The sequence below is a fragment of the Elusimicrobium sp. An273 genome (assembly GCF_002159705.1).
Classification (GTDB): domain Bacteria; phylum Elusimicrobiota; class Elusimicrobia; order Elusimicrobiales; family Elusimicrobiaceae; genus Avelusimicrobium; species Avelusimicrobium gallicola.
Map to the genome: position 1 here is coordinate 1 of NZ_NFJD01000004.1, position 57,514 is coordinate 57,514.

50 protein-coding genes and 1 tRNA gene (1 of these 51 cut by a window edge) are annotated in these 57,514 nt (G+C 52.6%); 19 read left to right on the plus strand and 32 right to left on the minus strand.

What is annotated here, in order from left to right:
• Positions 1 to 162 precede the first annotated feature (162 nt).
• The 3 genes from B5F75_RS05655 to B5F75_RS05665 all read right to left on the minus strand — a co-directional run bounded on the left by B5F75_RS05655 (position 163) and on the right by B5F75_RS05665 (position 2,155).
• Positions 163 to 771 (minus strand): nitroreductase family protein, encoded by a 609-nt coding sequence (locus B5F75_RS05655; RefSeq protein ID WP_087288854.1) that lies wholly within the window; start codon positions 769 to 771, stop codon positions 163 to 165.
• A gap of 99 nt (positions 772 to 870) precedes the next feature.
• A tRNA-Arg gene (locus B5F75_RS05660) sits at positions 871 to 944 on the minus strand.
• A gap of 8 nt (positions 945 to 952) precedes the next feature.
• Positions 953 to 2,155 (minus strand): sigma-70 family RNA polymerase sigma factor, encoded by a 1,203-nt coding sequence (locus tag B5F75_RS05665; protein ID WP_158093790.1) that lies wholly within the window; start codon positions 2,153 to 2,155, stop codon positions 953 to 955.
• 114 nt (positions 2,156 to 2,269) lie between these two features.
• Here B5F75_RS05665 and B5F75_RS05670 point away from each other — a divergent pair, with 114 nt between their 5' ends.
• Entirely contained in the window at positions 2,270 to 3,598 is a 1,329-nt protein-coding gene (locus tag B5F75_RS05670) for an MFS transporter (protein WP_204201212.1), read from the plus strand.
• 3 nt (positions 3,599 to 3,601) lie between these two features.
• Positions 3,602 to 6,277, plus strand: a complete 2,676-nt coding sequence (locus tag B5F75_RS05675) for a 4-alpha-glucanotransferase (protein ID WP_087288857.1) — start codon at positions 3,602 to 3,604, stop codon at positions 6,275 to 6,277.
• 68 nt (positions 6,278 to 6,345) lie between these two features.
• On the opposite strand, the gene B5F75_RS05680 is transcribed toward B5F75_RS05675, so the two are convergent.
• The 10 genes from B5F75_RS05680 to B5F75_RS05725 all read right to left on the minus strand — a co-directional run bounded on the left by B5F75_RS05680 (position 6,346) and on the right by B5F75_RS05725 (position 24,086).
• Positions 6,346 to 7,950, minus strand: a complete 1,605-nt coding sequence (locus B5F75_RS05680; RefSeq protein WP_087288859.1) for an acyl-CoA carboxylase subunit beta — start codon at positions 7,948 to 7,950, stop codon at positions 6,346 to 6,348.
• A 46-nt stretch (positions 7,951 to 7,996) separates the two neighbouring features.
• A complete protein-coding gene (locus B5F75_RS05685) occupies positions 7,997 to 8,617 on the minus strand; it encodes a 4'-phosphopantetheinyl transferase family protein (protein ID WP_087288861.1) in 621 nt (206 codons plus the stop codon).
• A 14-nt stretch (positions 8,618 to 8,631) separates the two neighbouring features.
• Positions 8,632 to 17,679 carry a type I polyketide synthase gene (locus B5F75_RS05690; protein ID WP_158093791.1) on the minus strand — a complete coding sequence of 3,016 codons (9,048 nt, stop codon included), beginning with the start codon at positions 17,677 to 17,679 and terminating at the stop codon, positions 8,632 to 8,634.
• Between the two features lie 342 nt (positions 17,680 to 18,021).
• Positions 18,022 to 18,459: a Clp protease/crotonase-like domain-containing protein gene (locus B5F75_RS05700; RefSeq protein WP_087288866.1), complete on the minus strand. Its 438-nt coding sequence runs from the start codon at positions 18,457 to 18,459 to the stop codon at positions 18,022 to 18,024.
• A 118-nt stretch (positions 18,460 to 18,577) separates the two neighbouring features.
• Complete coding sequence (locus B5F75_RS07390; protein WP_158093792.1) at positions 18,578 to 18,751, minus strand: hypothetical protein; 174 nt, start codon at positions 18,749 to 18,751, stop codon at positions 18,578 to 18,580.
• 7 nt (positions 18,752 to 18,758) lie between these two features.
• Positions 18,759 to 19,487, minus strand: a complete 729-nt coding sequence (locus tag B5F75_RS05705; protein WP_087288868.1) for an amino acid kinase family protein — start codon at positions 19,485 to 19,487, stop codon at positions 18,759 to 18,761.
• Positions 19,484 to 20,749 (minus strand): diaminopimelate decarboxylase, encoded by a 1,266-nt coding sequence (gene lysA, locus B5F75_RS05710; protein ID WP_087288870.1) that lies wholly within the window; start codon positions 20,747 to 20,749, stop codon positions 19,484 to 19,486. Before lysA ends, B5F75_RS05705 begins: the two co-directional genes overlap by 4 nt.
• 272 nt (positions 20,750 to 21,021) lie before the next feature.
• The gene (gene def, locus B5F75_RS05715) at positions 21,022 to 21,546 is read right to left on the minus strand and encodes a peptide deformylase (protein WP_087288872.1); all 525 of its coding nucleotides are present in this window, start codon (positions 21,544 to 21,546) and stop codon (positions 21,022 to 21,024) included.
• 32 nt (positions 21,547 to 21,578) lie between these two features.
• Entirely contained in the window at positions 21,579 to 23,606 is a 2,028-nt protein-coding gene (locus B5F75_RS05720) for an APC family permease (RefSeq protein WP_087288874.1), read from the minus strand.
• Positions 23,607 to 23,612: 6 nt separating this feature from the next.
• Complete coding sequence (locus tag B5F75_RS05725; RefSeq protein WP_087288876.1) at positions 23,613 to 24,086, minus strand: PTS sugar transporter subunit IIA; 474 nt, start codon at positions 24,084 to 24,086, stop codon at positions 23,613 to 23,615.
• Between the two features lie 94 nt (positions 24,087 to 24,180).
• On the opposite strand from B5F75_RS05725, the gene B5F75_RS05730 reads away from it, so the two are divergent.
• The 3 genes from B5F75_RS05730 to B5F75_RS05740 all read left to right on the plus strand — a co-directional run bounded on the left by B5F75_RS05730 (position 24,181) and on the right by B5F75_RS05740 (position 26,964).
• Positions 24,181 to 25,671 carry a TM0106 family RecB-like putative nuclease gene (locus B5F75_RS05730; protein WP_087288878.1) on the plus strand — a complete coding sequence of 497 codons (1,491 nt, stop codon included), beginning with the start codon at positions 24,181 to 24,183 and terminating at the stop codon, positions 25,669 to 25,671.
• Entirely contained in the window at positions 25,668 to 26,465 is a 798-nt protein-coding gene (locus B5F75_RS05735) for an inositol monophosphatase family protein (protein WP_087288880.1), read from the plus strand. Before B5F75_RS05730 ends, B5F75_RS05735 begins: the two co-directional genes overlap by 4 nt.
• A gap of 88 nt (positions 26,466 to 26,553) precedes the next feature.
• A complete protein-coding gene (locus B5F75_RS05740; RefSeq protein WP_087288882.1) occupies positions 26,554 to 26,964 on the plus strand; it encodes a hypothetical protein in 411 nt (136 codons plus the stop codon).
• Positions 26,965 to 27,027: 63 nt separating this feature from the next.
• Here B5F75_RS05740 and B5F75_RS05745 read toward each other — a convergent pair whose 3' ends face one another.
• From B5F75_RS05745 to rlmN, 5 genes are read right to left on the minus strand one after another with little or no spacing between them, the layout of a single operon-like run.
• Positions 27,028 to 27,534, minus strand: coding sequence for a hypothetical protein (locus B5F75_RS05745; RefSeq protein WP_087288884.1), 507 nt, complete (start codon positions 27,532 to 27,534; stop codon positions 27,028 to 27,030).
• A 10-nt stretch (positions 27,535 to 27,544) separates the two neighbouring features.
• Positions 27,545 to 27,880 (minus strand): DMT family transporter, encoded by a 336-nt coding sequence (locus B5F75_RS05750; protein WP_087288886.1) that lies wholly within the window; start codon positions 27,878 to 27,880, stop codon positions 27,545 to 27,547.
• Between the two features lies 1 nt (position 27,881).
• Positions 27,882 to 29,792 carry a 7-cyano-7-deazaguanine synthase QueC gene (gene queC / locus B5F75_RS05755; protein ID WP_087288888.1) on the minus strand — a complete coding sequence of 637 codons (1,911 nt, stop codon included), beginning with the start codon at positions 29,790 to 29,792 and terminating at the stop codon, positions 27,882 to 27,884.
• Complete coding sequence (locus tag B5F75_RS05760; protein ID WP_087288890.1) at positions 29,773 to 30,210, minus strand: hypothetical protein; 438 nt, start codon at positions 30,208 to 30,210, stop codon at positions 29,773 to 29,775. The genes queC and B5F75_RS05760 overlap by 20 nt, the downstream gene beginning before the upstream one ends.
• An 8-nt stretch (positions 30,211 to 30,218) precedes the next feature.
• Positions 30,219 to 31,241 (minus strand): dual-specificity RNA methyltransferase RlmN, encoded by a 1,023-nt coding sequence (gene rlmN, locus B5F75_RS05765; protein ID WP_158093793.1) that lies wholly within the window; start codon positions 31,239 to 31,241, stop codon positions 30,219 to 30,221.
• A gap of 124 nt (positions 31,242 to 31,365) precedes the next feature.
• On the opposite strand from rlmN, the gene B5F75_RS05770 reads away from it, so the two are divergent.
• The 6 genes from B5F75_RS05770 to B5F75_RS05795 are packed head-to-tail and all read left to right on the plus strand — an operon-like array spanning position 31,366 to position 36,763.
• On the plus strand, positions 31,366 to 32,853 hold the full coding sequence (locus B5F75_RS05770; protein ID WP_087288894.1) for a phosphohexomutase domain-containing protein: 1,488 nt from the start codon (positions 31,366 to 31,368) through the stop codon (positions 32,851 to 32,853).
• 35 nt (positions 32,854 to 32,888) lie between these two features.
• Complete coding sequence (eno, locus tag B5F75_RS05775; RefSeq protein WP_087288896.1) at positions 32,889 to 34,160, plus strand: phosphopyruvate hydratase; 1,272 nt, start codon at positions 32,889 to 32,891, stop codon at positions 34,158 to 34,160.
• Entirely contained in the window at positions 34,160 to 34,456 is a 297-nt protein-coding gene (locus B5F75_RS05780; RefSeq protein WP_087288898.1) for an FtsB family cell division protein, read from the plus strand. Before eno ends, B5F75_RS05780 begins: the two co-directional genes overlap by 1 nt.
• A 9-nt stretch (positions 34,457 to 34,465) precedes the next feature.
• Positions 34,466 to 35,074 carry an MBL fold metallo-hydrolase gene (locus B5F75_RS05785; RefSeq protein WP_087288900.1) on the plus strand — a complete coding sequence of 203 codons (609 nt, stop codon included), beginning with the start codon at positions 34,466 to 34,468 and terminating at the stop codon, positions 35,072 to 35,074.
• Positions 35,074 to 35,859, plus strand: a complete 786-nt coding sequence (gene lgt, locus B5F75_RS05790; RefSeq protein WP_087288902.1) for a prolipoprotein diacylglyceryl transferase — start codon at positions 35,074 to 35,076, stop codon at positions 35,857 to 35,859. The genes B5F75_RS05785 and lgt overlap by 1 nt, the downstream gene beginning before the upstream one ends.
• A complete protein-coding gene (locus B5F75_RS05795; RefSeq protein WP_087288904.1) occupies positions 35,852 to 36,763 on the plus strand; it encodes an RluA family pseudouridine synthase in 912 nt (303 codons plus the stop codon). The genes lgt and B5F75_RS05795 overlap by 8 nt, the downstream gene beginning before the upstream one ends.
• Before the next feature lie 279 nt (positions 36,764 to 37,042).
• On the opposite strand, the gene B5F75_RS05800 is transcribed toward B5F75_RS05795, so the two are convergent.
• From B5F75_RS05800 to B5F75_RS05820, 5 genes are all read right to left on the minus strand, one after another.
• Entirely contained in the window at positions 37,043 to 38,152 is a 1,110-nt protein-coding gene (locus tag B5F75_RS05800) for a GNAT family N-acetyltransferase (protein WP_087288906.1), read from the minus strand.
• 59 nt (positions 38,153 to 38,211) lie between these two features.
• The gene (locus B5F75_RS05805; protein ID WP_087289353.1) at positions 38,212 to 39,402 is read right to left on the minus strand and encodes an aminotransferase class I/II-fold pyridoxal phosphate-dependent enzyme; all 1,191 of its coding nucleotides are present in this window, start codon (positions 39,400 to 39,402) and stop codon (positions 38,212 to 38,214) included.
• A 62-nt stretch (positions 39,403 to 39,464) separates the two neighbouring features.
• Positions 39,465 to 39,929, minus strand: a complete 465-nt coding sequence (rfaE2, locus tag B5F75_RS05810; protein ID WP_087288908.1) for a D-glycero-beta-D-manno-heptose 1-phosphate adenylyltransferase — start codon at positions 39,927 to 39,929, stop codon at positions 39,465 to 39,467.
• Positions 39,913 to 41,304 carry an acetyl-CoA carboxylase biotin carboxylase subunit gene (gene accC, locus B5F75_RS05815; protein ID WP_087288910.1) on the minus strand — a complete coding sequence of 464 codons (1,392 nt, stop codon included), beginning with the start codon at positions 41,302 to 41,304 and terminating at the stop codon, positions 39,913 to 39,915. The genes rfaE2 and accC overlap by 17 nt, the downstream gene beginning before the upstream one ends.
• Before the next feature lie 9 nt (positions 41,305 to 41,313).
• The gene (locus tag B5F75_RS05820) at positions 41,314 to 41,688 is read right to left on the minus strand and encodes an acetyl-CoA carboxylase biotin carboxyl carrier protein (protein ID WP_087288912.1); all 375 of its coding nucleotides are present in this window, start codon (positions 41,686 to 41,688) and stop codon (positions 41,314 to 41,316) included.
• A 137-nt stretch (positions 41,689 to 41,825) separates the two neighbouring features.
• Here B5F75_RS05820 and B5F75_RS05825 point away from each other — a divergent pair, with 137 nt between their 5' ends.
• Complete coding sequence (locus tag B5F75_RS05825) at positions 41,826 to 42,299, plus strand: TspO/MBR family protein (RefSeq protein ID WP_087288914.1); 474 nt, start codon at positions 41,826 to 41,828, stop codon at positions 42,297 to 42,299.
• 69 nt (positions 42,300 to 42,368) lie between these two features.
• Here B5F75_RS05825 and B5F75_RS05830 read toward each other — a convergent pair whose 3' ends face one another.
• Complete coding sequence (locus B5F75_RS05830; RefSeq protein ID WP_087288916.1) at positions 42,369 to 42,626, minus strand: hypothetical protein; 258 nt, start codon at positions 42,624 to 42,626, stop codon at positions 42,369 to 42,371.
• Positions 42,627 to 43,042: 416 nt separating this feature from the next.
• Between B5F75_RS05830 and B5F75_RS05835 the strand changes: the two genes are divergently transcribed.
• The 3 genes from B5F75_RS05835 (at position 43,043) to B5F75_RS05845 (ending at position 46,115) form a co-directional block, all read left to right on the plus strand.
• Positions 43,043 to 45,103: a ribonucleoside triphosphate reductase gene (locus tag B5F75_RS05835; protein WP_087288918.1), complete on the plus strand. Its 2,061-nt coding sequence runs from the start codon at positions 43,043 to 43,045 to the stop codon at positions 45,101 to 45,103.
• A gap of 152 nt (positions 45,104 to 45,255) precedes the next feature.
• Positions 45,256 to 45,468, plus strand: coding sequence for an anaerobic ribonucleoside-triphosphate reductase (nrdD, locus tag B5F75_RS05840; RefSeq protein WP_087288920.1), 213 nt, complete (start codon positions 45,256 to 45,258; stop codon positions 45,466 to 45,468).
• A gap of 23 nt (positions 45,469 to 45,491) precedes the next feature.
• Positions 45,492 to 46,115, plus strand: a complete 624-nt coding sequence (locus B5F75_RS05845) for an anaerobic ribonucleoside-triphosphate reductase activating protein (protein ID WP_087288922.1) — start codon at positions 45,492 to 45,494, stop codon at positions 46,113 to 46,115.
• Between the two features lie 232 nt (positions 46,116 to 46,347).
• Here the strand turns inward: B5F75_RS05845 and B5F75_RS05850 are convergent, their stop codons facing one another.
• Both B5F75_RS05850 and B5F75_RS05855 read right to left on the minus strand, forming a co-directional pair.
• Complete coding sequence (locus B5F75_RS05850) at positions 46,348 to 47,103, minus strand: hypothetical protein (protein ID WP_087288924.1); 756 nt, start codon at positions 47,101 to 47,103, stop codon at positions 46,348 to 46,350.
• Positions 47,104 to 47,215: 112 nt separating this feature from the next.
• A complete protein-coding gene (locus B5F75_RS05855) occupies positions 47,216 to 48,421 on the minus strand; it encodes an aminopeptidase (RefSeq protein ID WP_087288926.1) in 1,206 nt (401 codons plus the stop codon).
• A 62-nt stretch (positions 48,422 to 48,483) separates the two neighbouring features.
• Between B5F75_RS05855 and B5F75_RS05860 the strand changes: the two genes are divergently transcribed.
• Positions 48,484 to 49,242 (plus strand): hypothetical protein, encoded by a 759-nt coding sequence (locus tag B5F75_RS05860; protein ID WP_087288928.1) that lies wholly within the window; start codon positions 48,484 to 48,486, stop codon positions 49,240 to 49,242.
• A 72-nt stretch (positions 49,243 to 49,314) separates the two neighbouring features.
• Here the strand turns inward: B5F75_RS05860 and zupT are convergent, their stop codons facing one another.
• A complete protein-coding gene (gene zupT / locus B5F75_RS05865) occupies positions 49,315 to 50,088 on the minus strand; it encodes a zinc transporter ZupT (RefSeq protein WP_087288930.1) in 774 nt (257 codons plus the stop codon).
• Positions 50,089 to 50,295: 207 nt separating this feature from the next.
• On the opposite strand from zupT, the gene B5F75_RS05870 reads away from it, so the two are divergent.
• The gene (locus B5F75_RS05870; RefSeq protein WP_158093794.1) at positions 50,296 to 51,612 is read left to right on the plus strand and encodes an ATP-dependent DNA helicase; all 1,317 of its coding nucleotides are present in this window, start codon (positions 50,296 to 50,298) and stop codon (positions 51,610 to 51,612) included.
• An 81-nt stretch (positions 51,613 to 51,693) separates the two neighbouring features.
• Here B5F75_RS05870 and B5F75_RS05875 read toward each other — a convergent pair whose 3' ends face one another.
• The 3 genes from B5F75_RS05875 to B5F75_RS05885 form a co-directional block, all read right to left on the minus strand.
• A complete protein-coding gene (locus B5F75_RS05875) occupies positions 51,694 to 52,233 on the minus strand; it encodes a flavodoxin family protein (RefSeq protein ID WP_087288934.1) in 540 nt (179 codons plus the stop codon).
• Between the two features lie 9 nt (positions 52,234 to 52,242).
• A complete protein-coding gene (locus tag B5F75_RS05880; protein ID WP_087288936.1) occupies positions 52,243 to 52,620 on the minus strand; it encodes a MerR family transcriptional regulator in 378 nt (125 codons plus the stop codon).
• Between the two features lie 120 nt (positions 52,621 to 52,740).
• Entirely contained in the window at positions 52,741 to 53,955 is a 1,215-nt protein-coding gene (locus B5F75_RS05885; RefSeq protein WP_425130003.1) for a multidrug effflux MFS transporter, read from the minus strand.
• 133 nt (positions 53,956 to 54,088) lie between these two features.
• On the opposite strand from B5F75_RS05885, the gene B5F75_RS05890 reads away from it, so the two are divergent.
• Together B5F75_RS05890 and B5F75_RS05895 are read left to right on the plus strand one after the other, a co-directional pair.
• Complete coding sequence (locus B5F75_RS05890; protein WP_087288938.1) at positions 54,089 to 55,030, plus strand: HAD family hydrolase; 942 nt, start codon at positions 54,089 to 54,091, stop codon at positions 55,028 to 55,030.
• Between the two features lie 183 nt (positions 55,031 to 55,213).
• Complete coding sequence (locus tag B5F75_RS05895; protein WP_087288940.1) at positions 55,214 to 56,428, plus strand: iron-containing alcohol dehydrogenase; 1,215 nt, start codon at positions 55,214 to 55,216, stop codon at positions 56,426 to 56,428.
• A gap of 52 nt (positions 56,429 to 56,480) precedes the next feature.
• Here the strand turns inward: B5F75_RS05895 and B5F75_RS05900 are convergent, their stop codons facing one another.
• Positions 56,481 to 57,122 carry an outer membrane protein gene (locus B5F75_RS05900; RefSeq protein ID WP_087288942.1) on the minus strand — a complete coding sequence of 214 codons (642 nt, stop codon included), beginning with the start codon at positions 57,120 to 57,122 and terminating at the stop codon, positions 56,481 to 56,483.
• A 13-nt stretch (positions 57,123 to 57,135) separates the two neighbouring features.
• Positions 57,136 to 57,514: the end of a sulfatase-like hydrolase/transferase gene (locus B5F75_RS05905; protein WP_087288944.1), read on the minus strand. The gene runs 1,631 nt beyond the window's last position; the window shows 379 of its 2,010 coding nt (coding positions 1,632-2,010); its start codon lies beyond the right edge, outside the window; its stop codon occupies positions 57,136 to 57,138.

Genomic DNA, 57,514 nt, shown 5'->3' on the forward strand with positions numbered 1-57,514 from the left:
TTGATGTAGTTGCTTTGCTCCCCAAGTTTAATAATTAGTCAGCAAAAATGTCAGCATATAGAAGAATAAAAAACTCATAGTCCGGAAACCATATAGAGGGCCTGCAAAGACCCTCTTTTTTGCATCAAAAAACCCCGCTTTAAGCGGGGTTTTAAATTCCTATTATTGAAGTACTTTTACCCGGGTTTCTATTGGCAGAAACGTCTTTTCTGCGGCCGGAGCGGCAGGCGTGCCAAACGGCATTTGCGCAATTAATTTCCAGTTTTTAGGAATATCAAAAGTTTTTTGCACCGCCTGGTCTACCAGCGGATTATAATGCTGCAAACTGGCCCCCAGCCCGGCTTGTTCCAAGGCCGTCCATACCACATACTCCGCCAAGGCGTTGGCCTGATAAGCCCACAGCGGGAAATTCTCCTGATAGGTCGGGAATTTACGCTGCAAGTCTTCCACCGTGTCCCAATCTTCAAAAAACAACACCGTGCCGTAAGCGGCCGCAAACGAAGCTATTTTTTGCTCCGTAGGCGCAAATTTATCCGCCGGCACGCGGCGGCGAAGTTCGGCCAGCACCAGCGCCCAAAACTCGCTGTGGCGTTTTCCGAAAAGCAAGACGGCACGCGTTCCCTGCGAATTAAACGCGCTGGGCGCATGGCGGACGGACTCTTGCACCAAACGGATAATTTCGTCGTCCGCAATGGGGCTTTTGGCCTCCAGCGCATAGCGGGAGCGGCGGTTTTGTACGGCTTGAAAAAAGCAATCTGTTTTTAATTCCATAATTTTCCCCCTTACTAATACTTTAGTTCCTTTCAGGCATAAAATCAAAACGTTCTGAAGCAAAAAGTATTTTGGGCAGCTAAAACGCGAGAGAGAAACTACCCCCGGCGGGAGTTGAACTCGCAACCTTCTCCTTAGGACGGAGCCGCTCTATCCATTTGAGCTACGGGGGCGCAAAAAATCAGTGGGAACGAGTCTTGCGGGACGCTGTTTTACGGGCTGTTTTTTGGGTTTTGCGGGCAGCCGGTTTGGCCTTTTTCAAAACCGTTTTAGCGGTTTTTTTAGCAGCCGTTTTTTTATTTTGTTGAGAGACCGCCGAATGCTTTTTGGAAGCCGTTTTTTTAGAAGCAGGGGCCGATGCGGCTTTTTTGGAAGCAGCCTGTTTGGCCTTTTTTTTGTCCGCCTTGGCTTGTGCCACCAGGGCCGCGCGTTTTTTAAGCAGGCGGGCCAAGGGGCTGTTGTCCTGCGTTTCTCCCAAGATGTTGGTTTTTAAGCGCGGGCGCATGGCGCTGTGCAGTTTGCGGGTGCGCAAATCCACCGGGGACACTTCCAAAATACCCGCTTTTTGCGCTTCTTTGCGCAGCGTATTTACGGCGCGTTCTTCAATCTGGCGCACGCGTTCGCGCGAAAGGCCCAAAATTTCCGCCACTTCACCCAAGGTTTTGGGCTCGTTATCGGCCAGGCCGTAGCGCATAATTACCACTTGGCGGTCGCGGTCGTTGAGTTCCTCCATACTTTTTTTAATCGTATCTTGATTCTCATTTTTAAGGAATACATCGTGCGGGTTGCCTTTCCCGTCGTCGCTGATTAAATCTTCCAGCGTGGTTTCGTCTTCTTCGTGCACCAAAGTTGTCAGCGAATCCACCCCTTTGGCGGCGCTTAGCGTATCCATAATGGACTTTACCTGCCGCGCCGTCAGATTCAGTTCCGCGGCCATTTCGTTTAGCGAAGGATCCCGTCCGTTGGCTTCTTTGAGTTCATTCCACGCGCGGAACCATCGTTTTAAATTTCCCCACGCGTGCGACGGAATTTTGATAGAGCCGGATTGTTCTTCAATATATTTGCGGATATATTGCTCAATCCAATATACGGCATAAGTGGAAAAACGATATCCTTTTTCGGGCTCAAATTTATCAATAGCCTGCATCAGGCCCAAGTTGCCCTCTTCAATTAAATCCATCAGTTCCATACCGGGGCGCTGGAAGCGTTTTGCCGTCGGGATTACCAGACGCAAATTCATTTCCATAATTTTATTTTTGGCGTCTTTATCGCCTTTTTTGGCGCGTTTCCACAGCCGGGCCATTTCTTCCCGGTCTATTTCCTGCGTAATTTTGCCCAGGTGTTTAAAGTATTCGTTTACACTGTCTAAAGACTCGTTTTCCATATATAACATAATATCAAACTTTACGCATTTGCTCCAGCCCGTTTTAACCTCTGTACGGCGGCCGGCAAAATAGTGTTATAATGGAAAGTAGTTCTCTATTTTTACGGAGGGAATATGAATACGGAACGTCCGCATAAAACGTTTACGCAAATTATGTATATGTGCTTGGGCTTTTTTGGAATTCAGTTTGGCTGGGCCTTGCAAATGGGCAACATGAGCGCCATTTACTCGCGCTTGGGCGCCCGGGAAGACCAAATTCCGCTTTTATGGCTGGCCGCTCCGGTAACGGGGTTACTGGTGCAGCCGCTGGTGGGATATTTCAGCGACCGCACCTGGTGCCGCCTGGGCAGAAGACGCCCGTATTTTTTAGGCGGGGCAATTTTCTCCGTCATTGCGCTTATTTTAATGCCGCAGGCTTCGGCTGTTTGGATGGCGGTCATTGCGTTGTGGATTTTGGATACTTCCGTAAACGTAAGCATGGAGCCGTTCCGTGCGTTTGTGGGTGATATTTTACCCGAAGACCAGCGCAAAACCGGCTATGCCATGCAGAGCGTGATGATTGGCGCGGGCGCGGTGATCGCGTCGTTTTTGCCGCAGATTTTAACCTCTTTGGGCGTCAGCACGCAAGCCCCCTTGGGCCATATTCCCGACACGGTAAAATACTCGTTCTATATCGGGGCCGTGGTGCTGCTCGCTGCTATTTTGGCTACCATTAAAACCACGCCCGAATATCCCCCCGCCGATATGGAAGCTTTCAAAAAATTACAGAAGCAAACCGTCAGTTTCAAAAAAACCCTGTCCGAAATGTGGCAGGCGATGATTAGTATGCCTTCCACCATGCGCCGCTTGGCGCTGGTGCAGTTTTTCACGTGGGCGGCTTTTATGGTGATGTGGGTATACTTTACCCCCGGCATTGCTTCCGGCGTCTTCCACGCCGTTCCGGGTACGCCCGAATACGAAACGGCCGCCAACTGGGGCAGCTCCTGCTTTGGCATTTACAACGGCGTCGCCTTTGTGTTTGCGTTTGCCTTGCTGTGGCTGACCACCAAATTTTCCGCCAAGAAGATTCACATCGCTTGTTTGACCATTGGCGGCATTGGGCTGGGCTCATTGGGCCTTACGCTGTTTGGGTTGGAATTTAGCAAAATGGGGCTCGTGTTCCCGATGGTATGCATTGGCATTGCGTGGAGCAGTATCCTTTCCATGCCCTATGCCATGCTTTCCAATGCCTTGCCCGCCGAAAAAATGGGTTTCTATATGGGGGTGTTCAACTTCTTTATCGTGATTCCGCAAATCTGCGTGAACCTGTTCTTCGGCCCGTTTATGAAACACCTGCTTAACGGCAGCGCCATTGCGGCCGTAGGCGTGGGAGGAATCAGTTTATTTATCGCCGCCGCCTTTACGTTTTGGGTGCAAGACCGCAAAACGGCCGTGCAGGAGTAGGGTATGAAACTTTCTTTTTCTCTTCCTTACCAAACCCGCTTGGGCGAAAGCCTGCATGTGCTGCTGTACCGTGCGCACGCCTCGGCAAACGAGCGGAAAATAAACATTCCGCTTGCCACCCAAGACGGCAAACAATGGACGGGTGAAATACAGCTCCTGCTCAAACAGCCGGCGGAACTGGCCTATTATTACGAAGTACGCCGCGGCGCGCAAACCGTGCGCAGCGAATGGCAGGCCGTGCCGCGCCACTTGTACCTGGAACCGTCCGTTTCCCAGTATTTTTTACATGATTTCTGGCGCGATTTGCCGTATGCTTCCTGGCTCTACACCTCCGCCGCCACGGAAGTGTTTTTCCCCCGCGCCAAAAATCCGTCCCGTCCGCTTGCGCTGTTTGCGCGCACGCTGGTGCTGCGCGCGGTTACGGCACAGCCGGGCAAGGGAAAATTGTTTTTATGCGGCGCTTCAAAAGCCGCCGGAAACTGGAACCCGGCCCACGCGCTTGAACTGACGGAAGGAGAACCCAACGAATGGACAATTGCGCTAAACGCCGACCAATTGGAATATCCGTTTGAATATAAGTTTATCGTCAAAGAAGGCGAGCGCGTGCTGTGGGAACAGGGGCCCAACCGCCGCTTGTATGAACCCAAGTTAAAAAATGGGCAAGTCTGGGCAGAAAACGACCTGCGCCCCTTATTTGGGCAAGAGCAATTTTTCCGGGCGGCGGGCACGGTGCTGCCGGTATTTTCGCTGCGCTCGGAAGGAAGCTGCGGCATAGGGGATTTTGGCGATTTGAAATTACTTGCCGACTGGGCCCACGCCACAGGCCAGCGCGTCTTGCAGCTGTTGCCGGTAAACGACACCACCGCCACCCGTACTTGGCAGGACTCTTATCCGTACAGCGCCATTTCCGTCTATGCGCTGCATCCGCTTTACGCCGATATGCGGCAATTACCGCCCTTGGACAAAAAAACCGCAAAAGAATTTGAAAAAAAACGCAAAACGCTTAACACCCTTTCGCAAGTGGATTACGAAGCGGTGTTACAACTCAAAACGGCCTGGCTGCAAGCGGCTTTTAAACAGGAAGGGAAAAAGGTATTGGCCTCCCGCCCGTTTGCCGCCTTCTATGAAGCCAACAAACATTGGCTGCGCGCGTACGCGATGTTTTGCGTCCTGCGCGACCAATACCACAGTGCAGACTTCCACGCCTGGCCCCGTTTTTCGCGTTACTCCCCGGCCGAGTTAGACGCTTTCTGCGCGCCCCGCTCCGCCTCTTATTCGGACGTCTGTTTTTGGTATTACGTGCAATACCTGCTGCACACGCAGCTCTTGCAGGCTTCCCGCTATGCCCGGCAAAAAGGAATTATTTTAAAAGGCGACATTCCGATCGGCATCTCCCCCCACAGCGTAGAAGCCTGGACGGAACCCGCCCTGTTCCACCTCAACGCTCAAGCGGGTGCACCGCCGGATGATTTTTCCGCCACCGGTCAAAATTGGGGGCTCCCCACCTATAACTGGGACGTCATGGCCCAAGACGGCTACCGCTGGTGGAAGCACCGGCTGACGCATATGGCCCAGTATTTTGACGCCTACCGCATTGACCATGTGCTGGGATTCTTCCGCATTTGGGAAATACCGATGCACAGCGTGCAAGGCCTCTTGGGGCAGTTTTCCCCTTCCCTGCCGCTCAGCCCCGAAGAAATAGAGCGCTTTGGCCTTGCGTTTACGCCGGATTTACTGCGGCCGTACATTTCCGAACAAGTCTTGTTTGAAAAGCTGGGCGATTTGGCCCAAGACGCTAAGAAAAAATACTTTTCCCGCACGCCGGACGGCCTTTACGAGCCCCTGCCGGCCTATAACACCCAACGCAAAATAGAGGCGGCTCTCGCCGGAAAAACGGATGAAAAAACGCTCCGCTTAAAAGACGGCCTGTTTGCGCTGGTGTCCAATGTGCTGTTCGTGCCCGACCACCGAAACCCGTCTCAATATCATCCCCGCATCGGCGCCCTGACGGACTCGGCCTTCCGCGCGCTAAACGCCCACGACAAAGAGGCCTTTACGCGCCTGTACAACGAATACTTCTACCGCCGCCACAACCAGTTCTGGAAGGAACAAGCCCTTCAAAAACTGCCGTCCATCACGCAAGCCACCCGCATGCTGGCCTGCGCGGAAGACCTGGGCATGGTGCCCGACTGCGTGCCCGGCGTGCTGCAAGAGCTGCAAATGCTTTCGCTGGAAATACAGCGCATGCCCAAGCGGCTGGGCCAAACCTTTGCCGATACGCGCACCTATCCGTATCTGTCCGTCGCTACGCCGTCCACGCACGATATGTCCGTTCTGCGGGGCTGGTGGAAAGAAACCCCCGCGCTGACCCAACGCTTTTGGAACGAAGTGCTGGGCCGGCCCGGCCAAGCGCCCCAAGAGGCAGACGCCCAAACCTGCAGACAAATTTTGCAAATGCATTTGCAAAGCCCGTCCATGCTGGCTTTGTTTTCGTTTCAGGATTGGACGGCAATGGACGACGCGCTCCGCGCGCCCAACCCCGAGGAAGAACGCATCAACGTTCCCGCCAATCCCCGCCATTATTGGCGCTACCGCATGCCCCTTACGCTGGAGCGGCTGCTGCAGGAGCATACGTTTGCCCAGCTGATCCGCACCCTGTTAAACGAAAGCGGGCGGTAACGGTCTTTTCGGCCCATCACAAAAAACCCCGCCGATTACTCGGCGGGGTTTTTCTTTAAACGGAATTTTTACAGCGGGATATTTCCCTTGTGCGGGTTCTTGCGCGGATCCCGCTTGTTTTTCAGCACTTCAAACGCACGGATAATTTTCGTACGCGTTTCCGCCGGTTCAATAATTTCGTCAATGGAACCGTTGGTGGCGGCTTGATACGGAGAGGCGAATTTGTCGGAGTATTCCTTCGTCAATTTCTGTTTCATTTCTTCTTTTTTGGCGGGATCCTCTTCCTTCTTCAAATCGCGCGAGTACAAAATTTCCACCGCGCCGCGCGGGCCCATCACGGCAATTTCCGCGCTGGGATAGGCAAAGTTAAAATCGCCGCGCAGGTATTTGGAACCCATGGCAATGTACGCGCCGCCATAGGCTTTGCGCAGCACCAGGGTTACCTTGGGGATGGACGCCTCGGAATAGGCGTACAAAAGCTTGGCCCCGTGGCGGATAATGCCGCCGTGTTCCTGCTGGACGCCCGGCAGATAGCCGCCCGTGTCCACCAACGTCAAAAGCGGGATGTTAAAGGCGTTTAAAAAGCGGATAAAGCGGGCCGCCTTGTCGCTGGCGTCGCTGTCCAGCGCGCCGCCCAGGCAGGCCGGGTTATTGGCCACCACGCCCACCACATGGCCGCCCAGCCGAATAAAGCCGGTTACAATGTTTTTGGCAAAATTTTGGTGGATTTCAAAAAATCCGTAATCGTCCGCCAAACGCCAAATCACGTGGTGGATGCGGAACGCTTTTTTGGGATCCATTTCACACACGCGTTCCAACACTGGCACGCTGCGTTCCACCAAATCGCTGGTGGTATCCAGCGGTGGTTTTTCGTTGCAGTTTTGCGGCAGGAAAGACAAGAGTTCGCGCACTTGGCGGAAGCAATCCTGCTCCGACTTGGCCACAAACTGGCACACGCCGCTCTTTTCGCTGTGCGGGCGGGAACCGCCCAAGGTGTCAAAATCCACTTCTTCGCCGGTGGCGGCCTTCACGGCGCCCGGGCCGGTGATGAACATATGGCTGATTCCTTCCACCATAAAAATAAAGTCCGTCAGCGCCGGCGAATACGCCGCGCCGCCCGCGCAGGGGCCCAAAATGACGGAAATCTGAGGAATCACGCCGGAGGCTTTTACGTTGCGGTAAAAAATTTCGCCGTATCCGTTTAAGCTGTCCACCCCTTCCTGGATACGCGCGCCGCCGGAATCAAACAAACCGATCAGCGGGATTTTGGCTTCAATCGCACGATCCATCAGCGCGGCGATTTTTTTGGCGTGCGCCAAACCGAGCGAGCCGCCCATCTGCGTAAAATCCTGCGCAAACAGGGCCACTTCCCGGCCGTTAATGCGGCCAAAACCGGTGATGACGCCGTCCCCTTTAATATGTTTGTCTTTAATGCCGAAATCGCTGCAGGAGCTTTCCATTAAACTTTTGATTTCTAAAAAGCTGTCTTTATCCAGCAGGTAGGAAATACGTTCGCGGGCGGTCATCTTGCCTTTGTCTTTCTGGGCTTTGATGCGGGCCTCGCCGGCGCCCTTTAGGGCGTCTTGGGAAACTTGTCTAAATTTTACCAAGCTGGCCGGAGCAGGCTGGTCTGACGGCTTGTCCTGGCTGGGATCCTCAAAAAGTTCAATCATAGTCCCTCCGAAATCTGTATATTTTTATTTTACTAAATAATAAGCCTCAGTGCCCGGATGCGACCGTAAACATAAATCCGGCAATCCGCTCGCTGGTTTGCAGGGTAATCCGGGGCCGCCCCAAACGGGCATAAACCGCTTGCGCCGGGCCAAAGAAAAACGTTTTTCCGTCTATACAGCGCACGTCGTAACTGTTTAGGCAAAGGCCCGTGCCAAGCAGTTTCACTACCGCTTCTTTTTGCGTCCAAAGCGCCGTAAGGAACCGCTCCCCCCCGGCGGTAAGCTCGGACGGGTGGAAAAAATCTTTGGCCCACGCGTCCAGCCGGGGTTCAATTTTTTCCAAATCAATGCCGAGAAACGGCTCCTCCGCGCTCAGCGCGGCCAAGGCCCAGCCCTGGCTGTGGGTAATGCTAAACGCCAAATCGCTTTTTTCCCCCGCCACTCTCAAAACGGGTTTTCCCGCCGGCTGCGGCAGGACTTCAATTTCGCGCATCGGCGCCCCGGTTTGCGCGTGCACCAGCTCTTTTAACGCAAATCTGCCCCCGAGCCACTCCACCCTGCGCTTTGGAAAACGCAGCGTTTGATAAAACGCCGTTTCCCGCTCACTCAGGATTTCGTCGGCCGGGGGCAGACGGTTCAAATCAACTTCTTTAATTTGGCAGGACATTTCGCCCCTGCCGGTTACTGGCCGATGGCCTGGTAACCGTGGATTTCCACCCACACTTCGCCTTGGGCGTCAAACACATACGCGTCGTGCAAGGTTTTCCCATCGGCGGTATTGCCGCGGCTGACGCCGTACAAATACAACTGGGCGGGCGGCAGTTCCTTTTTCAGCACGGCCACTTCGGCAATGCCGTCGGGCAGCGTCATTTTGTGTTCAATGCTCATATCCTGGAAACCGCAGCATTGGAAAGCGGCTTCAATCAGCATGGGGTTGGCCAGCAAGGTGCGCGGGCCGTCGTTCCACTGCGGGCGCGGGGTGGTGTGATAAACCGCTAACGAAGCGTGTTTATCCACCCGCACAATGCCTTCCAATACTTGGAAAGACGGGCCGTGGAAATACTTTTGGTAAATTTCTTCCTTGCTTACGCTCATGGGGGCGGTCAGCCCGGTCATCGCTTCGGCTTTTACGGCGTTCCAGGTGGAAGTAAACCCGTCCAGCGTTTTGGCGGTAAAGTGTCTGCGGGTGTTGCCCATTTTGACGCCTTTGCTGTTGATAAAGTCGGATTCAATTTCCATAGAAGCTTCATTGCCGTTTGCTTTGCCGATGACGCGCACGGCCTGCGGGCGGTTGCGCAAGAGCTTAATGGGCAGATAGAAGTGCACATCTTTCAGCCCCTGCGGTACGGTGCCCGTCAGCGCCGTAGCCGTTTCCATAAACGTTTCAATGCCCATCACGCCCGGCACATACGGAGTGCCTTCAATGGCGTGGTCTGCCAGGTACGGATCGGAATTTAAATTAAATTCTTTTTCCAAGTGGATCTCGGCCCCTTTTTGAAGGGAAGTGATATTGCCCAAAAAGTGCGTGGCTTTGGACGCATCCACCGCCGCAGCCGGCGTGGAAGCCGCCGGCGCCGCCGCAGCGGGCGTGCCGCCTTTGGGGGCGTCGTCGGAGCCGGCTTCGTCGGCTCCGATTTCTTCCCATTCAAATTTCAGCTGGTGATCCCAGTCCAGTCTGCCCAGCGAACCCGTGAGCACGATTTCCGGCACTTGTCCGTAGACGATTTCGTCCAAGAAGATCTGCATACCGTCTTCGGGGTCTACAAAGTCCACCCCGTTGGAGCGCAGGAAGGTTTCCACGCCGGCGCGCACGCCCATACCCACGTTTTTGTAGGCGCTCATGGCAATGCTGATGGCGCGGTAGCCTTGGTTGGACAAGGACAGGGCCGATTTGGCCAGGTAGTCGTTGGCGCTGGCATAATCGCTCTGGCCCAGGTTGCCGTATTTGCCGGCAATGGAAGAGGCGAAAGCGAAGAAGCCGTCGTCGCGCACGATGTTGTTGGCCAGGAACGAAGCGAAGCTGGTGGCTTTGACGTCAAAGATGCGGTAGTATTCCGCCGGATCTTTATCATAGATCAGCTTGGAGCGTTCCAATCCCGCAAAGTGGATGAGTCCGTCCACGCGGCCGTTTTTTGCTTTGATCTTGGTGCAGACTTCCTTGACCATCGAGGAGTTCGTTACGTCGCAGTGGTAGTATTCCACTTCGCTGCCCAAGTCGCGCAGTTTTTGCAGGTTGTTGTAGAGCGTGATGGAATCTTTCACCCGTCCGAAGGCGCGTTCCAACATTACCGGGGTGGCCTTTTGGGTCTTATCGGCTTTGAGGTCTTCCCAGATTTGTTTTTTGAGCGCGGCCAGTTCGGCTTCGTTCATAGAAGCCCACAGCGGCGTCTTGTCTTGGATTTCAATGATATCCAACACGATGATTTTGCTGTGGTACTGGGCGGCGATTTTCTGCGAGAGCATCGCGCCGATGCCGCGGCCGGAACCGGTGAAGATAATCGACTTGCCGGCCAGGTCAAAATGTTTGACGCTTCTGTCCAGGCGGGTCGGCAGCGAGAGGATGGTGGAGCGGACATTGTCGCGCGTACCAATCATCAGGCGCATATCGCCGTGGAGCACTTCGTCCATGGTTTTCTGGGCCATTTCGTCCGGCGTGGCGGTGGGTTCAAAGTCCATCAGTTTGGAGATGGCGCCCGTGCGTTCGTACACGTCTTTGCGGAAGCAGGTGGTGCCGCCGGTCAGCGCGCCGACAATCGGGTTGAACTCGTCTTTGGTCGTGTAGCCAAAGGTACCGTCAATCTTGGTGTTGACCGCGAAGAACGTATCGGCGTCTTGGCGGTTGGCAAGGCCCTTTTCAAATACGCGCAAGGCGATAAATAGCGGCATGACGTATTTGGTTAAATCCGCGTGCGGGCTGGCTTTCTTGTCAAATTTCTTGACAGAAGCGCCCAGCAGATACACGATCCCCTGGATATTGGGATCCTCGGCGGCGTAATCTTTCAAAGCCGCTTCGGTTTCTTCGTACGATTCCCAGTTCACAATGGTCGTGTTTTTGCTGCGGGTTTTGAGCGTGGTAAACACGTGGTATTTCACGCCCAGTTCTTTAAATTCTTCCTGATACGCTTTGATCAGCTGCGAATTGTCCGCAAACAGCAGGATGGTGCGGTCTTTGGACAAGCGTCTGTTTTCGCGTTCCGTCAGCGGGGCATCGGCCACGGTAGTTACATAGCGCAGTTTCTTTTCGTGGCAGTGCTCGCCTTGATAGCCTTCCCGTTCCGGGCGTTCCGCCAGGGAGAAGTGCTTTTCAATCGGCGCCGTCGGGTTGGTGATCAACGCATCGGCCTGCGGGACGCCAATATGTTCGGCAACCACATGGGCCGGTTTCTTGGCGAGTTTGGCAGGAGCCGCTTGCGGAGCCGGAGCAGGCGTTACGGGCGCGCTGACAGCCGCCGGAGCAGGCGTTACAGACGCGCTGACCGGAGCGGGAGCCGCCGCCGGAGCTACCGGCGCAGCAGGCGCAACCGCCGCTTGCGCGGCAGGAGCGGCCGCCGCGGGTTTGCCCGCATGGGACAACGCAAAATTGATGCAGTGGCGGATCGTCGGATAGTCTTTAAGCTGGATGCCTTCTTGCTGGGCAATGCCGTAGTGTTCGCGCATCGCGGCAAAGAGTTCGGCTTGTTTGACCGTATCAATGCCCAAGTCGGCCTCCATGTCCAAGTCCAGATCCAACATATCTTCCGGATAACCCGTCTTTTCGGCTACCATTTTAACGATTTCTTTCGTTACGGTTGCTTCGTCCAGCGCCACGGCTTTGGCCGCAGGCGCAGGCTGCGCAACAGGCGCCGCCGGGGCAGGCGTTACAGGCGCGCTGACCGCGGGCGTTACGGCCGGGGTTACCGGCACAGCAGGCGCAACTGCCGCTTGAGCAACAGGCGCGGCCGCCGCGGGTTTGCCCGCGTTGGCTAATACAAATTTAATGCAGTGGCGGATGGTCGGATAGTCTTTAAGCTGGATGCCTTCCTGCTGGGCAATGCCATAGTGTTCGCGCATTGCGGCAAAGAGTTCGGCTTGTTTGACCGTATCAATGCCCAAGTCGGCCTCCATATCCAAGTCCAGATCCAACATGTCTTCCGGATAACCCGTTTTCTCGGCTACCATAGAAACAACTTCTTTGGTGACCGTGGCTTCATCCAAGTTGGCCGCCTTCGCCGCAGGAGCCGCCGCCGAGGCAGGCGTTACAGGCGCGCTGACCGGAGCGGGAACCGCCGCCGGGGTTACCGGCGCAGCAGGCGCGGCCGCCGCGGGTTTGCCCGCGTTGGCTAATACAAATTTAATGCAGTGGCGGATGGTCGGATAGTCCTTGAGCTGGATGCCTTCCTGCTGGGCAATGCCGTAGTGCTCGCGCAGCGCGGCAAACAGTTCCGCTTGTTTGACGGTATCAATACCCAAGTCGGCTTCCATATCCAAGTCGATATCCAACATATCTTCGGGGTAACCCGTCTTTTCGGCTACCATGCCGACCACTTCTTTCGTAACGGACGCTTCATCCAGCGCCACGGCTTTGGCCGCAGGCGCAGGCTGAGCAACCGCCGCCGGAGCAGGCGTTACAGCCGGAGCTACCGGTGCAGCAGGCGCAACCGCCGCTTGCGCAACAGGAGCGGCCGCCGCGGGTTTGCCCGCGTTGGCTAATACAAATTTAATGCAGTGGCGGATCGTCGGATAGTCTTTAAGCTGGATGCCTTCCTGCTGGGCAATGCCGTAGTGCTCGCGCAGCGCGGCAAACAGTTCCGCTTGTTTGACGGTATCAATGCCCAAGTCGGCTTCCATATCCAAGTCGATATCCAACATATCATCCGGGTAACCGGTTTTTTCGCTTACCATTTTGACGACTTCTTTGGTAACCGTGGCTTCATCCAACGCTACGGCTTTGGCCACAGGTGCAACCGGCGCAGGCTGAGCAACCGCCGCAGGAGCCGCCGGAGCGGCCGCCGCTTTGGCTTCGTGCGCGTGGATGGCGTTTACCTTATCCACAAACGCTTGCGAGCCTTCCATAATAAGCGAGGGTTTGACCCCATGCTGGTAGTTGTCTTTAATGCGAAGCGTATTCTGCACCACTTCCAACACCGGGGCTTGCTGGCCGGAAATTTCTTTCAGCCAAGCCTGGTGTCTGGCTTCGTCGGTAATGCGGGGTTCGCCTTCCTGCCACATTTTTTCGAGTAACGTCATCCCTAATTGAGAGCCAAATCCCGCCGCTAAACGCAAGGCGTATTTAAAGTTGTAATGGCCGCCTTTGCTAAGCGTAATGCCTTCCAGTTCCGGGTCGGCTTCTTTGAAGTTGGCAATCGGCGGCACGAGGCCCGTGTTCAGGCAGCGTACGGCGATGGCGTCTTCCAGACCGGCGCCCATGGAGTGGCCGGTAAATCCTTTGGTGTTGCTGACGATGACACTGCTGACGTCTTTGCCAAAGGTGGATTTCAAAGCGTACGCTTCGGCGCTGGCGGAACCGCCGCGCGCGGGGGTGTACGTTTCATGCGAGATAAATACCAATTGTTTGGCAATGTCGGAGCGGTTCAAACCGTATTCTTTTTCCGCGTGGGAAACCAAGCGGTTCATCACTTGCGCCACATGCGCCACATCCAAGCGGGTTACGTGGAAACCGCTGTTGGCAATTTCCGTAGCCAAGAGCTTGGCCAAGGGTTTCATGCCGCGTTTGGCGACTTCGGATTCTTCTTCCACCACCAGCGAAACCGCGCCCATGCCTACAATCATGCCGTTTCTGCGGCGGTCAAAAGGCAGGGCGGCTTTGGTAACGTCCGCTTCCGTCGTGGCGGCGCCGGAGGCCAAGAACGCCGTTAAAATCCATTCGGATACATTGTCGTTGGTCGGGTCGTCGGCGCTGATAACGATGACGCGTTTGCAGCGGCCCAAGGTAATCCAGTCCTGCGCCACGGCAATGGCTTGCGCCGTGGAAGCACAGGCCGCGCTCAGCGCCGTCGCCGGGCCGCGCGCGCGGATCCATTGGCAGAAATGCGAGTGGGCGATGATAATCGTCTTTAAAATAAATTCGGACGTAAACGCTTCCGGCTCGATTTCTTTGTCTTTGAAGTTGGCTTGATACCACGCTTCAATTTCGGCTTTTAAGGCCGGGTCGGAAATTTGAGAAATAAATTTATCGCAGAACGCGCGGACTTCTTTGGCGGTTTTGTTGTTGAGCAATCCCGCTACGCGTTTGGACAAATCGCCCATCATGCTGTTGGCCACCGGGAAAGCGGAGGTGAAAATCACACCCGTTTCGTCAATCATATCGGCCGGCAGACCCCAGCGGTCGGGCAGGTAGCCGCCCGTAGAGGTGGGTTTGTAGTAAAGCACCAGCGGAATACCCGCGTCTTTCAGCGCCAGGATGCCCGCGGCAATCGCCAGCTGGAAGCTGCGATCCATCGAGCGCACCCATTTGGCGGGCAGACCGAATTCTTTTTCCAAATCAAACGCGCCGCCTTTGGCCGCCAATTTGATGGCCTGCATGGGCGAGGATAAGCGTTCAATGCGGTGGTTGCCGTCGGGCGATTTGATGACGAATTCCACATGTTTATCAATCTGTTTCTGCTGGATTTCCGAGCTGACGGGCTCAATCATATTGCGCCCGGAGAGGATTTCGTCCAGCACGCCTTCGCGGAAAATTTTATCCCAGCTGCCGGGGCCGCCCGCGGCGATACCGCTGATGACGACGGATTTTTTACCGCCGTTTCCGTTCGCGGCCGCATTGGCCCCCACTTTGCACGCGCAGACCGTATTTTCTTTCACGGTGCCGGCGGCTTTTTCCGTGGGGGTGGCATTGCCGGTTACCCAGTTTACAAACGCCGGGTTATAGGTGGAATTGTCGCCGTACATATCGGTTCCTTTCCAATCCAAGTGGATGCCGGAAGAAATCAAATTGGCGAACAAATCGTTAAATTCCACAATGCCGCCTTTCTTGGGGTGGTTGGAAGCCAACACTTTGATATCTTTCTTGTCCGAAAGCGTGTTGGAAGCCAAGGCGGAAAGTACGCGTTTGGGGCCGCATTCCACAAACAGGCGCACGCCGGAATCGTAGGTGGTTTGCAGCTGTTTAATCCATTCCACGGAGTGGGAAATCTGCGTAACCATTAAATCTTTGATTTTTTCCGGATCACTCGGATAGAATTCCGCCGTTACGTTGGTGGTAATCGGCATCTTGGGGGCGTGGAACGTCAGCGTGTCCAAGAAAGCGCGGTACTGCGGCATGGCCGGGCGGACAATGGCCGAGTGGAACGCGTGCGACACGGGAATCTGCACCGCCTGAATGCCCATATCGGTAAACATTTTGATGGCGTCGTCTACGGCTTTGCTGGCGCCGGCGATGACCGTCTGGGTCGGGCAGTTTTTGTTGGCTACCGCCACATATCCGTTGATGCGGGCCAGTTCCGGCTCCACGCGGTCTACCGGGGCCGCGATGGACGCCATTTTGCCGTTGTCTTCCACTTTAATTTCGGACATTACTTTCCCGCGCGTGCAAACGGCTTTCAAACCGTTTTCAAAATCAAAAATACCGGCAGCCACGGCAGCCGCGTATTCGCCCAAGCTGTGGCCCATCACCACATCGGGCTTGATGCCGAAAGAAGACAGCAGGCGCATCATGGCGATATCCGCCGTCAGCACGGCGGGCTGGGTCATTTCGGTTTTCTTAATGGCGGCTTCGCGCACGGCGATTTGTTCTTTCGTTTCTCCGGGTTTGCTCCACAGGGTGTCGGTCAGGTTCTGGCCGATAATTTTTAAGAGCAGGCGGTCGGCTTCGTCAAACGTGTCCTGCACTACTTTATATTTGGAAGCCAAGTCCTTCATCATGTCCACATACTGCGAACCCTGACCGGGGAACATAAAGCAGACTTTGGGTTTGATTTCAGAAGGCGTAAACGGATAAATCCCTTTCATGCGCAGGTAGAGGGATTCTTGTTCCCAGACGTCCTGCGTAGAGGCGGTTTTTTTGAAGAAAGCGATTTTTTCTTTCAATTTTTCCGGCGATTCCACATTGATGGTTACCGCAAATTTGGCCGGTTTTGCAATGTGGTTTTTATAAGAAATGCTCGGCAAATAGGTGGGATCGTATTCAATGGCTACAAGGGCCTTGTCCAACACGTTAAAAAGTTCCTGCTTGGTCGCAGCGGAGAAGGTCAATACATCGCTTTGGATTTTCTCCCCGGGAACGTGAAGGGTATACGAATTACTGCTGGTCATAGTCGGTTTCTCCTGTACCGGTACGGAAACGGTTACTTGTTGTTTGGATTCTTCAGCCTTTTTAAGCAGGCTGTCGTTCATTTCTTCCATAGCCACGTGGAAGTTCGTGCCGCCAAAACCAAAGGCGGAAACGTTGGCGCGGCGGATTTTGCCGCCCGGCCATTCTTCCGCTTTGGTAATCACGCGGAAGGGGCAGGTGCTCCAATCCACGATGGGGTTGGGCGTTTCAAAATTGACGGACGGCGGCAACACCTTATTATATAAGGCCAGCGAGGTTTTGATTAACGAAGCAATCCCCGCCGCCGCTTTGGCGTGGCCGATTTGGCTTTTTACGCTGCCCAACCCAATGGAGCCGGGTTTGACGTACGGGCTAAACAGCTCGGTCAACGCGCCCAGTTCCACCGCATCCCCTACGCGGGTGCCGGTGCCGTGCGCTTCAATTAAGCCTACGGCTTCGGGCGTGTAGTCCAATTGTTCAAAGGTTTTTTCGACCGCCAGCTTCTGGCCTTTGGGGTTGGGCGCGGTAATGCCCTTGCCTTTCCCGTCGGAAGAAGCCCCTACGGCGCGGATGACGGCGTAAATCCGGTCGCCGTCTTTGACCGCATCGCTGAGGCGTTTTAAAATTACCATCCCGGCGCCTTCGGCCATTACAAAGCCGTTCGCGCGGGCGTCAAACGGATAGGAACCCGTTTCGGACAAAGCGCCGATTTTGCAGAATTTGATGTAGGCAGAGGGAGACATCATCTGATCTACACCGCCTGCAATGGCCATATCAAAATTGCCCATGCGCAGGCCGTTTACGGCTTGGTCAATGGCGGCCAGCGAGGTGGCGCAGGCGGCGTCCACCGCGAAGTTGGTGCCGTGCAAGTCAAACACGTTGGCTACGCGGCCCGGAATAACGTTGGCCAGTTCGCCCGGCATGGAATCTTCGTTAATCGGGGCGAATTTTTCGCGCACGCCGGCATCCATTTCTTCCAGCATTTTTTGTGCATCGGACGGAGCCAACGATTTAAAGGACGGGGTATTCTTTAAAATTTCATACAAAAACGGGCGGTTGAGGCGCGTGTTGGACATTTCGTTTTTCATACCACCCATCGAGTTGCCGATAATAACCGCAGTGCGGTTGTGGTCAAACTCTTTTTTATCGTAACCGGAATCTTCCAACGCCATGCGCGTGGTTTCAATAGCCAGGTGCTGCACGGTGTCCATTTGTTTGGCAATTTGCGGAGGAATGCGGTATTTTAAGGAATTGAATTTGAAAGACTGGGGAATAAAACCGCCGATTTTGGAATAAAGTTTATCTTCGGCTTTATGGTCGGGGCTGTAGAAAAGTCTGTAGTCCCAGTACGACGCAGGAATTTCAGTAATGCAGTATTTGCCTTCTTTAATGTTGCTCCAGAATTCGTCTTTGTTTAACGCTCCGGGCATAATCGCACCGATACCAACGATGGCGATAGGTTCAAGGTTTTTATTTTTCATTTTGTCTCCTAACGTAAAATCCTCTTTCCTTGGCATACGTATATAGGTATATTTTATGAAATTTTACAGAGGCAAAACAAATCCACGCACGCTTTTTTTGCTTTAAGTATTGACAAAACCTAATTGCTTTTGTTAGATTTTTGGCTTCCGTTTGTGCCAAAACAGGCTCTTTTCGTCAAAAGCGGTCGGTTTAGCCGCAAAGCCAATTTTTGCAAAAACAGGTTCTTTTTTGCATTTCAAAAAGAAAAGATACTTCTTATTTTAAAAATTATACAAGCGTATAAAATTAAAAACCGCCGCAAATTTGGCGGCGGTTTTAAAACGTGAGAGTTAAAAAATAAACTATTTTTGCGGTTTATCCTCAGCCACTTTCATATTTTCCAATTCTTCAATCAGGCTAATTAAAGTGGGCTGCAATTTGGTTACATATTCCTGTTCAAAGGTTCCCAGGCGCTGTTCCAAGCGGGAAAGCTGTTTGGAAATTTCCGCATTGGATTTGTCATGCGCCACTTTCAGTTCTTCCAACCGGTAGTGCAAATCTTTCACCTTTTCTTTCAAATCGGCCACTTCCAGCGAAGCAGACCCCTGCAGCGACTGCAAAATGGAAGCGCGCGGTTTAAAGGCCGGCGGCTGCGCAACGGTAACCACCGTCAAGTCTTCTACCGCCGGTTCAAAATCCGTTTCATGCGCCAAAGCGGCACGGTATTTGGCCGTAAAGACAAATAATAGAATAAAGCAAACGGTAAACCCGATGAGTTGTAAAATGACAATGTTATCCATAGCTCATATCATATCATATTTTCGCTGGGAAGAATATGATAAAACCTCTCTTTATTATTTTTAACTTCCGCTTGAAAACGCTTTTCCCCCACGCCGCCAATCGCCCGCCTGGCGGCTGCTATTTAGGTTTGACCACCACAAAACACGCACAGAACGCCGCCAGCAGAAATACGCCGTACACAACGTAGCGCCATACCGGCTGGCTGATGGCGGGGCAAAGCCAATAGAACAGCCCGCACAAAATTACAAACGAAAGAATGCCAAAGGTATTAAATTTAAATGTCGGTTTCATAACGTTCCTATTTAATAACCGTACCCGTCTGGCCCGTTTGGTAGTGGACGATGCGGATTTCCACTCCTTTTTCTTTGGCTAAACGGACGGCATCCGGGTGCAGTACGCTGGCTCCGTTCAGCGCCAGTTTGTACATTTCGTCAAAATCCAGCACCTCGTATTTTTGGGCTTTGAGGTCTTTATTGGGATCTGCGGAGTAAACGCCGTCCACGTCTTTAATCATTTCCACGTGGTCGGCCCCCAGCTGGGCCGCCAAAAAGACGGCGGAAACGTCGCTCCCCCCGCGTTTTAGCGTAGTGATTTCCTTATCCTGCCCAATTCCCTGGAACCCGGCCACCACCGGCACATGCCCTTTCTGAATTTCGTTTACCAGGCGGGTGCCTTTTAATTCCAAAATATCCGCCCCGGTGTGGGTGCAGGTGGTAATCAGCCCGATTTGCGAGCCGGTAAGCGAGATAGACGGCACGCCGATGGCGCGCAGCGCAATAGACAAAAGCGCCACGCTGACGCGTTCGCCGGTGGTTACCAGCATATCCAGTTCGCGCTTATCCGGCGTGGGGGTAATGCTAAAAGCGTGATCCAGCAGTACATCCGTTAAATTTCCGTTGGCGGAAGCCACCACCAGCGGAATAAAATTTTGATCGTAGCGGGACTTAATTAAATTAGCCGCCATCAGCAATTTTTGTTTATTGGCCAGCGTGTTGCCGCCGAATTTCATAATGCAAACTTTTCTCATTGCCCCTCTCCTTGCAGCCACGGCGCCACCGTATAGGCGCTTACCATTTCTTCATACGAAGTGCGTTTGCGGACAACGGCAAACTCCTTGCCGTTTACCAGCACTTCCGGCACCAGCGGGCGAAAATTGTACATGGACGACATCGCCGCGCCATACGCCCCTGCACACATTATAGCAAGTAGTCCGCCTGCCTGGACAGGCTCTATAATACGCTCGTGGGCAAACACGTCGCCCGATTCGCAAATCGGGCCCACGATATCGGCAATCATCGGCGCAACGCCCGTTTTGTGCACCGGCAAAATGGTGTGCCACGCCTCATAAAGCGCCGGGCGGATTAAATCGTTCATTCCGGCATCCACAATGATAAAATTTTTTTCACCGTTGGACTTGCACCCGATTACTTGCGTGACCAAAATCCCGGCGTTGCCCACGATAGAACGCCCCGGCTCCACGATTAAATGTTTCTTGAACCCTCCCAACGTTTCCCGCACCACCTGGGCATATGCCTCACACGTAGGCGGCAGTTCCACATTGTAATTAATCCCCATTCCGCCGCCCAGGTCAATGTTTTCAATACCAATTCCCTCCGATTCCAGCGTCCGCACCATGGCGGCAATTTTGGTAAACGCCAGCCGAAAAGGCTCCAAATCCAATAGCTGCGAACCGATGTGCACGGCAATGCCCGCAATGCGTATCCCCGGCAGGCGGGCGGCTTTGACATACAACTCATGCGCTTCGGGCCACGGTACGCCAAATTTATTTTCTTTTTTCCCGGTAGTAATTTTGACGTGGGTCAACGCGTCCACATCCGGATTGACGCGCAACGCCAGATTAGCCTTTTTCCCCAGCGCCAAGGCAATTTCGTTTAGCGTTTCCACTTCGGCGGCGGACTCGGCATTAATCTGCAAAATCCCCAGCTTCACCGCCTCTTCCAGTTCGGCCCGCGTTTTGCCTACGCCGGAAAAGACGATTTTGTCCGCCGCGATTCCCGCCCGCCGGGCTACAAACAGCTCCCCGCCCGACACAACGTCCGCCCCGCCGCCCAACCGCGCCACCGCCGACACCACGCTTAGGTTCGGGTTGGCTTTCACGGAATAGCAGACCGTTGCGTTTAGATCCGAAAGGGCCTGTTGATAAGCGTTAAAATTGCGCGTCAGCTTATCGGTGCTATAGCAATAAAAGGGCGTTCCCACCCGGCGCGCCAGGGCGGCCACGCTCACGCCTTCGGCATACAATTCTCCGTCTTGATAATGAAAGCACATATGTATTCTCCTTTTTAGCCATAAAAAACGCCCCCGCTTGCAATCAAGCGGAGGCGCAGCAAATGGATTTTAATTCAGGCCGTTATATATCCGCACAATTGCAAGCAAGCACGCAAGAGCTCTTTTTGCTCTTGTTCTGTTTGCTTACACGCTTGACGGATAAAATAATTGCCATAGGACAAGTATAGAAAAAAATCCCCCGCCATGCAACGCTTTGGCAAAACAAAACCCCGGAACCTGTTCGTTCCGGGGTTTTAAAAATCGTAAATTTGTTAATCCCAATTTTTGCGCAGTTTTTTGATGGCCTTTTTGACTTCCGGCTTAAGCGCGGGATCCACCAAATCAATAAACAGCTTCCCGTCCAAGTGATCCACTTCGTGCTGGAACGCTTTTGCCAGCAGGCCGCGGGCCCGCTTGACTTGTTCCTGGCCGTGTTCGTCGGTATATTTAATGGTTACGTCCGTAGCGCGTTTGACTTCGGCCCACAAACCGGGCAGCGACAGGCAGCCTTCTTCTTCCAGCTTTTCCCCGCGCATGGAAAGGATTTCCGGATTAATGATGACGTAACGCGTGAGCGGGGCATTTTCTTCGGCCGACTGCGGAATTAAAATCACGGCCATGCGGTACTCCAGCCCGATTTGATTTGCCGCCAGCCCCACGCCGCGCACCGCCAGGCAGGTTTCTTCCATATCCTTAAGCAGTTTGGGCAGCAGCGGCTCCAGCGTTTTAAAATCAACGGGTTTTAGTTTTTGGCGCAAGATGTTTTCGCCGTATTTCGTAACACGAAGAATAGCCATATTTTTATTTTACCATATTACAAGCCCGCCGGTTAGCGGGTAAAACGGTAGGAGACTTCTCTGCCTTCCCATAAAATGCGCAGGGTAACGGGGTGTTTTAACTCGTGGTCTTTTACGGCGCCCCACGTCATTACCGCCCGTTCAATTTGCGGGTTGGCGCCGTGCCGGCCGGACACGCCCATCACCACCTCTTCCGCGTCCGCCACTGCGGCGGCTTGGGCAATGGCGTAGTAGGCGTCGTTGGAATGAACCAGCACCGGCGTAACGGGCAGGCCGTATTTTTCCGCCAGAAAAATGACGGCCGTGAACACTTCCTGCTCATCCACCGCGGCCGAACGCATATCCTGGCGGTAGAGCACGTTTTCCACCGGTTTGCAGTACAGCACAATCACGTCCGTATCCTCCGCATTGGCTTTGCTGAGGACTTCTTCCAAATGGTACAGGTTTTCCGGGTTTTTGACCGCCACCAAAATCCGGTGCGGGTGGTCTAATTCCGAAAAGGCTTCTTTTAAATCGTCCACCGTTTGGGCATTGATGCGCTCGCGATAGCCTTCTTCAAACATCGTGTTGGCCCGTTTGGCGTTTAGCCGCTCCGAAAGCGAAAACACCGCAAACAAAAACGCCGTAAACCCCAACCCCGCCACCGTGGCCACTTGCTTGGTAAACAGGTTGACGCACGCTACCGACACCAAAAATCCGCACAGCAAAATCAGCCCCACGGGGATATAATAATTTTCGTACTTAATGTTCAGCGGGAACATAAAATCGCGCTTTTGGGCGGCTCTTTTCCAGCGCAGGCGGATAATGGCGGAAACTTCAAACACGAAGCACCACATCACCCCAAAGGCATACGCTTCCCCCAGCAGGTACACATTGCCGCGGGAAACCAAAATCACCGCCAGCTGCACGACGGCAATCACGTGGATAATATGGTAAGAAGTACCGTAGCGGCGGTGGATTTTGCGGAACCAATCGGTTAAAATACCGTCTTCCGCAATGCGGTTCATCAGCGAATTGGAGCCGATCAGCGAGGTGTTTACCGCGCCCGAAAGCATCGCCACGCCGCACACCACAATCATGGCCTGCATCAACAGCTTTAAGATATTGGGCCCGGCCATGCTCATGGCCAGCCCGGCCAGCAGGTTGTCGTAGTATTTGGTGGCCACCAGTTCCGGCGGGATAATCACGGCGGACAAAAACGTCAGCCCGCCCGTAAACAACAGCGCAAAGCCAAAAATCAGCCACGCGGCTTTTTTCAAATTTTGGGCTTTGGGGTATTCAATTTCCCGGTATACCTGCGAGAGCGTCTCAATCCCCGAAAGTGCCAGCACGCTGTGCCCGAAGGCCATCAGCATGCCCACCAGACCAATGGTTTGCATCCAGTCTATGCCGCCCGCCCAGCCCAGCGCCTCTTGGGAGAAGGCCAGCTGCGTTGGCGGCAGATGCGCCCCGTGCAGGGCCATGGTAATAAACGACCAAATGGCCAGCAAAAAACAAACCGCCAGCGAAAACGCAATAATTTTGGCGCTTTTGGAGCTGGATTCTTCAATCCCTTTCACATTCTGCCGCCAAAAATACCCCGTTACCAACAGCCCGAAAAGCACCGAAATCACATTCTCGGGCAGTTCTATCGCGGCGCCGCCCCATTCCAAAAACGAATTGAACAGCCCGCACAGGTAGTGCCCGGCGGTAACCGCACTGATGGGGCCCGTTAAAATAAAATCAAAAATCAAGGCGGAAGCCGCCAGCTTGGCCGCCGTATCCCCCATGCCTTCCCGCACGATTTTATAGGCGCCCCCGCGCACAAACAGCGAGCACGCTTCCAGCTCCAGCATCAGCAATAAGCCGGAGAACAGCATCACCGCCAAAATATACCACGGAAACGCCGGCCCGAAGGCGCGCATGGCAATGCCGCCGGCGTAGAACGCGCTGGAGCCAAAGTCGCACAGCACCACCGCCGCCGCTTTCCAGAAGGGAATAAAGGTAAGCATGGCCGTAGTCAGCACGACCACTTTTTTTACGCGGGAAGCTCCGGCCGAAGAGGAAGAAGGCTGTTTCATACTACACTACCGCGCCAAGCGCAGGGCCACTTCTTCTGCGTTGGAAAGCGAAGCCAGTTCTTCAATAAATTCCGGTTTAAATTTTTCGGCCAGGGCGGAAAGAATTTGCAAATGCTTTTGGAAAAAAGCCGGTTTGGCCGGAGACAGAAATAAAAACATCACCCGAATGGGCAGTTCGTTGCCGGAAGTTTCGCGCAAGGGCTTGCGCAGGACGGCTACCGCCGCGGCAAAATCCGTTAGTTCTTCCAGCCGCGCATGCGGAATGGAAAGACCGGTATCCAGCGTGGTGCTGATTCCTTCTTCCCGTTTGAGTACCTGGGCCGCCACATCCGCCGGATCCAACTGCTTATAATCCCGGCAAACGACCTGTACAAGCGCCGAAATCAGTTCTTTTTTGCTTGGGTAATCCTCCGCCAACAACACGCGGGCGGGGGTAATCAAACTGCCCAAGCTTATTTTACTTTGTTCGTTTGTTGACATACTCTTAAGTTTTTATGGTAGCAAATAACCCCCCGCACTGGCAAGCCGCCAAAGAACTTTTATTCTCCCTCTAAAAAAGATAAAATACCTTATAATGACAGACAACGAACTACAGGATTTATTCCAATTTCTTTCCGCAGGGCGTACCCCCGGCAAACAAGATTTTAACGCCTCTAAAATGTTCTCCCTGCTGGAAGACCCGTTTAGCATTTGGTGTTCCTTTCACGCCCCAAAAGAAGAGGCCGTGCCCGAACCCAACCGCTATGAAAGCTTAAAAATCCGCACCGACCGCAACGCCCGCGACCAGTGGATTAAAGCGGAGTTCCCGGGCGTGGTGTTTGTGTCGGGCGAAGATGAAACCGCCCGCTTTAAAAACACGTTGTCTGCCATGGCCCGCGGCGAAAGCGCCATCGCAAACGCCCTGCTGTGGAACCTGCCGGAAAACACCTACGGCAGCCTGAACCTGCTCGTCCGTTCCGACGCAGCCCCCAGCCTGTTCGGGCCGTACCATTATCATATTTTCCAATTTAAACGCGCACACGACTTAAAAGAGCATTATGCCCTGCAAGTCAGCCTGCTGAACCATATGTTGGGCAAAACCCAGCGCTATACCCCGGCCCAGATGCGCGTATTTCTAAAAGACCGCACGCTGGACGTAACGTACCAAGACCATCAGGAACGCTTGGAACGGGAGCTGGCTTTTTGGCGCAGCATCCGCGACGGTTTGGCCAAGCCCGAAGCGCACAAGCCGCCCAAGGCCGCCAGCGCCCCGTGGCGCGTATACGCCAATAAAGTGGTGGCGCAAAGCAAGGATTTGCTGATGCTGCCCGGCTTAAACACCGAAATGCGCCAATGCCTGAAAATAAACGGCATCTTTAATACCGACGACGTGGCCCGCGCCGGCCTGGAAAAACTGCGCGGCATTTTGGAAGAACCCCACGCCACCGATTCCTATTACAACGCGCTGGCCTACCTGCACCACAAACCCGTTTTACGCGAGGAAGGGCACTTCCCGCCGCCGGCCAAAAAATACAATTTGTATTTTGACTTTGAAGCCACCGAAACGTTTACCAAAGACAATGTTTCGTTCGTTTACCTCATTGGTATTTGGGACAAAGAGGCGGACAAATATGTCAGCTTTGTGGCCAAAACCCCGGAAGAAGAAATTAAAATTTTTGAACAATTTTACGATTACGTCCGCGATTTTTCCGACACCGCCCTGTACCACTGGACGGAATACGAAGTAAAAAAGATGAAAAATCTGGCGGCCAAAAACCCGCAGGACGCCGAGAAACTAAAAGCGCTGTGCAATATCTGCTTTGATTTAAAGGTGGCGGTAAACAAACAGTTTTACCTGCCGGCGCCCAGTTTTTCGCTCAAAGCCGCCGCCCCCGCCTTTGGTTTTAACTGGCGGCAGGACGACTGCGGCGCCATGGACAGCATGGTCTATTTTACCAACTGGCTGAAAACCGGCAACGACGAACTGCTTAAAAAAGTGCTGATGTATAACGAGGACGACTGCAAAGCCATGCTGGATTTGGAAAACAAATTAAAAGCGGCAGACGTGCTTCATTTTAAAAAATGAAAAAAGAATTTTCCGTTTTAAAACAATGCCTGCAAGCGGCGGCCCGCGCGGTGCGCAGCCGGTTTGGAAAAGTAGGCTACGAACTAAAAGGCAAAGCCAACTTGGTGACCACGGCCGACGTGGCCAGCCAAAAAACAATTCTTTCCATCCTGCGCAAGAATTTTCCCGACCACGACTACCTGGCCGAAGAAAACGGCGTTAAAAACACCGGGTCGGATTACGTATGGGTCATTGACCCCATCGACGGCACCACCAATTTTGCACACACTTTTCCCCAGTGCGGGGTGTCCATTGCCCTGTTTTATAAAAATGAACCCGTATTGGGCGGCGTTACCAACCCGGCCACCGGGGAAATGTTTTTGGCTCAAAAAGGAAAAGGCGCCACGTTAAACGGTAAAAGAATTCACGTTTCCAAAACGCCTCGGCTGGATCAATCGCTGCTGGTTACCGGATTTCCCTACAACCGCTTTACGCGTATGCCGCAGCTATTGCGGCGGTTTGAAAAATTTCTAAATTCCTGCCACGATGTGCGCCGTTTGGGATCGGCCGCGCTGGACTTGTGCTGGCTGGCCGCCGGCAGAACCGACGGATACTGGGAAGACAACCTCAACCCCTGGGACGTGGCCGCCGGCGTGCTGATTTTGCAGGAAGCGGGCGGAAAAGTAACGGATTTTAACGGACGGAAATATAAAAAAATCCCCGATTACGGCCCCACCCTGCTGGCCAGCAACGGCAAAATACACGCTCAAATGCTCCAAATTATCCGCCAAACGGATATGGCTTCCCTCTCCTAAAACCCGCGACGTCAGTTTTTTACACGAAACCCCTGTCGGTTGTGATATAATGCTAGTAGGGGCTGTTGAGCGGCCCCAAGGGGTTTGAATGGCTATAAGTGTGGTAAAACAATACAGCGTGTTCCTGATTAATGAACCGGGAGCGCTGAAAAACTTTGCCGAGTTGTTCGTGCGGGAGAATGTGGACGTAATTGCCATTTCTCAGGACGTACGCTACGACGCGGCGGTCGTCCGGCTGGCCATTAAATACGAACAGGAAATCAGCCACGCGCTGACCAAGGCCGGCTTTACCAGCGTGAAGACGGATGCCATCTGTTTGGACGCTCCCAACCGGGTGGGGCTTATCCGCGATATCGGCTCGGTGTTATCCAACAACGGAATCAACATTACCACGATTTACGGTACGGCCGGAGCCGGGACGGATTCCCGCTGGATTATTGTGGTAAACGACATTACAAAAGCGTTAAACGCGCTGGAAGCTTCCGGCTTGTTTAACTGATATTTTAATAAGCACATAAAAAACCCCGCGGATTCGTCCGCGGGGTTTTTTACAAAAAAGCGTTTAGCGCAACGCCTTTTCCGCCTTTTTCATTTGTTTCTTCCATTTCTTCTGGGCGGCTTTATGTTTGCGTTCGGCTTCGCCGGAAAGCAACTCCTCCACCCGGCGGGCTTTTATTTGGTCTATATTTTGCTCGTCCTGCTGGATCTTCTTTTCCCAATTATTCAAGTTTTCCCGTTCCGCCGCAATGCGCGCTTTTACATAGGCAAAGCCCGCGTCCACGCTTTGGGAAACCACCTGCGAAAGCTGTTCTTTCAGGGCCGGTTTTTGCTCGTCGGAAGCTTTGCGGTATTGTTTCACGAGTTTTTTAATTAATTTGCGGCGCTGTTCAAAGGCTTTTTTCTCTTCGGCGGGCGTCTGCTTGGGGGCGGAAGATTTTTTAATCACGGTTTCTACGCCGGGTCTGTTTTTATCTTCTTTCCGATCCGCCGCTTTGCCCGTCTCGGCCTGTGCCGCACAAAACAGGGAAGCGCCTGCCAATAATCCCAAAACCAAAATAGTTTTTCTCATATATTCTCCTTTAATGGGCAACCGTTTTGGAAAACAAATACATTACAGCCACCCCAACGACAATAAGACTGATGCCCAGCACGGCGGCGAAATCCGGCCGTTCTTTAAATACGGCCATTCCCACCAGTACCGTCAGCACCGTTCCGGCACCCGCCCAAATGGCGTAGGCCACGCCCAAAGACATCCCCTTTAGCGTCAGCCCCAACAGCCAAAACGACCCGGCATACGCCGCCGCCGTCAGTACCGCCCACGCGGGCACGGTAAACCCGCGCGACGCTTTCAGCGCGCTGGTGCCGGCGATTTCACACGCAATGGCACCCGCCAAAAAGAGGTAATACTTCCACATATCAGTCCAGCGACGTATCGTGCACGCCGGCTTCTTCAAATCCTTTGGCGCGCAGCTTGCAGGAGTCGCAATGACCGCACGGCTTTTTGCCGCCTGCATAGCAGCTCCACGTCAGCTCAAAGGGCACTTTCAAATTGGCCGCCAGCTTGACGATCTGCGCCTTGGAAAGCCGCATCAGCGGCGCCAGCACTTCAATTCCTTCGCTGACCCCGGTTTTTGTTCCGCGGTTGAGCGCTTCGGCCGCCGCTTTAAAGAAAGCGGGCGTACAATCCGGATATCCGGAAAAATCCACCGCGTTCGGCCCGGCGATAATAGCGTCGGCTCCTACGGCATCCAACAAAGACCCCGCAATCGCCAAAAACATTAAGTTGCGCCCCGGCACATAGGTGGAGGGAATCCCCTCTTTCGGAATATCTTCCACCGCAATATCCGGCAGCTGTTTGTTCTTGTCTACCAGCGAACAGCAGGAAAGCCACGGCAAATCAAGCGTAATTAAATGATGCTTGATCCCCAATTTGCGTGCAATGGCTTGGGCCGACTGTACTTCCCGTTCGTGACGCTGGCCGTAAGAAACCGTCAGCGCTTCACATTCATACCCGTGCGCCAAGGCCCAATACAAACAGGTCGTGGAATCCAACCCGCCGGAAAACAGGACAATGGCTTTTTTGCGCTTTTTGTTGGACAGCCCGGCCGCAGCTTCCCGCGAGAACGTTACTTCTCCGGCCGGCACCGCCGCTTGCACGGGGGACGGCTGAGGCGCGGCCTCCTGTTCGGGTGCGGCGGGCGCTTCCGGCTCCGCCGGCCGGGCAGGATGATTTTCCTGCGGGGCAGGAGCCCGTTCGCTCTTTTTAAGTACCCGATCCAGCGGATCTTCAAACTGGTTCTGGGGGGCCGTCTTCGGGCTCTCCGCTTGTTTTTGCGCCATGCCCAAATCTCCTTCCAACTCGGCTTTTTCCTCTTTAACGGCTTTTAAGATGCCGCTGAAAAAACCTTTCAGCCGCGTGGTAGCCTGCTGAGCGGCCGCCTGCAAATTTTTCTCGGCTGTTTTTACTTCTTTGCGCAAGGTATTTTCCGCCGCGGGAGTCTGCAGCGTGTCCGCCGCGGGAGTGCTCTCTTGCACGGGGGCCGGCTGTTGCGGCACGGTCGCCGGAGCGGGCGTTTCTTCGGCAGGAGCTGCCGCCTGCGGGGCCGGTTCGGGCGCGGCGGACGACGGCTGTTTTCCCATCCATTCTTGGGGGGCCGGCTGGCCAAACACGTGGCACACGCCGTATCCGTCCGGCGCAAAACTGACTTGGGGCACCACGGCAATGCCGTTTACCTTAAAGGCCGTTTTAAGATCTTTTTCCGCCGTTTTGGAACCGCTGTGCAAAAATTCGCCAAAACGCATCGTGTTGTTAAACTCCACAATGGCGTCCTGCGGGTTGCCGATTCCTTGGATATAGTCCTTTAACGCCGACACGCACAGGCCGTCTTCCACGTCATCGGCCATATCAAACAGCGATCCGGACACCAGCAAAATATCTTTAGGCTGAGCCGCCAGCGCTTCCGCCAGCGCATAGAAATTGCAAAAACCGCCCATCAGCACCAGCGAAGCCTGTTTTAAATGTTCCAGCGCTTTCGTACCGGCGGACGTAAGCACCAAGGCCGGTTTGCGGGCATTGGATTTAGCCGCCAAAGAAGGCGAATTATTTTCGTGGGGAAGTGCAAAATCCACATCGCTGTAGACTTCAAAATCCCCATGCGCCTGCACAAAAGCCGCCGCCTGGGCGGCATCGCCAAACGCCAAAACATCTTTTTTGCCGCGTTTTAATAACGCGCAAACCGTCGTGGAGGCACAAAGCACATCCACCACCACGGCAACATCCGTCCATTGTTCACACTCTTCAATGGTTCTAGCTATCAGAACGTTCATTTAAAATCCCCAATACTTTAAAATCTTCAATGGCTTTTTGATCTTCTTCCGTCAGCTGGTCTACATACTTAATGGCATAAATAATCAGCGTCACGCGCGGGTCGGTAGCGCCGTCTTCGGCGCTGTTATACTGGCCGATCAGCATTGCGTCGGCCCCTTTAGAGGCCACAAAGCGGCGTCCTTTTTCCACGCCCATTTTCAGCACGTCGCGATCCGGCTTTAAATTTTTAATGCGCAGCAACCCCAAATTGCCATACGGGCGGGTAATTTCCCCTTTGCTGCCCAAAATTTCCACCTTCTTGGCTTTCGTGGGCGGAAAATCCGGCCCGATAGCAATCCAATCCAAATTGTTTTGCTCCAAGGTGGCGCAACCGCCCAACAGCAAAAGCGCAGCCGCAATCCCTTTTAATTTTTTCATAGTTCCTCCTATTTCTTTTGCGATGCCAACTGCCCGCAAGCAGCCAAAATATCGTTGCCCATACTTTTGCGGATGGTCACGCCGATGCCCATCGCTTTAAGCCCGGCGGCAAAATCTTTTACCACGCGCTCGTCGGTTTTTTCGCCGCGGCCCAAGTTGCACGCAATCAAATTCACGTGCAGCAGGTAATTGTCTTTAATGCTGTAAATCCAGTCCGCCAGTTTGCGGATGTGTTCCGGGCGGCTGTTTACGTTTTCAATTACCGAGTATTCCAAAAATACCTGGCGGCCCGTCATGGCGATGTATTCTTCCAACGCTTTTTTTAAATCGTCCAAATCGTAGCGGCGGTTGACGGGCATCAGCTGGCTGCGTTCGGCGTTGTCTGCATTGTGCAGCGAAACGGCCAAATTGGCCTGCGGCAAATCCACCGCCAGTTTATGCAGTTTGTCGGCTATGCCCGAAGTGGAAATGGAAATATGCCGCGCGCCGATATTTAAATAGTCCGGCTTGGACAAATCCTTGGCCGCTTTAACGACATTAAGATAATTCAACAGCGGCTCCCCCATCCCCATAAACACCACGCTGGAAATGCGCTCGCCCAGTTTTTCCCGGCGTACGTACTGGTACCACATCAACACTTGGTCGGTAATTTCTTCTTCGGTCAAATCGCGCTTAAAGCCCATTTTGCCCGTACTGCAAAACGAACAGCGCAGCGCGCACCCCACTTGGCTGGACACGCACACGCTCCAGCTGTCCTGCGGTTTTAAAAGCACGGTTTCAATGCGAAAGCCGTCTTTTAACGTCAAAAGCGCCTTGGCCACTTTGTCGTGTTTGGAGCAGGTAATGTCGGTTACCTCAAAACTAAGCAACGGGAAATCTTTTTTTAATTCTTCCCGCAGCTGGGCCGGCAGGCTGGTGGCTTCGTCCCACGAAGAAATGCCCTTCTTGAAAATAGCTTCCTGCACCTGGGCAATGCGAAAGTTGGGCAGGCCCGCTTTTTTAATATATTGTTTAACCGATTCAAAATTCATACCAAATATCCTTGCAAATAGTTGTATATATTTTATCATTTTACAAGCCGTTCTCTATTCTTTATTATATACGGCTCCCTGCGGGCGTGAAAAAACGGGTTTTTTTTAGTATAATACCAGCACGATGAGTGAAGATATCAAGTTTAGCACCGCCGGCTTTCGGGCCGTTACCGCAGACGGGCTTACCGCCCAGTCCGTACAACGTTTGGCATACGGGATTTCCGAACATATTTTGGAACATCCCTTTTACGGTTTTGAAGGTGAAGGATACCGCAAACACTGCGCGGCGCAAGGCAAAAAACCCAAAAAGCCCCTCGTTTTGGTGGGGTATGATACCCGTTTTTTCTCCAAACAATTTGCCTATATTGCCGCCAATGCGCTGGTGCAAAGCGGCATTACCGTAAAAGTGGCCGAACTCCCCCTTCCGACCCCCGTGGCGGAATGGGCCGTACTCAACGAATGCGCCGTGGGAGCCATTGTGGTCACCGGCAGCGAAGCGGAGTACTACGTCAACGGCGTAAAATGGATTTCTTACTACGGAGGAATTGCCAACAACGAAATCGTGCAGGATATTGAAAAACGCATTCCTTCCCCCAGCGCACAAATTTTAAAGGCGTCTTCTACGGAGTTTGGCTACCTCAACGCCGCGGCCATTGTTACCAAGGATTTGCGCAAGAGCTACCTGGCCCGCTTGGAAAAAATGATCGACGTCAAAGCGCTCAAAAAATCCAAGCTTAAAATCGCCGTGGATCCGTTGTTTGGCACGGCCAAGCACTATTTCCGCGATTTTCTGGAAAAATACGGCGTAACGGTGGAAGGCATCCACGAAGGGGACGACGTCCTTTTCGGCGGGCACACGCCTAACGCCGGCCCGGTGAGTCTGACGGATTTAAAGAAGCTGGTTACGTCCAAAAAAATGCACCTGGGCATTGCCTGCAACCCGGACTGCGATAAATTCGGCATTATTGACGCCGACGGCAACTGGGTATCCCCCAACGAAATCGCCCCGATGATTTTAGAGCACATGGTGCGCAACAAAAAATTAAAAGGCCGCGTCTGCCGCAGCGTCATTACGTCTAACCTGATAGACCAGGTGGCCAAAATGCACGGCCTGATGCTGCGCGAAACGCCGGTCGGGTTTAAATACATCACCGAGCTCATGACGACGGGGCAGTATATTATGGGCATGGAAGAATCGGGCGGCATTGCCGTAGCCAGCCATATCCCGGACAAGGACGGCCTGCTGGCATGTCTGCTGGTGGTAGATATGCTGGCGGTGGAAGGCAAATCCTTCAAACAGCTTAAAAAGGATTTCTACAAAAAATACAAACAATTATTTGATCAAAAAGTCAGTATTCCCAAAACGGAAACGGAAATCAACCGTATTATGGAACGGCTGGATATCCGCCCGCCGCTTTCCATCAACAAAACGTCCGTGTGGCGCATTGACTCTACGGACGGGTTTAAGTTTATCTTAAAAGGCGGCAGCTGGCTGGCCATTCGCCCGTCCAGCACCGAACGGCTGATCCGTATGTATGCGGAAGCGCAGGATGAAAAACTGCCGGCCGCTCTGATAAAAGAAGGCAAAAAAATTATAGACAGTATCGTCTAAACTGCGGCCGCCAAGCGGCCGGAGGGGGTTGTTTTATGGCTCGCATCAAAAAAATTACAGCAAGAGAAATTTTGGACTCGCGCGGGTATCCTACCGTGGCGGCGGACGTATTGCTAGACGACGGAAACACCGGCACGGCGGCGGTTCCCAGCGGCGCGTCCACCGGGTCGCACGAAGCGCTTGAACTGCGCGACGGCGGGGAACGCTACAACGGCAAAGGCGTGTTAAATGCCGTAAAAAATGTGGAACGCATTTCCCAGCAGCTGGCGGGAATGGATCCGTTTGACATCCGGCTGGTGGATGAAAGCATGATTGCGCTGGACGGAACGGAAAACAAATCTCACCTGGGCGCCAATGCTATGCTGGCCGTGTCTATGGCCGTATTGCGCGCCGGCTGCCACAGTGCCAAATTGCCGCTTTATCAGCACATTCGCAACGTGTACGGCTTGCACGAAGATACATACGTTCTTCCGGCGCCGATGCTCAACATCGTAAACGGCGGCAAACACGCCGACTCGGGGCTGGACGTGCAGGAATTTATGATTGTGCCCACTGCGCCCAAAACATTTGCCGAAGCCCTGCGCGAAGCCAGCGAAACGTATCACGCCCTGCGCAACCTGCTTAAATCGGAAGGGATGGTGATTGCGGTAGGAGACGAAGGCGGCTTTGCCCCCAAAATTTCCAAGCATGAAGACGTGCTAAAAACCATCTTGGCCGCGGCCAAAAAAGCGGGACATCCGGAAATTTCTTTGGCGATGGACTGCGCCGCCAGCGAATTTTACCACGAAGGAGCCTACCGCTTTGAAGGCAAAATGTATTCCGCCGAGCAAATGACGGATCTCTACGCTGCCTGGTGCAAAGCCTACCCGCTGATTTCCATTGAAGACCCCTTGCAGGAAGACGACTGGGAAGGCTGGAAACTGATTACCCAAAAACTCGGCAAAAAGATTAACTTGGTGGGCGACGATTTATTCGTTACCAATTTAAAACGCCTGGAAAAAGGCATTGCCCAAAAAGCCGCCAACTCCATTTTAATTAAGGTCAACCAAATCGGCACCGTATCGGAAACGATTGACGTAATGGAACTGGCCAAGAAAAACGGCTATTCGCGCATCGTGTCGCACCGCTCCGGCGAAACGGAAGACACTTTCATCGCCGATCTGGCGGTAGCCACCAACGCGGGCGCCATCAAAACGGGCGCTCCGGCGCGGGCCGAACGGACGGCCAAATACAACCGCTTGCTGCAAATTGAAGCGGAACTGGGCGAAAAGGCCGTCTACGCCCAAAATGCGGCCTTTAAAAAATAATGACGCAAGACCTAAAAGCTACTTTGCTTCGCAACAAAAAGCCACTGCTGCTGGCCTTCGGGCTGGCAGTGGTGGTTGTATTTTTTTTGGGAAGCAGTTTTTTAAGCTTGGTGCATAACAAACTGGAAATGCGCAAGCTGGCCAAGCAAAGCATAGAGCTCGACGAGCAACACCAAGAACTGCTGCGCAAAATGGAACGCCTGCAAAAGCAGGATTTAACGTATATTGAAGAAATCGCCCGCACCCAATACAATATGGTAAAACCGGGGGAAATCCAGTTCCGGTTTTCCGACTAAAGAGGATTTATGAATATAGACGTAATCAACCTGGGCCCGATGGACAACTGCACTTATTTGGTAACGCAAGGGCAAGACGCCCTGCTGATTGACCCGGCCTGGGATATGAATTTTTTGGAACATACGTTGGCCGAAAAAAAATTAAATTTGCTGGCCGTTTTCTTTACGCACGGCCATTTTGACCACGTCAAATTCGCGCAAGACCTGCTGGAAAAGCACCATTTAAAAGCGTATATAGAGGAAAACGACGTCCCCCTGTGCGGTATCGCCCCGCAGTGGCTATCCGTCTACCGCGGCGCCCAAAAACTGCACGTAGGGCCCTTTGAAGTGGAAATCATCCCCACCCCCGGCCACACGGCGGGAGGCGTGTGTATCAAAATCGGCAACGCCGTTTTTACCGGCGACACGCTTTTCCCCGGCGCCTGCGGGCGGGTGGATTTGCCTTCTTCCAATCCGCGCCACATGCGCCAAAGCCTGCTGACGCTTTCCCAACTGCCCGAAGATACGCAAATTTTTGCCGGGCACAGCTACGGCGGCAAATGCAGCTCCACCATCGGCTGCGAGCGCCTTAAAAACCCTTTTATGCGAAACGCCATCCGCGATAAGGATTCTTTATAATGCACCCGGTACTTTTTCACATCGGCTCGTTTGAGCTGGCCAGCTACGGACTGATGACCGCTTTGGGATATGCGGCGGCCGCGCTGTATTTATTGCCCAAGCTCAAAAAAACGGGCATTGATAAAGACACGTTTTGGAATTTAATCTTCATCGCGTTTATCGGCGCGTTGGCCGGCAGCAAGCTGCTCTATATTGTGGTTTCCTGGCCCGAGCTGGGCAACACGCTGGCGGAAAAAATCACCAACATCGTGCGCGATTTTCGCTACGGGTTTGTCTTTTTTGGCGGGATGATCGTATCGGTCGGCGCGTTGGTGTGGTATATTAAAAAGAAAAAACTGCCGCTGTTAAAAACGGCCGATTTTTTGATCGTGGGGCTGCCGTTGGGCCACGCGTTTGGAAGAATAGGCTGTTTTTTGGCGGGCTGCTGCTACGGCCGCCCGACGGGGATGCCGTGGGGCGTTACGTTTACCGATCCCCACTCGCTGGTGGCGCCGGAACTATTGGGCGTCCATTTGCACCCCACCCAGTTGTACGAAGCGGCCGGAAACCTGATTTTGTTTTTTCTGCTGCACCGCGCTTCCCAAAAACAACACCCGGCCGGAAGCATTTTAATTGAATACGTGCTGGGATACAGCGTGATGCGTTTTATCATTGAATTTTTCCGCGGGGATTTTCGCGGGGAATACATTTTGGGGCTTTCCCCCTCGCAGGCCATTGCCTTGGCCGCGGCGGCGGGAGCATTTATTTTGTGGTATCGTGTAAGGAAGGTTCAACGAAATGGCTGAAAATAAAAAAATTGTGTTTGAGGGTTATTCCCGCCGGCTGGACGTGTTCGCCGCCGACGAACTGGCGGATTTTTCGCGCGCCATCGTGCAAAAAATGATTAAAGACGGCAAAATCACCGTCAACGGCAAAAAGGTAAAACCGTCTTGGCCGCTGACCCCCGGCGAAGTGGTGGAAATAGAAATGCCGCACCCCCAAGCCAAAACCGATTTGAACGATTTAATTATTCACGACGCCAAAGATTTTTTTGTACTCATTAAACCTGCCGGCATGCTGGTGCACCCGCAAAGCCCGGTGTGGGAAGAACACCCCGAAGCGGTGTTCTCGTCGGAAGAAACCTTGGTGTCCGTTATTTTGGCTAATCCCCCCAAAGGCTTTGACCTTTCCACTCCGCGCGCCGGGCTGGTACACCGCTTAGACCGCGAAACCAGCGGCGTCATGCTGGTGGCCAAAAACCCCGAATTTCAGGCCGAAATGGTGGCACTGTTTGCCAACCGCGAAGTGCACAAAACGTATCATTCCATTGCCTGCGGCGAAGTACCCGACGACGAAGGCACAATAGACGTTCCCATCGGGCGCGTGGCGGGCGGCAAGATAAAAGCGTCCGACGTGGGGCGCGAAGCCGTAACCGATTATAAAGTGCTGGAGCGCAAAAACGGATTTACCTACATTGAGCTCTACCCCCGCACCGGCCGCACCAATCAGCTGCGCGTGCATTTAAGCTGGCTGGGATACCCCGTACTGGGGGACTGGCTCTACCGCGGGGCCACGGCAGAACGCCTGATGCTCCATGCCCGGCGGATTGAATTTAAACATCCGTTTACGGGCAAGGCACTTAAGTTTGAGGCACCCGTCCCGCCGGATTTTAAGGCGGCCTGGAAACGCGTAACCACTCCCGAAAAATAAACCTTTCCTCAAGCGCGCACGAAACCCTCGTGCGCGTTTTTGTCTTCCAAAACTAATTAATTTTTGGGCTTTTGTTTGCCCGCCAAATCGGTTAAGCTGTAAAAAAGCGGCACGCGGCCGCTTGATTTCCCCTTCTATTTTATCCGCCCGACTGCGAGAGGGGACTCGCCTTCGGGCTTATGCTAAAAGGCCCTGTTCCCGTGGGAAGGACAGGGCCTTTTGCCAAATAAAAAAGCGCGTGACTGTGCGTCACGCGCCGGTTGGAAAGGTTGCTTTTGCCTACAGGCTTTTTTGATACAGCCGGTAGCGTTTGCTCGGGTGGCAGCCGCATTCCGTAATGCCGCGGATGATGCCTTCGTTATCCTCCAGCACCCAAGACAGCTCCGCCTCGTTCCATACGGCTACCCCGTGGTCTATAATATGTTTAATCAAAATTAAATCAATTCCCCGCTGCCGAAACTGCGGCGAAACACCCAGCATAATCATCCGCGCGTCTTTAATTTTATGCCACGCCCACAGCGCCTTTACCACCCGCCAGGGATTGACCAGCGAGCCTTTCAGCTCTTTTAACACGTGGTTCATATTGGGAATTAAAATATAAAACCCCGCCGGCACGCCGTCCACTTCCAGCACGCAGGTGCCCTCGGGCCGGACGACCAGTTTTAATTCTTTTACCACGTCCGCCATTTCCCGCGGGGACATCGGCACAAACCCCCAGTTTTGGGCCCAGGCTTCGTTATAAATTTTGCGGATAATTTCCGCCTCTTCCGCTATTTTTTTCAAGTTCAGCCGCCGCAGCGTAATGCCTTTTCCGCGGGAGCAGCGCGCACAAACTTTCAAAAACCGCTCGGAGAATTGGTCGTCTTTCGTGCGGTGAAAAGCCAGCAAGTCTTTTATTTTGGTAAACCCCGCCCCCTCAATCAGTTGGGCGTAGTAGGGGTAGTTGTAGGGCATCATAATGGCCGGCATGCTGTCAAAGCCGTCTACCAATAGTCCGTAGACGTGGTTGCTGGAAGGGTTGGCCGGGCCGCGCACCGCGCTGACGCCTTTGCCGCGCAGCCACGTTTCGCCCGCCGCAAACAGCGCGTCAGCAACCTCTTGGCTGTTGATACAGTCAAAAAAACCAAAAAATCCGATGTTTTCCTTTTGGTATTCGTTATGCGCCCGGTTGACAAGCGCCATCAGCCGCCCGACGGGTTTGCCGTCTTGGAAAGCCATAAATAAGGCCCGCTCGCCGTGCGTCCAAAACACGTTTTTCCGGCTGATTAAATGCGCCGTATCGGCTTTCAAATCCCCCACCCAATACGGGTCATTCTTATAAAGTTGAAACGGAAAATCTACAAATTGGTCTAATTCCTGCTCGCTTAATTGCCGCACCGTAACTGCCATACACCAATCCTCCCCAAAGAAAAACCCCGCTCCTGCATTTGCGGAGCGGGGTGTTAAAACTATTTAATCACGCCGATGGAACGGCCCGCTTGGGCAAAGGCGTCAATAATCTTTGCCACGTGTTCATCGGTATGGGTGGCCATCAGCGTCAAACGCATCAGCGCGTGGCCGGGCGGCACCGCCGGGCTGACGACCGGGTTGGAGAAAATGCCCAACTCGTGCAGCGCGCGCCACATTTTAAAGCAGTTTTCGTTGCTGCCCACGTGCACCGGCAAAATAGGCGTAGTGCTGGTTCCCAAATCAAAGCCCAGGTCTTCCAAGCCTTTTTTGAGTTTCGCCGTCAGGCGGAACAGATTGTCGCGGCGGGAAGTGTCGTTTTCAATCAGCTCCAGCGCCTTGGTAATGGAAGCCACGGAAGCCGGCGGCAGCGCCGCGGAGAAAATTTGGCTGCGGGCGTTGTGGCGGATATAATGGATGATGTCCGCATCCCCCACGACAAATCCGCCCACGGTGGCAAACGTTTTGGAACAGGTGCCTACCACCAAATCCACTTCGCCGTTTTCCAGGCCGAAGTATTCGCAGGTGCCGCGCCCCGTTTTGCCGATAATGCCCGTGGCGTGCGCGTCGTCCACCATAATGCGCGCCCCGTATTTGCGGGCGATTTTGACAATTTCCGGCAGAGGGCAAATGTCCCCTTCCATGCTAAACACGCCGTCTACAATAATCAGTTTGCCGGATTCTTCGGGCAGTTTGGATAAAACGCGGTCTAAATCGGCCGGATCGTTGTGTTTAAAGCGCACCATTTCCCCGTCGGAAAGTTTCACGCCGTCCAAAATGCTGGCGTGATCCAATTTATCCACGATGGCATAGTCGCCTTTTTTGACCAAGCAAGACACGACGCCCAAGTTCATCTGATATCCGGTAGAGAAAATAAGCCCCGCTTCTTTGCGTTTGAACCGGGCCAAACGCGCCTCCAGTTCATCGGCGGCTTTGGTGTTCCCGTTTAAAAAGCGCGAGCCGGCACAGCCGGTGCCGTATTTCAGGGCCGCTTCGCTGGCCGCTTTTTTCATTTCGGGATCGTCCGCCAACCCCAGGTAATTGTTGGAACCGGCCATAATATATTTTTTGCCGCCCAACATTACTTCCGGCCCCTGCGCGGATTCAATCGGCTGGAAATAGCCGTAAATCCCCATGCGCATAGCCAGTTTGGCGTCCTTGTAATTCCTGCATTTCTCAAAAATATCAGACATGTTTTTATCCTCGTGGCGCAACAACCCGCGCCGCGGCGCCCCCAACGGAGGCCGCGTGGCGGTTATTTACTAACCTTTTTAATTATATTTGTGGTGGAACGCCCTTTTAACAACGGGAAACGTACCACTTTTTTTGCAAATTCGCGGCCGACGATTTCGTCGGTCTTGTAATCGCCGCCCTTTACCAATACGTCCGGGCGGACGAGTTTAATCAGCTCATACGGCGTGTCTTGCTCAAAAATGCTCACGGCCGACACGCTCTCCAACCCGCCCAACACCAACGCGCGATCCGCTTGTGTGTTGACCGGACGGCTGGGCCCTTTTAACCGGCGCACGGAGGCATCGCTGTTCAGCCCCACCACCAGCACATCCCCTTTGGAGCGGGCAAACTCCAGCACGCTTACGTGTCCGGCGTGCAAAATATCAAAACATCCGTTTGTAAAAACGATTTTCCGGCCGTTTTTGCGGGCTTCTTCCACAAATTTTTTAAGCGCCCGCGGGCCCAAAATCTTATTTTTTGCTTTCACTTTCTTCCTTCTCTTTGGCCATCATCCGTTCAATAAGACCCGTATCCATATTGCCGCGGATAAAATCTTCGTTATTGACGATTTTTTGGTGGAAAGGGATCGTGGTCTTTACGCCGCCCACGATAAACTCGCCCAAGCAGCGCCGGCAGCGCGCCAGCAAATGCTCGCGGTCGGGCGCGGTGATAATCAGCTTGGCGATCAGGCTGTCGTAATAGCTGGGAATGGTGTAGCCCGTGTACATATGGCTGTCCACCCGCACGCCTAAGCCGCCGGCGGGAATCCATTCTTCAATGGTGCCGGGGCAGGGCGTAAAATTCTTTTCGCTGTCTTCGGCGTTGATGCGGTGCTCAATGGCGTGGCATTTGATGACGGACGCCTCTTCCTGCGTCAGGTGCAGCGGCTCGCCCTGGGCAATTTGAATTTGCATTTTGACCAAGTCCTGCCCGCAGACCGACTCCGTTACCGGGTGTTCCACCTGCAGGCGGGTGTTTACTTCCATAAAGTAAAATTCTTTATTCTGCGCCATCAGAAATTCCACCGTGCCCACGCCGCGGTATTTGGCCGCTTTGACAAGCTTGCAGGCGGCTTCCTGCAATTTTTGGCGGGTAACCGGATCCACAAACGGGGAAGGCGATTCCTCCACCAGTTTTTGGTGGCGGCGCTGCATGCTGCAGTCGCGCTCGGCAAAGGCTACCACGTTGCCGTAATTATCCCCCGCCACCTGCACTTCAATGTGGCGCGGATTTAAAACGAGTTTTTCAAAATAAACGCGGTCGTCGCCAAAGTTGGCTTTGGCTTCGCCCTGGGCCGTTTTCATCATCAGTTCCAAATCTTCTTCTTTCAGGCACGCGCGCATCCCTTTGCCGCCGCCGCCCAAAGAAGCTTTAATCATAATCGGAAACCCGATTTTGCGGGCCACTTCGCGGAAATTTTTGCCTACCACCCCGTCGGAACCGGGCGTAATCGGCACGCCGGCTTTGACGGCAATTTCACGCGCGGTGGATTTCACGCCCAGCATTTCAATGGCCTCCGCCGTCGGGCCGATAAACGTCATTCCGGCCTTGGTAACGGCGGCCGCAAAATCGGCATTTTCGGACAAGAACCCATACCCGGGATGCACGGCGTCGGCGCCGGTAATTTTGCCCGCGGTAACGATGGCGTCAATGTTTAAATAGCTGACAGGCGACGGCGCCGCCCCGATGCACACGGCTTCGTCCGCCATGCGCACATGCAGGCTGTTGCGGTCGGCCTCGGAATAAACGGCCACGGACTTAATCCCCATTTCTTTTAGCGTGCGGATCACACGCAGGGCAATTTCGCCGCGGTTGGCAATTAAAACTTTTTTAAAAGGAGTAATGGTAACTTTTGCAGACATTTTCTACTCCTATTTCTCAATAAAGAAAAGCGGCAGGCCAAATTCCACCGGCGCCCCTTCCTGCGCCGTAACCACCCGCAATTTGCCGGATACGGGCGCGGTAATTTTATGTTTTTTGGAGAAGGTTTCCACCACTCCCAACACGTCGCCTTCCTGTACGGACTGACCTTCTTTAAGCACTAAATTTTTGCCTTTGTCCGCCGCGTGGTAAATGCCGATCGCGGGGGCTGCTACCGCCGTGAGCGAGCAGGAAAAATGCGCCGGCTCCGGCAAAGCTTCGGCGGTTTTTACTTCAATGCTTTCGCCGTCTTTTGCGTAGCAGAATTCGGCCAAATCGGTGGTTTTAAGCCAATCGGTTACTTCCGTAATCAGTTTCGTATCCATAATATCCTCTAGACTAAAAGGTTAAAAAATACACTCTGGTTATTTTACCATTTTTAGAGCACGCGCGACATTTTTCCCCCTTTTTCTAACCTCTTTTTGGGGTTTCCCTGGCGTTTGGAAAATGCTACCGTACTGCTATGAAATATATCCTGGAATTTTTTAAACTGCTGTTTTGGCTGCTGCTTTGCCAACTGCCCGGCCTTGCCGGAGCCGCCATGGTACAGCCCAATTTGGGATGGTACCATTCGCTGCAGATGCCCCCTTTCATGCCGCCGGATGCCGCCTTCGGAATGGCGTGGGGCGTCTTATATATAGTATTGGGCGTGGCGGGTTTTTTGGCGTTTCGCCAAGGACTCAAAGCCGCCCGCAAACCGCTGATTTTGTTTATCGTCCAGCTCGCGCTTAACGCCCTGTGGACGCCGGTTTTCTTCGGCAGTCATAACCCGGCTTGGGCGATGGTCATTCTGCTGGCCATGTTGGCAGAAGGCGCCTGGCTGGCCTGCGCCTTGCGGCAAAAAAGCCGGGCGGCCGCATGGCTGATGCTGCCCTACGGCGCGTGGTTAATTTACGCCGGCTATTTAAATGCGGGCATGTGGCTGTTAAATGCCTAACCCCGGCTTATCTCTTACACTTAAAAAGCCCTCTTTAATAGAGGGCTTTTTAAGTAAAAGTCGGGCGGATTATTTAGCTCGGTAATGTTTAATCACGTCCATTCCCAGTTTCATTACTTTATAAAACGTGGAATCCAACAACGTAGACACATTGTCTATTAAATCAAACGCGCTTTTGGTTTTGTCCACATTCTCCGCCGTGGAAACCGCCAGATATTCCACCGCTTCGGCCGTGCGCGTAATTTGCAAAAATGCCCGCACCGCAAACACCACAAATACGATAAAAGCGACTACCGCCGCCAGCACACACCACTGATAAAAATCCATACGTCCCCCTTTCCAGCCTTTTTTCTTATTTTAGACACTTCCTCCGTTTCCGTCAAGCCCCGAAAGAGATTATGTTTTCCTTTCTGTGACGCCAAAATACGCTGCCCGCAGGCTTTGGAACGCACCGGAAATATAGGACTTTTTTGGCTTTTTATCTATTTTTTAAAGATAATTTTTATAGGTCTTTAAAATGTTTGACAAGCCCCTTAGTTATTAGTAATAATTACTATTAAGAAAAGCTTTTTCTCTTTTCTTAATAGTACGAAAAAAAGCATTTTCTCCGACGGTAAAAAACTTTTTTTGTAATTGTTTGAAATTCAAAATCAGACGGGATTTGCAATTTTGGTTTGTTTATGCCAAAATTTTAGAAGTCGTTAGTTTTAAACGGCCAATTATTTCTACCAGGACAACAAATTATGGAAAACTCTGAAGTAATCACTCATATCGTCAAAAGAGACGGTACCACCCAACGTTTTGATTCTAAAAAAATCACGAAGGCTATTTCCAAAGCCGCCGAGGCGACCGGCGAATTTGATTCGGAAACCGCCAAAAAATTGACGATTCGCGCCATTAACATCATTCAACAACTTTATTCCGATACGGTTCCCAACGTGGAAAATGTGCAGGATATCGTAGAAGACGTACTGCTGACGTCCAACTACCACAAAACGGCCAAAGCCTACATCCTGTACCGCGACCAACACGCCCGTATGCGTGAAATTTCTTCTAAATTTAACGTGGATTTGGTAGACCAATACCTGCAGAAAATTGACTGGCAAGTCAACGAAAACAGCAATATGGGCTACTCGCTGCAGGGGCTGAACAACTATATTTCTTCCGAAATCAGCAAAGTGTATTGGCTGAACAAAATTTATCCGGAAAATGTCCGCCGGATGCACACGGAAGGCGATTTTCACCTGCACGATTTGGGCCTCTTGGGCGCTTACTGCGTGGGCTGGGATTTGCAGGACTTGTTGCTCAGCGGTTTTACGGGCGTAGTCGGCAAAGCGGAAAGCAAACCGGCCAAACACCTGCGCACCGCCTTGGGCCAAGTGGTCAACTTTTTCTACACCCTGCAAGGGGAAAGCGCCGGCGCGCAAGCGTTCTCCAACTTTGACACGCTGCTCGCCCCGTTTATCTATTACGACAAACTCTCTTACGACGAAGTAAAACAAGCCTTGCAGGAATTTTTATTTAACGTCAACGTGCCCACCCGCGTCGGCTTCCAAACGCCGTTTACCAACCTGACGCTGGACTTGACGGTGCCTTCTTATTATAAAGACCAACCCGTCATCATCGGCGGCAAACTGCAGGACAAGACGTACGGCGAATTCCAGGAAGAAATGGATATGCTCAACCGCGCGTTCTGCGAGGTCATGCTCGCGGGCGACGCCAAGGGCCGCGTATTTACGTTCCCGATTCCGACGTACAACATTACCAAGGATTTTGACTGGAACAACCCGAAACTCACCCCGCTGTGGGAAATGACGGCCAAATACGGTATTCCGTACTTTGCCAACTTTATCAACTCGGATATGAACCCCGAAGATGCCCGCTCCATGTGCTGCCGCTTGCGCATCGACAACCGCGAACTGAGAAAACGCGGCGGCGGTCTTTTCGGCTCGGCCCCGCTGACGGGTTCCATCGGCGTGGTAACCATCAACCTGCCGCGCCTGGGGTATTTGTCCAAAAACGAGGATGAATTCTTTGCCAATTTGAAAGACCGCATGGAAGTGGCCAAAACCAGCTTGGAAATCAAGCGCAAAGTCATTGAACGCTTCACCAAAGGCAACCTCTATCCGTACATGAGCTTTTACCTGCGCTCCATCCGCCAGCGCTTTAACGAATACTGGAAAAACCACTTTTCCACCATCGGGCTGGTGGGGCTCAATGAATGCGCCGTCAACCTGATCGGCGAAGACATCGGCACCGAAAAAGGCCGCGCCTTTGCCGAAAAAGTGCTTACGTTCATGCGCGAAACGCTGGTAAAATTCCAGGAAGAAACCGGCAACAACTATAACTTAGAAGCCACTCCCGCCGAAGGCACTTCCTACCGCTTGGCCAAATTGGACAAGGAACGCTTCCCGGAAATCAAATGCGCCAACGAAGAGCTTTACAAACAAGGCCACCCGCCTTTCTACACCAACTCTTCGCAGCTTCCCGTCAACTATACCGACGACGTGTTTGAAATGCTGGACTTGCAAAGCACCATCCAGTCCAAATACACCGGCGGAACGGTACAGCATATTTTCACCGGCGAAAAAATCAAAGATTTGGAAGCGATGAAGAAATTCATCAAAACCGTGTGCGAGAAATACACTTTGCCGTACTTCTCCATCACGCCTACGTTCAGCATCTGCCCCAAATGCGGCTACATTGAAGGCGAACATTTTGAATGCCCCAAATGCAAGGCCGAACGGATGCAGGAGCTGGAACGCCAAGTAAAACTTTTGGAAGAACAGCTCTACAGCAAATAGTTCTTCACAAATTATCTTTTTTGGGTTAGTTTTTCACAAAACATAACCCAAAAAAGCAGTTGAAACGGGTATGGCAAAGTGCCATAATAAGAGAAAGGGTTTTCACGGGCCCGATCCCCGTTTTACACGGTTATTATCTAGGAGACATCACCATGACTGCACAGGAAAAAAAGATTGTTGAAAACAAAATTTCGGAACTTAAAAAAGAAATGAACGAAGTTCACGGTTCCAAATGCGAAGTTTACTCCAGAGTGGTGGGCTATCTGCGCCCCGTCCAGAACTGGAACAAAGGCAAAAAAGAAGAATTTGCCATGAGAAAAACCATGCATATCGGCTGCGGCTGCGACTGCAACAGCGATAAATAAACTTTTCTCGCAGCGGGTTTCCGATGAAAATAGGCGGACTGATTAAATTTACGCTGATTGACTTTCCGGGCCGTCCGGCAGCAGTGATTTTTACGCAAGGGTGCAACTTCCGTTGCCGCTACTGCCACAACCCGGAACTGGTGTATCCGCATATGTTCACGGAACCCGTTGCCGAAGAAGAAATAGACGCTTTCTTAAAGCGGCGCCAAGGCACCTTGGAAGGAGTGGTGGTATCGGGCGGGGAACCCACCCTGCACGACGATTTGCCCCAGTTCTTGGCCAAGATAAAATCCATGGGCTACGCCGTAAAATTGGACACCAACGGCACCCGGCCGGAAATGCTTAGGCAGCTGATTCAAGACAAACTGGTTGATTATATTGCCATGGATCTAAAAGCCCCGCTGGAAAAGTATTCCCTCATTACGGGAGTGGATTTTAATCCGGCTATTCTGCGCGAATCCATGGATTTAATCAAAAAGTCGGGCTTAGGCTATGAATTCCGCACGACGTACGACAAAGAAGTTTTGACCGATGCGGATATTGCCGCGCTTTCCCAAATGCTTAACGGCCAGCACTACCGCGTGCAGGAATGCCTGCCGGTAGCCAAGGAAAAAGCCGCCTTAAAAGTGCTGCATAAAGAGATTTAGCATTTAGTTTAACCTCAAAACCGGGCTTTATGCCCGGTTTTTTATTTCCCTGTCTTTTTTCCCGTCAGCCGGGAAATCCTGTGTGCAAAACCCGTTTTTGGCCTCTCTCAAAGGCTTTTTCCCCCCCCCGCCCGAACATTCGCGGGATCCGCTTCCTTTCCCTCCAAATCTTCCCCAAATGGCATAAAAAAAGCGCCCGGAAATGGCGGGCGCTTTGTGATTTAAAATTACCTTAGCGGGTATACTTCAGCAAGTTGGCTCTAAAATTTTCCAGCTGATCGCCAATCTGCCATAATTCACAGCTGTGATCTTTAATAAAGGTGGAGGCAACTACTTCTCCGCCCCAGCCGGCAGGCATCGGTTCCTGGATTTGGCGGGCCATGGCCGGCACTAACGGAGAATTAGCCTTTGCATATTTGTTAAAGACATCCATTACCGGCATCATGCTCTGCAAAACCCAATTGGAATTAAGTTGTTTTGAATTTTTTACATACTCACGGAAAGAGGCCAGCGTTTGTTTAAATTCGGCCGGCAGGGCAACCCCTTCTTGCAAATCCGCTTGCAACGCCTCTGCAAAAGCGTCAAATTTAGGCTGTTCGCTTTGCCACAACGTGCAGGTTTCCATATTCAAATAAGCCGCCAGGCGAATAGAGCGCTGTCCGTTGGCGATAGCAATCGGTTCATTGATCTGAGGCGCCACGGATTTGGCCGCCGTTTCCGACGCACCGCGCAGCTGCATATAGGATTCCCGCAGGGCATCCATCGATTGGAACATAAAATTGTAATCGTAATACTGATAACGAAACGCCGCCTTTTGAAAGGCTTTGAGATCAGCCAGCGTTTGAGCGGTCAGTTTGCTCACTTGGTCTGCTTTTTGGTTATGCGCCGCTTTGGCTGCCCGTTCAATGGCGGATGCATTTACCGTCGTTTGGGCAAATACCGCGGGGGAAATAAGCGTCAAAAGCAACAACAGTACTATTCTTTTCATTTCACTCTCCTTGTTAAAACTTCCTTACTTAAATCTTATGCTTTTGAGAAGGCCAAAACAAGGGACATAAGACCTATTTTTAAGTAGGCCTTATGTCCCAGAAACAAAGTTGTTAATACCGAAACTGGCCCTTTTCGTAAATCACTTGGCTGGAACCGTCTTTTAAACGGGCGGTAACGGTTTTATTTTCGGTATTGATTAAATCCCAATGCAAGGAGGAATCGTTAAATCCCAGTTTTTCCTTGGTTTTTTTGTCCAATTTGCTCTGCGCGCCCGAAAAGGTATCGGCGTAGCTGGAACCCACAGCCACATGGCAGTTGCCGTATTTCCCGCCAAAGTTTTCATCGTACAGGATATCCGCCATAAATTTGGTAATTTTGGAGAACCGACGATCCGTCAAGGAAAATTCCCCAATCTGGGCAGCGCCTTTGTCCATAGCCAGCATTTTGCGCACAAATTCGGCGCCTTGCTGGGCATCGGCTTTGACGGCGCGTCCTTTTTCAAATTCCAAGCGAACGCCTTTTACGTAATTGCCGCTGCGGTAAGAGGACAAATCGGCAAAGTAGACGCCGCGCGTGCCGCGCCAGTCGGGCGAGGTAAAAATTTCAAAGGAAGGCACATTACAGCCGCCGCCTGCAATAAATTTGCGTTTTTCGCCCAGCAGTACTTCAAAATCCATATTTTTGGTTTCCACCCGCAGCGTTTGAATGGGCAAGGAAGAGAGCCACTTTCCGATTTCGGTAATTTGGCGGGTTACTTCCTGCCATTTTTTGACGGGGTCTTTTTCATTTAAAAAGCACGCCCGCGCCACTTGGCTTGCGTATTCTTTTACGGACAGGCCTGCCCGTTTGGCCAGTTCTTCCGTGGGGTAATTGCACAGCGTCCACGAAAATAATCCTTTTTGTTCGCGCACGTCCAAAATCTCGCGCAAGGGTTTGCGGGCCACCGCGCTTTTGGCAATGCGGGCCGGATCCACTTGCTTGAGGTGGGTTAAATCTTCGGGCGCGCGCAATGAAATCAGGCCGTTAATGCCGCCTTGGAATTCTTTTTCGCCGGGAGCGATAAAAGCCAGCTGTTTATCGTCCGCGTGCTGATAAAATGTTTTGGAAAAATCTTCCGGGGCGTTAAAGCGCATAATCACCTGGTAGTGCCGCGCCAACAGTTTCGTATACAGGGCGCGGGCCAGCGGCAGGGCGGACAAGTCGCTTCTGAGCAGCACCGTATCGTAGGGTTTAAATTTGCCGTTTCGGCGGGCGGTTTCCAGTGCCCAAATCATCACATCGGCATATTTTTCGGTTTGAACTTTGGTAAAAAACATTTTAATTTCCCCCTATGCATTATTAATGTTATAATACCAAATAAAGAATACCGAGAGAAAAAATGAAAAAATTATTTTTGCTGACGCTTTTTTGCTGTGTTTTTTCCCCCCTTTGGGCCAATGTGTCCCCCAAGCCGGAAATGGAATTTTCTTTTGTCTATCAAACGGCGAATCAGCCGGCCATTGACCCCTTGCACAGCGAACAAATCCAATGCCAAGACAATCAATGCTTGGAAAGCAAACCGCTGGGCGTGTATGGCTTGCAAAAATTATACTGCAAGAAACGCAGCTGCTTTTCCATTGCTTATGATTACGCCACTTACCAACAGCTGATTATTGCTTTTGAAGACGGAACCAAAAAGCAAAGCAATGTTTTTGCCTCGCCGGATACGTTACGCTCCCACTTTAACGTATATGTAACGGAAAACGATCTGAAGGTGGAACCTTCCGCTGCGCCGACCGATCGCCGCTCTTGGGCGCGCAAAGACGCGTGGCTGTCGCTGGGAATCGTTTTAGTGCTGGAATTGTTGGCGGCGGCGGCGTATCTTTTTTACCGGGAAAAAAGCTTTACCATTCTATACAGCGTGGGCTTGGCAAATTTAATTACCACGGCATTATCGTGGATGTTGCTCGTACGCTATGTGGGCGATACGGCCGTGCTGTGGGTGTTTTGTTTAATTGCCGAAGCATTAATCATGCGCCTGATGAACCCGCGGAAAATATCGTTTAAAGACGCCTGTATGCTTAGCTTAACTACCAACGTAACCAGCTATTCCATCGGTATGATTATTTCTTTTCTCCTGGCGCCTTACATCTTTTAAGATCCCTTAAAAATAAAAAGCCGGGGCCTTTGAATAGGCCCCGGCTTTTTATGTTCCCAATTTTTTGCTTTTTCAGAACAACAAAAGCGAAACCGCCATCACCATCATTCCGCCCACTACCCCCCAAATCACTTTATGCCCGTCTCCATATTCATGCGCCGTGGGCAGCAGTTCATCCAGCGCGATATACACCATAATTCCGGCAATCAGCCCAAACAACACGCCAAAAGCCGTTTCCTGCAAGACGCTTTTCAGCAGAAAAAATCCCAGCACCGCCCCCACCGGTTCCGCCATGCCCGACCCCGCGCTGTACCAAAAAGCTTGTTTGCGGTTTCCCGTGGCGTGGAAAACGGGCAGCGCAACGGCAATTCCTTCCGGGATGTTGTGAATGGCAACTGCCACCGCAATGGAAACGCCCAAGGTGGCGTCTTGCATGGAGGCCATAAACGTGGCCAACCCTTCGGGAAAGTTGTGAATGGCCAACGCCAGCGCCGTAAAAAGCCCCAAGTGCTTGAGCTTGGCGGATTGATCCAAGGTGTGTTGTTCCAGATGGTGGGAAGGCAGCAGCGTATCAATCAGCCACGCCAGCACAATCCCCGCAAAGAACAGCCCCGTGGCGGCCCAAGCGCCTGGTTTTTCGCCAAACAAAAGGCCCAAAGCCTGCGTGGCCTGCGGGAGAATTTCCATAAACGAAACGTAAATCATCACCCCGGCCGAAAACCCGAGTCCCAATGATAAGACGGAGAGATTTTCCCGTTTAATCACAAAAGCCAGCGCTCCGCCCACGGCGGTAGCCGCGCCGGCCAAAAAACTTAATGTAAAAGCGGTTAAAATAGATTGTTCCATAAGGGTATGGTAGCAAACTTTTATTTGCGCAAGAAAGGGCAAGGCGGCGCGGCCTCGTAAAAAACCATACTGGCTACATTCAGTCCCTGTCCATATCCGTAAATGCAGTTGGGTAATCCCGTTAAACGCAGCAAGGGAAAGCGTTGGTGGCGTTTTTTCTCCGTCCATTACACAAGCGGCCAAGCGCTGAATTGCTATAATAAAAGTATGCCCGCTGGAAAACCTGACATTATTCTGACAGACGAATTTAAAGACGCCCTTGCCCTTTTGGAAGCCAAACCGTCCGTAAAACCACTTATCTTTATTACGGGCCGGGCCGGAACGGGCAAGACCACGCTCCTGCGCTATTTTGCCGAACATACCGCCCAAAATACCGTTGTATTGGCCACCACCGGGCTGGCGGCCATTAACGTGCACGGGCAAACCGTTCATTCTTTCTTTCGTTTAAAACCGGGCAATCTGCTTGATAAAAGCAATTTAAAACGCCTGCCGCGCAAAACGGTGGACGCCATAGACACGCTGATTATAGACGAAGCTTCCATGCTCCGGGCCGATTTGTTGGACGCCATTGATTACATTTTGCAGCTTTCCACCCACAGCGAAGAACCCTTCGGCGGCAAAAAGATTGTGCTATTTGGCGACCTGTTCCAGCTGCCCCCGGTGGAGGAGCAAGCTTCCGGCGGTTTGTTTGACTATTTCCGCCAGCTGTATCCCAGCCCCTATTTTTTTGAAGCGCATGTGCTGCGCCGCCTGCCCACGGAAGTATTTGAACTGCGGCGCATCTTCCGCCAAAAGGCCGACCCGGACTTTGCCCGCTTGTTAAACCTCATCCGGGAAGGACAGGTAACCCAGCCGCAGCTAGACAGCCTGCTCAACACCCGTAAAACATTTGACTTGCCGGAAAAATTTGAAAACAGCATCATTCTGGCCCCCACCAACCGCGAAGCGGCTTGGCGCAACGTGCATTACCTGGCCCAGCTGCCCGGCGAAGAATTTACCTACACGGCCACGGCGGACGAGTCGTTTCAGACCAAAACCCCGCCGGCGGATCCCGTGCTGCACCTCAAAAAGGGGGCCAAAATTATGATGCTGGTAAACGACGATAATTGGGTAAACGGCGATATCGGCACGGTGTATGATTTGGGGCCGGATTTTATTCAGGTGGAACTCAAAGGCTGCATTTACCAAGTGGAACCCCACGTATGGGAAGACGTGCGATACGAATTTAATCCGCTGCTGCAAAAACTGCAGCCCAAAGTGAAGGGATTTTTTAAACAATACCCGTTAAAACTGGCGTGGGCCATTACCATTCACAAATCCCAAGGCCTTACCTTTGACAGCATTTACCTGGACATCGGCCGCGGCGCCTTTGCCCCCGGGCAAACCTATGTGGCGCTTAGCCGCTGCCGCACGTTAAACGGGGTGCATTTAAAAAAAGAAATTTCCGTACAAGACGTCCTGTGCGACGGCCGCGTGAAACAATTTATGGACTATGTCCGCGGCCCGCACACGCTTCGCCGCTAACCTTTTTCCCGTGTCATTCCGCCCGTTTTACACAAAAAAAGCGCGTTCCCAAGAACGCGCTTTTTATAGAACGAATAAACGCTAGCAATGTTTGCCCGCCTGATAGGCTTCTTCAAATGCGGGCGTTTCTTTGATTTCGCCTTTTTGCCAAGCGCCCGTACCGTAGATAATACCTTTCTCGCGGGCATTGTCCAAGCAATCTTCCGTAAATCCACGCAGGGCTTCCACCGTGCGGGCCAGGTTTTTCTTGTTCGTGTCGGCCGAGGTCAGGATAAAGTAAAAATCCTTATCGGTAATTTCCGTATAGCGCGGGACGGTGCGGTCGATAAACGTTTTTAACTGGCCGTCCATGGAATAAAAATAAACCGGCGTCGCCAGGACAATCACATCCGCCTGCACCATTTTGTCCAGCAGGGCGGCCATATCGTCCTGCTGCACACAGCGGTGGGTATTGTTGCACACGCCGCAGCCGGTGCAATAATTGATTTTATGCTCGCGCAAGGAAATTTTTTCGACTTGGTGCCCGGCCTCCGACGCCCCTTTTAAAAACTGGTCGCACAACAAGTCCGAATTGCCGCCCCGGCGGGGGCTGGCGGAAATAATCAGTACTTTTTTTGCCATCCTCTTACCTCACTTCAACAATTTTTTCTCACACGCCACAATGCGCTGTTCGTAAACGGAAATTTTATAATTCAGCCGCTTCAGCGTTTGCTGCATTTGTTCAATGCGTTCTTTTAAACGGTCGCGCTCCGTTACCAGCAGGTTTTTGCGCTGTTGCAAGGTGCGGTTCCCCTTGGCATACAGGGCAATATACTGCGTCAGCACCTCAATGGGAAGCCCCGCCTCGCGCATGCATTTAACAAATTCCACCCACCCGCAGTCCGTTTCCGTATAATCGCGGATGCCGTTTTCTTTGCGGTTAACCGGCGGAATCAAACCGGCTTTTTCGTAGTAGCGAAGCGTATCTACGGAAAGGCCGTATTTTTTGCTCACTTCGGATATCGTCATTCCGTTGCCTCCGTAAGTCTTTCTTATATTGTAATACCTGGAGCCAACTCCAAGTCAAGCCTTTGGGCATAAAAAAAGGAGCTTTTTTCAAAGCTCCTTGTAAATTTCCTCAGGGATTTCTTAGCAAACGCCGTTATTGATTACCGCCGTATGCGGCGTATGCCCGTGAATTGCGGCCCAGCCGCACAGGCAGGAAGCCGCCGCACAAATAACAAACGTAATGCCCGTAGACACCAGGATGTCTCCCATGCCCACCAGCGGCGATACAATGCTGCCAAACAAAAAGCTGGCCGCACCCAACAGCGCAGAGGCCGTACCGGCTTGCTCCCGGGCGTTTTCCATAGCCAAGGTCGTGGCGGAAGTAAGCGTAAGCCCCAGCATAAACAACAATACAAACAGCAAACCTTCAAAAAGCACGATAGACGCGCCCGAAACCAACGATACGAACAACAGCAGGCTGCACGTCATCATGCCTACGCAGCTGGTAATTACGGAGTTTTCCTGCCGTTTAAACTTGGCAGAAAGCCCCGCCCCGCCCATCAGTGCCAGCGCGTTAAGCGCAAAGAACAAGCTAAAGGCAAACGGGCTGAAGCCGTAATGCTCCTGAATAATAAACGGAGAGGACGCAATATAGGCAAACAAAATAGCCAGCGCAAAAGCCTGCTGCAGCACATACAGCATATAGGTGCGTTTTTGCAGGACGATTTTAAACAGTACAAACGTATGGGAAAGTTTTTCCTTGGAGCGTTTGCTGTGGGACAAGGATTCATTAAAATGAAAGCAACCCGCCGTCAGCGCAAGGCCCACCGCAAACAGCACGGCAAAAATGCCCTGCCAATTGGTCACTTTCAGGACGGCCCCGCCAATGACCGGCGCCGAAACGGGAGCAATCCCGTTGATCGCGCCGATGACGGCCAAGGCTTTTGCCAAATTGGCGCCTTTAAACTTGTCGGTCGCGATGGAGCGGGAAATCACAATTCCGCCCGCACCCGCCGCACCTTGCACAAAACGCAAGGCAATAAATACCTCTATATTAGGGGCAAAAATACACGCCAGCGTGGAAAACAAAAACAGCAGCATCGATACGATCAGCGGCGAGCGCCGGCCGTATTTATCGCTCAGCGGGCCGAATAAAATCTGGCCCGCGGCCAGCCCCAGCATGGAGGCCGTAAGTCCCAGCTGTACCATCGAGGTACTGGTGTCAAAGAACGAGGTCATCGTCGGAAGGCTGGGCAGGTACATGTCCGTTACAAACGGCCCGAAAGCCGTCAGCATGCCCAAAAATACAAATAAAAAAAGGCCGTATTGCGCCTTTTTGTGGAGGTTCCCTTCCAGGTTTTTTTAGTCTGTTTCATCAGTAATATTATATCTCTTTGAGACGTGGATTTTCAAATTTACGTCTATTGTTTTGCCTCCTATTTGGGGCGTTTTCTTGAACACCCGCCGCCGAAACAGGTACAATATATATATGAATTCTTTACGCCGTCTGTTCCTGCCGGTTGCTGCGGTTTTAGTATACGCCACCGCGCCTTCTGTCTTACACGCACAGAAACAAATCCTTCCTTTAACCCGCGCCTTGCAGCAAGAAACTTTGCGCGTTGCGGCCGACCGCCCGCTGTTATCCGGTTTTCACGGTATTCTGTCCCCCCGCCATTGGATTGGGCTGAACCCCGCCACGGCCGTAAACCCGCGGCTGCTTGAGCGAAAAGTGCTGGCGCAGTTTCCCCGGAGGGTTTCCCCCCGTCATGCTTTCCCCGGCAAACAGCAAATAGACGCCGTGATTTTTGATTTGGACGGCACCCTGTTAGATTCCCTTTCCGCTTGGGAACATTCCGGCTCCAATTTTTTACGCACGCAAGGCATTGTGCCCCCGCCCGGATTGGATGAAGAACTGGCCAAAATGTCGCTGTTAGACGGGGCGCGCCTGCTAAAAAAACGTTTTCATTTGCCCCAGCCGCCCGAAGAAATTTTACGTCTGACGCTGGAGCCGATCCGCCGCCATTACTATGAGGACATTCAGCCCAAGCCCGGCGTCTTATCGCTGCTTCAGCGCCTGCATGCGCAAGGCATCAAACTTTGCGTGGCCACCGCTTCCGACCGGGAACTGACGGAAGCCGCCCTCAAACGTACGGGCCTTTTGCCCTACTTTGATTTCATCCTTACCTGCGACGAAGCCGGCGCCGGCAAGCGAAATCCGGCCGTCTACCAGCTGGCCCGCCAAAAACTGGGCACGCCCTTGGAGCGGACGCTGGTGGTGGAAGATGCGCTCTACGCCCTGCAAACGGCCCGCAGCGCAGGCTTTGCCACGGCCGCCATTTCCGAGCCGCACGCCGCCAAAGACCAACCCGCTTTGAAAGAAACCGCCGATTATTATTTTCTGTCGTTTCTCCAGTGCCAATTGGAAAAATGACCCCTTGGTTTGCAATTTGTGAACTTTAAGCCGCTTCTCCAAGCGGCTTAAATTTTATTGATATTTTTTCTTCGCCCCCGAATAAAAACCCTTCCGCGCGTTTTGCATAAAATGCCCATTTCCCAACCCTTTCCAATATGGTATAGTAAAGGAGAAGAAGTACCATATTAAGGAGGGGAATGTATGTGGGAAAAAGATATTGATATTAATGAAGTGCGCGAGATTCGTAGCCGCACGCTGGTATATTTCGGCGTAGGCGCCATCAATAAAATCTCGGACATTTGCAAAGACTTAAAAGCCAAAGGAATTACCAAACTGGTAGTGGTAACGGGCCACGGCGCTTATAAGAAAACCGGCGCGTGGGATCATGTCACCAAAGCGTTTGCCGAAAACGGCATTACGTATGTTCACTACGACAAAGTAACCCCGAACCCGAACACGCACCACGTCAACGAAGCGGCCAAAATGGCGGCCGATTTCGGTGCGCAGGCGATGCTCGCCATCGGCGGCGGTTCCGCCATTGACGCCGGCAAGAGCGTGGCCATTTTGATGAAGAACCCCGGCCACACGGCGGAAGAATTGTATGAATTCAAATTTACGCCTACCGAAGCCGCGCCGATTATCGCCATCAACCTCACGCACGGCACTGGTTCCGAAGCCAACCGCTTTGCGGTGGTCAGCATTGAAGAAAAGAACTTCAAACCCGCCATCGCGTACGATTGCATCTATCCGCTCTACTCCATTGACGACCCGGCCCTGATGACCGGCCTGGCCGAAAACCAGACCCGCTACGTGTCTATCGACGCGGTCAACCACGTGGTAGAAGCTTCCACCACCAAAGTAACTTCGCCCTACGCCATTGACCTGGCGGTCGCGGTCGTGAAACTGGTGAACGAATACCTGCCCGTGGCGCTTAAAGATCCGACCAACCTCGAAGCCCGCTATTTCTTGGCCTATGCGGCCTTGATTGCCGGCATCAGCTTCGACAACGGCATGCTGCACTACACGCACGCGCTGGAACACCCGCTTTCCGGTGTGAACCCGCACTTGACCCACGGCTTGGGTTTGGCCATGTTGCTGCCGGCCGTCATCAAGAACATCTATCCCGCTAAACCGGCTACGCTGGCCGATGTGCTGGCCCCGATTGTGCCCGGTTTAACCGGCTGCGCCTGCGAAGCCGAAAAAGCGGCTCAAGGGGTGGAAAAATGGCTGTTCTCCGTCGGCTCTACGCATAAGCTGGAAGACGAAGGCTTCAAATCCTCTGACGTAGACAAGCTGGTGGACTTGGCTTTCAACACGCCTTCTTTGGGCGGTTTGTTGGGCATCGCTCCGACCGAAGCCACCAAAGAAGCGGTTCGCACCATCTACACCGAATCGCTCAAACCGTATAACAAATAACTTTGGGCTAGAACCCACAAAAACCCCGGTCCGAAAGACCGGGGTTTTTGTGTTAAAACTTGTAAAACAAACCGGCTGAGTAAGAAATATAACTGGCTTGAGGGAAAAGTTTTACATATTCTTGCTGTGCGGTAAATTTGCTTGTTTTAAACCGGTTGTAATTATACCGGGCTTCCACATTCAATCCTATATGCGTCGAAACCATATATTCCATTCCTAACCCTATGGAAGCGGCCCAATTGGTATTTTGGAAGTGTTCCGTTTTTCCCATTTCTATACTCGTGCGCGTGTTGGCTATGCCAAGGCCTAACGGTAGGTAAAACTGCAGGGAATTTTGAGGATTGAGGTAAATCCGGGAGAGCAACATATAGTGTAAGCTCTTGGTATTTACGTTTAGTTCCAGCCCGCTGGCCCGGTCCGTCGGAAAATAATCATATCCGAAAGAAAGCCCCAAGGCAATTCGCCGGGATAAGAAATAGAAACCGTGGATATTGAATCCGAGGCTTGGGTCTCCCAGTTTAGCGTCGTGTTCTATGCCGGTAGTAACATTGACGACATTAAATTCGCCCCAGTCGCTTCCCAAGCACGGAATGGCCGTGTTCAAGGATATGCCTAATGTTTTATCGCCTGATTGGTAGGCAAACGATAGCGTATGCAACAAAATAAGACTGAACAACAATAGATACTTTTTCATTAATACTGCCTCCTTATCGCTTTAATTTTTCTACATCTAAAAGGCTTTGAAGCATTCCACCCAGCGGATGAAGATGCGGTGCGTTGGAAAAAATGTTGGCGAGTTTTTCCGGATCCACTTCTTCGACCTGCAGCGGGTGGAGCTGGTTAAAGTCAAAGGCGGGATATATTTCCACCGGGTCCAGCGCATTGGGGCGGAGCAATACAAAATAATGTTCGTCTGCAAAGGCTACATCGCGGGAAAAACAACGGTAGTCCACAAAACAGCCAGAGGTAATAACTATACGGTTGGTTTGATCTTCGAACAGGCTGCGCCCGGTGAAATCTTCCCGCTCAAAGGCAGGCGGCTGGCCGGTAAGCAAAGAGGCCAAATGTAAAATGGTAGGAATTAAA

Bases quoted from the DNA above. Each gene is read 5' to 3' on its own strand.
- B5F75_RS05835 (WP_087288918.1), top strand. From the start codon at position 43,043: ATGGAAAACTCTGAAGTAATCACTCATATCGTCAAAAGAGACGGTACC.
- B5F75_RS05770 (WP_087288894.1), top strand. From the start codon at position 31,366: ATGAGTGAAGATATCAAGTTTAGCACCGCCGGCTTTCGGGCCGTTACC.
- rlmN (WP_158093793.1), bottom strand. From the start codon at position 31,241: ATGAATTTTGAATCGGTTAAACAATATATTAAAAAAGCGGGCCTGCCC.
- def (WP_087288872.1), bottom strand. From the start codon at position 21,546: ATGGCTATTCTTCGTGTTACGAAATACGGCGAAAACATCTTGCGCCAA.
- lgt (WP_087288902.1), top strand. From the start codon at position 35,074: ATGCACCCGGTACTTTTTCACATCGGCTCGTTTGAGCTGGCCAGCTAC.
- B5F75_RS05720 (WP_087288874.1), bottom strand. From the start codon at position 23,606: ATGAAACAGCCTTCTTCCTCTTCGGCCGGAGCTTCCCGCGTAAAAAAA.
- B5F75_RS05820 (WP_087288912.1), bottom strand. From the start codon at position 41,688: ATGGATACGAAACTGATTACGGAAGTAACCGATTGGCTTAAAACCACC.
- B5F75_RS05685 (WP_087288861.1), bottom strand. From the start codon at position 8,617: ATGTCCTGCCAAATTAAAGAAGTTGATTTGAACCGTCTGCCCCCGGCC.
- B5F75_RS05735 (WP_087288880.1), top strand. From the start codon at position 25,668: ATGAAAAAAGAATTTTCCGTTTTAAAACAATGCCTGCAAGCGGCGGCC.
- B5F75_RS05890 (WP_087288938.1), top strand. From the start codon at position 54,089: ATGAATTCTTTACGCCGTCTGTTCCTGCCGGTTGCTGCGGTTTTAGTA.
- B5F75_RS05705 (WP_087288868.1), bottom strand. From the start codon at position 19,487: ATGAGAAAAGTTTGCATTATGAAATTCGGCGGCAACACGCTGGCCAAT.
- B5F75_RS05870 (WP_158093794.1), top strand. From the start codon at position 50,296: ATGCCCGCTGGAAAACCTGACATTATTCTGACAGACGAATTTAAAGAC.
- B5F75_RS05875 (WP_087288934.1), bottom strand. From the start codon at position 52,233: ATGGCAAAAAAAGTACTGATTATTTCCGCCAGCCCCCGCCGGGGCGGC.
- nrdD (WP_087288920.1), top strand. From the start codon at position 45,256: ATGACTGCACAGGAAAAAAAGATTGTTGAAAACAAAATTTCGGAACTT.
- B5F75_RS05825 (WP_087288914.1), top strand. From the start codon at position 41,826: ATGAAATATATCCTGGAATTTTTTAAACTGCTGTTTTGGCTGCTGCTT.
- B5F75_RS05855 (WP_087288926.1), bottom strand. From the start codon at position 48,421: ATGTTTTTTACCAAAGTTCAAACCGAAAAATATGCCGATGTGATGATT.
- B5F75_RS05830 (WP_087288916.1), bottom strand. From the start codon at position 42,626: ATGGATTTTTATCAGTGGTGTGTGCTGGCGGCGGTAGTCGCTTTTATC.
- B5F75_RS05655 (WP_087288854.1), bottom strand. From the start codon at position 771: ATGGAATTAAAAACAGATTGCTTTTTTCAAGCCGTACAAAACCGCCGC.
- B5F75_RS05750 (WP_087288886.1), bottom strand. From the start codon at position 27,880: ATGTGGAAGTATTACCTCTTTTTGGCGGGTGCCATTGCGTGTGAAATC.
- lysA (WP_087288870.1), bottom strand. From the start codon at position 20,749: ATGTGCTTTCATTATCAAGACGGAGAATTGTATGCCGAAGGCGTGAGC.
- accC (WP_087288910.1), bottom strand. From the start codon at position 41,304: ATGTCTGCAAAAGTTACCATTACTCCTTTTAAAAAAGTTTTAATTGCC.
- B5F75_RS05880 (WP_087288936.1), bottom strand. From the start codon at position 52,620: ATGACGATATCCGAAGTGAGCAAAAAATACGGCCTTTCCGTAGATACG.
- B5F75_RS05850 (WP_087288924.1), bottom strand. From the start codon at position 47,103: ATGAAAAGAATAGTACTGTTGTTGCTTTTGACGCTTATTTCCCCCGCG.
- B5F75_RS05800 (WP_087288906.1), bottom strand. From the start codon at position 38,152: ATGGCAGTTACGGTGCGGCAATTAAGCGAGCAGGAATTAGACCAATTT.
- B5F75_RS05740 (WP_087288882.1), top strand. From the start codon at position 26,554: ATGGCTATAAGTGTGGTAAAACAATACAGCGTGTTCCTGATTAATGAA.
- B5F75_RS05670 (WP_204201212.1), top strand. From the start codon at position 2,270: ATGAATACGGAACGTCCGCATAAAACGTTTACGCAAATTATGTATATG.
- B5F75_RS05745 (WP_087288884.1), bottom strand. From the start codon at position 27,534: ATGAGAAAAACTATTTTGGTTTTGGGATTATTGGCAGGCGCTTCCCTG.
- B5F75_RS05665 (WP_158093790.1), bottom strand. From the start codon at position 2,155: ATGGAAAACGAGTCTTTAGACAGTGTAAACGAATACTTTAAACACCTG.
- B5F75_RS05860 (WP_087288928.1), top strand. From the start codon at position 48,484: ATGAAAAAATTATTTTTGCTGACGCTTTTTTGCTGTGTTTTTTCCCCC.
- B5F75_RS05895 (WP_087288940.1), top strand. From the start codon at position 55,214: ATGTGGGAAAAAGATATTGATATTAATGAAGTGCGCGAGATTCGTAGC.
- B5F75_RS05805 (WP_087289353.1), bottom strand. From the start codon at position 39,402: ATGTCTGATATTTTTGAGAAATGCAGGAATTACAAGGACGCCAAACTG.
- B5F75_RS05845 (WP_087288922.1), top strand. From the start codon at position 45,492: ATGAAAATAGGCGGACTGATTAAATTTACGCTGATTGACTTTCCGGGC.
- B5F75_RS05690 (WP_158093791.1), bottom strand. From the start codon at position 17,679: ATGAAAAATAAAAACCTTGAACCTATCGCCATCGTTGGTATCGGTGCG.
- queC (WP_087288888.1), bottom strand. From the start codon at position 29,792: ATGAACGTTCTGATAGCTAGAACCATTGAAGAGTGTGAACAATGGACG.
- B5F75_RS05700 (WP_087288866.1), bottom strand. From the start codon at position 18,459: ATGGATAACATTGTCATTTTACAACTCATCGGGTTTACCGTTTGCTTT.
- B5F75_RS05785 (WP_087288900.1), top strand. From the start codon at position 34,466: ATGAATATAGACGTAATCAACCTGGGCCCGATGGACAACTGCACTTAT.
- B5F75_RS05730 (WP_087288878.1), top strand. From the start codon at position 24,181: ATGACAGACAACGAACTACAGGATTTATTCCAATTTCTTTCCGCAGGG.
- B5F75_RS05760 (WP_087288890.1), bottom strand. From the start codon at position 30,210: ATGAAAAAATTAAAAGGGATTGCGGCTGCGCTTTTGCTGTTGGGCGGT.
- B5F75_RS05725 (WP_087288876.1), bottom strand. From the start codon at position 24,086: ATGTCAACAAACGAACAAAGTAAAATAAGCTTGGGCAGTTTGATTACC.
- eno (WP_087288896.1), top strand. From the start codon at position 32,889: ATGGCTCGCATCAAAAAAATTACAGCAAGAGAAATTTTGGACTCGCGC.
- B5F75_RS05680 (WP_087288859.1), bottom strand. From the start codon at position 7,950: ATGATTGAACTTTTTGAGGATCCCAGCCAGGACAAGCCGTCAGACCAG.
- zupT (WP_087288930.1), bottom strand. From the start codon at position 50,088: ATGGAACAATCTATTTTAACCGCTTTTACATTAAGTTTTTTGGCCGGC.
- B5F75_RS05900 (WP_087288942.1), bottom strand. From the start codon at position 57,122: ATGAAAAAGTATCTATTGTTGTTCAGTCTTATTTTGTTGCATACGCTA.
- B5F75_RS05675 (WP_087288857.1), top strand. From the start codon at position 3,602: ATGAAACTTTCTTTTTCTCTTCCTTACCAAACCCGCTTGGGCGAAAGC.
- B5F75_RS05795 (WP_087288904.1), top strand. From the start codon at position 35,852: ATGGCTGAAAATAAAAAAATTGTGTTTGAGGGTTATTCCCGCCGGCTG.
- B5F75_RS07390 (WP_158093792.1), bottom strand. From the start codon at position 18,751: ATGAAACCGACATTTAAATTTAATACCTTTGGCATTCTTTCGTTTGTA.
- B5F75_RS05780 (WP_087288898.1), top strand. From the start codon at position 34,160: ATGACGCAAGACCTAAAAGCTACTTTGCTTCGCAACAAAAAGCCACTG.